The organism is Gluconacetobacter sacchari (genome assembly GCF_014174255.1).
In the GTDB taxonomy this organism is placed as follows: Bacteria; Pseudomonadota; Alphaproteobacteria; order Acetobacterales; family Acetobacteraceae; genus Gluconacetobacter; species Gluconacetobacter sacchari.
Window position 1 is genome coordinate 1 of sequence record NZ_JABEQJ010000007.1, and the last position, 54,832, is coordinate 54,832.

Below are 54,832 nucleotides of genomic sequence, written 5' to 3' on the forward strand. Positions count from 1 at the left end.
GACCGCCCGCATCTCAGGCCAAACCGCCCTCAGTGCAATCCGAAGTCTCGTCGATGGAACGTTCGTCGTCGCCTGATCAGCACCAAAAAAGCCAGCCCCGTGAGCAGTTACGTACCCAGGACCGCACGACCGGGACGCCGCCCGACAGCCAGCCGATCAGGAACGGCAGCAGCGTTCCGAACAGGACGACACCGCAGGCATAGCCGATCGCCAGGCCCCGGCCCCTCTGCGCGGCGGGAAACACCAGACCCATCTGCCCGTCGAGTGGGGCGAAATAGGATAGTCCCAGCAGGTTCAGGCCGAGCGGCAGGACCAGCACCAGTCCGGGATGGCGCCCGACCGCGCAGGCCGCGCACAGCGAAAGGACAGCCACGAGCCCGCATCCGGCCAGGGAGGGCACGATGCGGCCGGTGCGGTCGAACCTGTTGGCCAGGCGCCAGCGCAGCGGGGTGAACGCCAGTTGCCCCACCACGCTGATCACGGAGGCATAGAGGGGGATGTCGGCGGGGACATGCAGTTCGGACTGGGCGTAGGCCAGCATGGCCAGGCCGAAATAGGTGATCCCGGCGCCCAGCGCGACCATGCTGCCGACCGTGACGACGCGCAGGCAGAAACGCGCATCGGCCGGCGGAGCCGGCATGCCGCGCGCAGCCGGCCCGCGCGGGGGAGTGGGCTCGGCGCCCATTCTGGCGAGCAGCGCGAGGATGCCCAGCAGCGTGCCGATTCCGAACGCGATGCGGAAGCCCGTTTCATCGGACGCGCCGGCGGGCAGGACCTGCCGGAGGCCGAACGTGACGGCCAGCGCGCCGAGGGAGGCCAGGATCTGTCCGATGGCCTGCCAGCTTGCGGCGCGCGTGGCGTGGGCGGGGCGGCTTTCGATGAGGAACGCGGTCGCGCTGCCGAACTCGCCGCCCATCGAGAGGCCCTGGCAGAAGCGGGCCAGCATGATGACGGCCGGCGCCAGCAGGCCGATCCGCGCGTAGCCGGGGACCGTGGCCAGGACGAAGGTGGCCGTGGTCATGATGACGATCGAAACCCGCAGGCTGCGCAGGCGCCCCTTTCGGTCGGCGTATCCTCCGAGGATCCATGCACCGACAGGGCGCGCGCAGCATGTCAGGCCGAAGGCGGCCAGCGCGGCCGTGGTCTGGGAGAAGCGGACGCCTGGCGGAAAGAACGTGCTGCCGATTTCGCGCGCGAAATGCGCGTACATAATGAAATCGAAATATTCCAGGACATTGCCGCCGATGGATGCCAGGGTGGCGCGCCTCATGCCAGCAGCTCCGTCTGCGCGCCGAGCGTGCGCAGGGCGAAACGGATGAACGACCGCAGCGCGGGCGCGTGATGCCGCTCGCGGTGATAGAGCAGATAGATCGGGCGCGACGGCAGCGTGGCGGTGGGCAGGACGGCGCGCAGGCGGCCGGTTTCGAGATCCGGGCCGACGAGGGTCGCGGGCAGCATGGCGATTCCGGCCCCTTCCAGCGCCGCGCGCCGGAGCGCCTGGGTTGAATTTGCCAGCGCGCGGCGGCGCATTTCCACGCATACCGGCCCGCGCGGCCCCTCGAAACGCCATTCCCGCCGCGCCCAGTGCCAGGGAGAACGTGCCGTGTAGGCGAAACACAGCCCGTCATGCGAGGCCAGTTGGCCGATGGTGCGGGGCTCTCCACGCCGGGCCAGGTAGGCGGGCGCGGCGCAGAGCACCATGCGGTTGTCCGTCAGGCGCCGGGAGACGAGGTTCGACGGCTCGGGCTCTCCCAGGCGGATGGCGAGGTCGAATTTCTCCTCGACCAGATCGACGCTGCGCTCGGACAGGATCAGTTCCACCTCGACCTCCGGATGGGCGATCAGGAAGGCCGCGACGCAGGACGTGACGTTTTCGGACCCGTAGGTGACGGGAGCGGTGATGCGCAGCGTGCCGCTGGGGATGGACTGGAGCGACTGGGCCATCTGCTCGGTCTCGGACACCAGCGCGAGGATGTGCAGGCATTTTTCGTAGTAGGCGGCCCCGAACGGGGTGAGGCTCTGCCGCCGGGTCGTCCGGCGCAGGAGACTGGCGCCCAGATGCTCCTCCAACTGGCGGACGTGATTGCCCACCATGGTCGTGGAGATGCCGCTGCGCTCGGCCGCCGCGGTCATGCTGCCCGTCTCGACCACCGCCACGAACACCGACATCGTCTGGAAAAAATTCATTTTCAATCAGAGCTTCATAATCCTGCAATCGCAGAGGAGTTTATCTGGTCGATAAGATTGCGCAACATTCCTTTCAAGCATCGTTCCGCCCTTTTTGATGGAGCCTTCCATTTCTGATGATCACCGCAGCTTCCGCCGCACGCCGTAGACGTTGCCTGCCTCTTGCCACGCTCATGACCTGCATCCTCGCGACGGGCTGCACGCTCGCCGATCGTCCGGCCGCCCCGCAGGCGCCGCCGGTCCATGCCACGCGGACCATGGCCGCCACGGCGAACCCCCGGGCGTCGCAGGCGGCGCTGACGATCCTGCGGCAGGGGGGCTCGGCCGTCGACGCGGCGATCGCGGCCCAGATGATGCTGGGCGTCGTCGAGCCGCAGGCCTCGGGCCTGGGCGGGGGCTCGGCCCTGCTGGTGTGGGACGGGGAGCATTCCCGCCTGCATTTCTATGACGGGCTGGCACTGGCCCCCGCCGATGTGCCGGCCGATTACGCCCATGATGCCGCCGGGCATGCCTGGCCGAAGGAGACGGTCCAGCGCAGCGGGCGCGTGGTGGGCGTGCCGGGCACGCTGCGCACCATGGCGCTGCTGCATCGCCGCTATGGCAGGTTGCCGTGGGACCGGCTGTTCCAGGATGCCATCGGCGCCGCGCGGGATGGTTTCGCGTTGTCGCCCTACCTGCATCTCGTGCTGACCGAACGGCCGGAACTGGCGAGGCTGCCGCAGTTCGCCGCCTATTTCGACGCGGCGGGCAAGCCGCTGGCGGTGGGAACGATGCTGAAGGACCCGGCCCTGGCCGCCACGCTCGCGCTGATCGCGCGGGAGGGGGATGCGCCGCTGTATGACGGCATCCTGGGCGAGCATCTGCGCCGGGCCGTGGACACCGGCCCGCTGCCGGGCCGTATCAGCCGGGCGGACCTGTCGCGCTACCGCGTGCGCGAGCGGACGCCGCTGTGCATCACCGCGTTCGGCCGCCGGATCTGCTCGGCCGCGCCGCCCGTCGCCGGGGGGCTGTCGGTGCTCCAGCAACTGGCGATCCTCGATCGGGTCGGCATCGCGCGCTATCAGCCGGGCAGCGTCCAGGCCGCGCATTTCCTGCTGGAGGCGTCGCGACTGGCGGAGGCGGACCGGCGGCGTTACGCGGCCGACCCCGATTTCGTGCCCGTGCCGACCGACGTCCTGCTGGACCCTGCCTATCTGGATGCGCGGGCGCGGCTGATCGCGCCGGACCACGCCGCGGCGACGGTGCGGCCCGGCACGATCGACGGCCGGCAGGCGATGCGCCCGGCATCGGACCCGATGGCCCTGCCCGCGACCAGCCACATCGCGATCCGCGACGCGGCGGGCAACGCCGTGTCGTTCACCACCACGATCAATCTCAATTTCGGCAGCGACCTGGTTTCGGACGGGATGGTGCTGAACAACGCCATCACCAATTTCGCCACCCGGCCGCGGATCGACGGCCAGGTGCCCGCCAATGCCGCATCTCCCGGCAAGCGGCCGACCACCACCATGTCGCCGACCATCGTGTTCGGCCCCGACGGGCAGCCGGAAATCATCATCGGTGCCGGAGGGGGGGCGCGCATCATCGATTCCGTGGTGCAGACGCTGGTGGGCCGCCTTGCCTGGGGCATGAGCATCCGCGATGCGATCGACCAGCCGCGCATCGGCGCGCAGAACCACGCCGAGGAGCTGGAGCGCGGGTCGGCGGCCGAGAGGCTGGCCCCCATGCTGGAAGCCATGGGGCACAAGCCGAAGATCGACATCATGAACGCGGCCGTCCAGGCCGTGGTCGTGACGCCGCGCGGCCTGGAAGGGTGGGCGGACCCGCACAGGGACGGTGTCGCGATGGGGGACTAGGACAGAGGATTTTTCAGGTTCGCGGAACAATCAGGGATTTGGACACCATGCGCATGCGCTCGGCACGCTTTCTTCTGCTTTCATTTTCGGCGCTTGGGGGATTCGTGCCCCTGACGCTTTCGGCCCAGACACCAGCCCGGACGCCAGACCGGACCGCCCCCGCCGCCCGGGACCAGGGCGACCGCGCCCCCGCGCGCAAAATCGTGCGACAGGCAACGGCGACGCCGCGCGTGCTGCCCGGGATCAACGCCGCCGAGGCGCGCCCGGAGACGGTGCAGGTGACCGGCTCGTTTCTCGGCACGTCGAACAACGCGAACGCGAACCCGGTGCAGATCATTACCGCGCGGCAGATCCAGCAGACATCGGCCACGACGCTGGGCGACTATCTCCAGCGCCTGCCCTCGATCGGCTCGGCCGGCACCAGCAACGCGGAACCGGCGGCAGGGGCCGCCTGCACCGACCTGCGCAATCTCGGCGGCAACCGGGTGCTGGTGCTGATCGACGGCAAGCGCACCGCGATCAACGGCAATAACGACTGCGTCGACCTGAATACCATTCCGGTCCAGCAGATCGCGAGCGTCGAGATCCTGAAGGATGGCGGATCCGAACTGTACGGCGCCGATGCCGTTTCGGGCGTCGTCAACATCAAGCTGCGCCATGATTTGGGCGATGGCGGCCTGACCGCGCGCGGCGGCATCACCCCGTATGGCGACCGGCGGACGGGCGTGATCTCGGGTTACAAGGGATTCAATTTCGACCATGGTCGCGGCAACGTCACGGTCTTTGGCCAGTACGACACGCAGGGCATGGTCTATGAGCCCACGCGCGCCTGGGCCGCCGACCCGCAGGTGACCAATGCCCCTGCCGGGATCGCGCGCTTCGGCTCGTCGATCCTGCCCGAGACCCGCGTGACCGGCGGCGGGCTGAGCCTCGTCTCGAACAATGACGGCACGTTCCACAAGCGGACGGCCGCGGATACCTACAATTTCGCGCAGGACAAGAGCCTGCTGGGGTATCTCCAGAATTCGTCGCTGTCGGGCGATGCCCATTATGACGTCAGCCCGCATCTCACGCTTTATTCCAACGTGCGCTACAGCCATCGCACCGCCTCGATCCTGAACGCGGCGGAGCCGGTGGAGGGCAGCATCGCGCCGTCCACCCTGCCGGAAAGCCTGATCCTGCCGGCGGGCAGCCCCTATAACAGTTTCGGCCGCGACGTGTACCTGACCAGGCGCATGAACGAGTTCGGCCCGCGCGCCGACAATAACGCGAGCGATACCTATACCGTCATGGGCGGCGCGAAGGGCGAGATCGTCGCCGGATGGCAATACGATGCCTCGATGACCTATGGCTGGAACCAGGATACGGACTCGATCCAGAATATCGGCAATTACCTGCATATCACGCAGGAACTCGGGATCCGTCAGCTCGACCCGTCCAGTGCGTCCAGCAAGGTGGTCTATGACCCGACGGTGTGTACCGGCCAGCCCGGATGCGTCTTGCAGAACCCGTTCATGCCGTGGTCGCAGCAGGCCGCGAATTATGCGAAATTCACCGAGAACAATCATTCCTCCTACCAGTTGCGCGACTTCAACCTGCGGCTCCACAACGACCATGTGGCGCATATGCCCTATCGCGACGGGGGGACGCTGGGGATCGCGCTGGGCATGGAGCATCGCAGCGAGCAACTGAGCTACAGCCCGGACCCGATCCTGGCGTCGGGGGATTCGGCCGATAGCGGCTCGGCCTATACCGGCGGTGGGTTCAACGTGACGGAAGTCTATGGAGAGGCGAAACTCCAGCTTCTGCACAACGCCTTTCTGGCCCGGGACCTGACGGTCGATGCCCAGGGCCGCTGGTCGGACTACAACACGTTCGGCTCTACCCGGAACTGGAAGAGCAGCATCAACTGGGCGCCGGTGAGCGATATCCGCTTCCGCGCCACGCTGGGGACCTCGTATCGCCAGCCCAACGTGTACGAACTCTATGGCGGGCAGAGCTTCGGCTATGTGGCCGGCAACGATCCTTGCAGCCAGGTGTCGTCCTATGGCGCCTCGGCCGCCGCCGTGCAGGCCCGTTGCCTCTCGGAAGGGGTCGATCCGAAAACATTCGTCAGTACCAATGGCGGTTACGTGCCGACCATCAGCGGCGGCAATACGCATCTGCGCCCCGAAACCGGAAAGACCTATACCGTCGGCGCCGTGGTCACGCCGCACTGGGTACCCGGCCTTTCGGCCTCGGTGGAATACTGGCACTACACCATCAAGAACACGATCTCCTCGATCGGGTCGCAATATATCCTCGATCAATGCTATACCGGGGCGGGTTCCGCGTATTGCGGGTCCATCGCGCCGCGCTCGGCGTCGGGGCAACTGACGTCGGTCTATGCCCTGGACGAGAATCTGGGCGGCCTGCGGACCAGCGGCATCGATTTCGACCTCGACTACCGGCTGCGGCTGTCGTGGCGGGATACGCTGTCGCTTTCGAACAATTTCCAGCAACTGGTGAGCTATCTCGAACAATATGTGCCGGGGGGAGCCTGGTACAACTATGCGGGCAGGCTGTTCTACCAGGGCGGAATCGGCATGAACGCGGGCGGCCAGCCGCGCGTGCGCGATTATGCCACCGTGACCTGGCGGCATGATGCCTTCAGCCTGACCTATATGATGACCTATACCGGCGGCATGGTCTGGAACAACGGCACCCGGGACCTTACACGCGCGACCGCCGGCCAGTACCAGACTCCGGGGATCTTCATGCATGACATCACGCTGGGCTATCGCCTGAAACGCTGGAACTTCGAAGCGGGTATCAGCAATCTCCTGGATAAGAAGCCGCCCTTCGTGTTCGATTCCATCTCGAACACCAATCGCGCGGTCTATGGCGCGCTGGAAGTCGGACGCTACATGTTCCTACAGGCGGGAGTGAATTTCTGATGATCGGTCGCCGCGCGCTGCTGGCCGCCCTGGCCGCGAGTTCCGTCCTGACGGCCTGTGCCGCCACCCCTGCCCCGCCGGTGCCGAAGGCCGTGCCGCCGGCCGACCGCCCGGATGGAGATGGCGGGGTGAGCGCCTTCTACCAGCCTCCTGCGACCGTGCCCGCGGGGCCCGGGCACATGCTCCGCACCGAAGCCATCACCGGGGCGACGCTGCCGCCGGCCGCCGGCGGTGCGGAGCGGATTCTCTATACCTCGACCAGCGGCGTCGGTGCCGGGACGCAGACCGTCGTTTCCGGACAGATCATCCTGCCCAAAGGCATGCCGCCCGCCGGGGGATGGCCGATCGTGTCGTGGGAGCATGGGACGACCGGCGTCGCCGATGTCTGCGCGCCGTCCTGGCGCGGCTATTTCTCGCGCGACCGGGCCTATCTGGACCGGTGGCTGAGCGCGGGATTCGCCGTGGTGGCCAGCGACTACCAGGGACTGGGCACGCCCGGGCCGCACCCCTATCTGCTCTACCGTCCCGAGGGATACAGCGCGCTGGATGCGCTGCGGGCCGCCCTGGCCCATGATCGCGGCCTGCTGTCCAACCGGATTATCCTGGTCGGGCAGTCGCAGGGCGGGGGCGCGGCCCTGGGGGCGGCGTGGCTGGCCCCGCGCTACGCCCCGGAGCTGCATATCCTGGGCACGGTGGCCACGGGCGTGGTGACCGCGTTCGGCATCGGGCCGCACCCCGCGCATCCGCCGGTGCCGCGCAGCACCACGGAATCCGCCACCATGTCGGCATCGTTTGCCATCCTGACGACCGAGGGGAGCGAAAAGAGCCTGCATCCCGGGACGGATGTCGACGCGGACCTGACGCCGCGCGGCCGCGACCTGGCGGTGCAGGCGCGACGGTCCTGCCTGGGGGACCTGTTCAAATACACCACGCGCGAAAAGCTGGGCGAGACGGAGGCCTTCGTGGGCGGGCACGCGCGCTTCGACCCCGAGCGGATCGCGGATTTCCGTATTCCCGATGCCCATCTGACGATGCCGGTCTTTGTCGGCACCGGGATGGCCGACGGCGAGGCCGGGGTCACGCAGCAATATAACGCCGTCGCCGCCATGTGCGACGCCGGCACCAACGTCACCTGGAAGGAATATCCGGGACTGACGCATAACGGCGCGGTCAATGTCTCGGCCGGGGAGTCCGTGCCCTTCGCCCTGGCCCTGCTGCATGGCAAGCCGGTCCGGAGCAATTGCGCGACGATCCGCCCGCTGACGGCCGTCCAGGCGCCCGCGCCCGGTATCCGCTGGAACAACTAGGACCGGATGGCCCCGGGGGGACTGGGGCACGGTCGAGGCGGCCAGGCGTCCTTGATCGGCCTGTGCGGCCGATGCACGTCGCGGCCGGTCGGCGTTCAGCTATTTGCCCACCGGGTGGCGGCGTCCCTGGCGAATGCGGCATAGGAGCGTGGGGCGCGACCGAGCAGTTTCGTCAGGTGCGCGATGTCGCCTGCCGTCGCGACCGCGCCATCACTCTGGTAGCGGGCGAACATCAGGCGCAGATCGAGCGCGTGCCAGGCCGGCAACATGGTCTTCATGCGGTGTTCCATCACGCCGAGATCGTCGCCGCCGTAGCGAATGGCCGAATGGCGCGGCCGAGCGCCGCGCTCCAGGTAGCGGCGATGGTTTCACCGGTCAGGCCGTCCGGGCCGACCAGCGCATAGGTCTCGCGGCCGAGGGGTGCCGCGGCCTGCTCCCGGCGAACCAGTTCGATCGCGGCGGCCTCGCCGATGTCGCGGATATCGACCATCGAGACGCCTTGGCGCCGATCGGCGCGCCGTATGCGCCGAATTTCAGCAGCGGGTCTTTCTGACGCAGGTCGTTCCGTTCCAATCGAGAATAGGAGACGGCATGTTCGAGACGGCGCGTCTCAAAATCGGAACAGTGCGATGAATCTCGAAGCCCTCTCCGACTTCAATCTGGTCGCTGCCCATGGCGGCTTCGGGCGCGCCAGCCGTGTGACCGGTCGGCCGAAGGCGACGCTGTCGCGTCGGATCGCCGAACTCGAACAGAGCCTCGGCGTCAGGCTGATCGAACGAGGATCCCGGAGCCTGCGACTGACCGACGAAGGGCGCGCGCTCCATGAGCGCACGGAGGGGCTGCTGTCGGAAATCGCGGAGGCAGGCGAGGCCGTCATCCTGGGGGCATCGACCCCGAGGGGCCGATTGCGGGTCAGCGCGCCGGTGGTCTTCGCCCATGTGGCACTTCCCCGGATCGCCGCCTGCTTCGCCGTCGCCTTTCCGGAGGTCCAGCTTGAGATCGTCGCCGAGGATCGCATGGTCGATCCGGTCGAAGACGGCTACGACCTGGTGATCCGCATCGACCCTTCGCCGGATGAAAAGCTTGTCGGCCGCCGTTTCCTCACCGATGAACGTTGGGTCGTGGCGCCGACGGACATGAAGCGGCCCATTCCGACGACGGACGGCGCGGCCTGTCCCGTCAGGGCCGTCCTGCTGAGTGCTGCGCCCTCGACCGCCGTCTGGCGCATGCGTTCCGGAACGGCCAGCGAGAGCGTCCTCGCGCCGAAACTGGTCATGCGCCTCTCGTCACTCCTGATGGTGCGCGATGCCGTGCTGGCGGGCGCGGGCGCGGCTCTGCTGCCGAAGCTTCTCGTCGCGGACGATGTCGAAGCGGGCCGGCTCGCCTGCTGGGGAACCCACGCCGGCCCGTCGGTTGAAATCTGGGCGCTGCAAAGTTCGCGCCGTCTTGTCGGCGCCAAGGTTCGTGCTTTCCTGGACATGGTCGAAAAGACGTTCCCGGAGAAGGTCTTCGTTTTACCGACCTGAGCGAGGGCCGGAGCGTTGCTGCTGGCACCGGCATTCCGGTGCCGCGGTTCGCGGGGGTCACGTTCCGATTGGTCGCATTTTTATATTCTGCTCCAGAATGACTGGGGTGGTCGGGGATACGGCCATTCCTGCTGGGAGAAGTACCGGGCAAGCTCGTCGTCAATGCGTGTCGTCGTCTGTTGTGCTTCCTGTCCCAAACCCTGTCGCAAGGTGCCCGGAATGCCCAGTACAGGCCCAATCATATGAACGGCGGTTCCCGCGGAGCCTGCTGCCGACGCAATGCCAAAGCCCGCGCCTGGCATGGCTCCGGTTGTGCTGGAGGTCGAAAACGTCAGTAATGTCGGCTTTTCCGCATGCGGGACTGAAAGCGTGGTGGACACGCGCAGCAATGCTTTGCCCGCGCCATATCCAATCAAAAGACGTGCGATGGCACTCCCGCTCCGGACTTGAGTGATGACGCATTGCAGAGTCAGATCCGCCGCCTGCCCTGGCGGGACCACGGCCAGATTCCGCGCAGCCAGGAGATGTGTGAGATCCTGCGTGAGGTCGGCTTCGGCAATTTGCACATCGTGACTGTGTCCGGCGACCCGTTTAGCCTTTTTTGGCAGGGGACTGGTGTCCGACACGACGATCGAGATGCTGTGGGGGCGGGGCAGTCTGGCGGGCGGAGCCGTCATCGACTCGCTGACCACGTGGGTTCCCGCACACCCTGCCAGCAGGGGCAGGCAAAGGAGGATGACCGAAAGACCGGGCGGGCAACGCGTGTGTGAAGGGTATTTGTCCATAGGGCGACTATCGCCATTGACCGAAAGACCCGCTAACATTGCAAGGTCATAATTCGTTCGTTTTAGGCCAATGACGTCCCAGTCAACCATGGAGAGCAGCGTGGATTGTCTGCCGGCCGACTGTGCGATTCTGGCCCAGATAGATCGCGGCCTCAGTGTGGCGAGTCCCATGCATAGTCATTCCCATGGGGAAATATACGTCATTCAGAACGGGCATCTGCTGTCGACTTCCGCCGATGCGCGCTGGCTTATTCCTGCTGGTCAAGCCTATTGGGTGCCCGCGGGAACATTGCACGGGGGATCACTGTCCAACGTGTCCGGCATCCGGATACATGTTTCCGCTGATATGACGAAAGAATTCTTCCCCGAAGCGGCTGTTGTATTTAACGCAACGCCATTGATTCTTGCGTTGATGGAGCGCTGGGGCGAGGAAGCCGAGCATGGATTGCCGAAGCGAATGCTCGACAGTCACAGGCTCGCGGTGCTGCTCGACGAAATGGCACGCAGCATTGCGCAGCCTGTTATTTTGCCTATTCCGACGCATCAAGTGATGCGCCAGGTCATGTCGGACTGGTCGATGGAATGCGATGAGCGCGCCAGTCTTGACGAACTGGCCAGCCGCTGCCGCATGTCACGACGGACATTCACCCGTCACTTCCGGGAAGAAACCGGTCTTTCGCCGGGAGTCTGGATGCAGACCGCGCGTCTTTTGCGTGGTTACAGCCTGATGGCATCCGGTGCCTCGGTCACGGAGACGGCATTTATGCTTGGCTACGACAGCGCGACCAGCTTCTTCAATCTCTGTCGTCGTTTTACCGGTATGAATCCCAGCGATTTCGCTCGAAAATGATTGATCGTGATTCCTTGATGGGCGCTGATCGAAGGGAGCCGCGGGTCGAGGCGGTCAGGCGTCCCTGATCGGTCTGTGCGGCAGATGCACGTCGCGGCCGGTCAGCATCATGTTCCAGTAGAGTTGCGGGAAAACCCTGGTCTTGAGGATCCAGGCGAAACGGCTGGGCTTGCGCTGGTCGTAGTGGAAGCTGGGAGCCGGCACGCCGCCATAGAGAAATTCCGCCAGCACCACCCGCCCGTACGACACCGTCAGCGGGCAGGCGCCGTAGCCGTCATACGCCGCCGCCAGCGGGCGACCGTCCAGCGAGGCCAGCAGGTTGTCGACCACCACCGGCGCCTGGGCGCGGGCGGCGGCGGCCGTCTTGGCGTTGCTGGTGCCGATGACGTCGCCCAGGCCGAACACGGTTTCGAAACGCGCGTGGCGCAGGGTCGCGGCATCGACGTCCAGCCAGCCGGCCTCGTTGACCAGCGGGCTGGACTTGATGAAATCGGGGGCGCTCTGCGGCGGGGTGACATGCAGCATGTCGAACGCGCGCGTGACCGTGCTGCTGCTGCCGTCGGGCGCGGTGACGGCGAAGGTGGCCACGCGCTTCGGCCCGTCGACCGCCACCAGATTATGCCGCAGATGCAGGTCGATGCCGTAATAATCGATGGCATCCTGAAGCGGCGGCACGAAATACTTTACGCCGAACAGCGCGTCGCCCGCCACGTCGAATTCGACCTTCATGCGGCTGAGCACGCCTTCGCGCCGCCAGTGGTCGGACGCCAGATAGGCGATCTTCTGCGGGGCGCCTGCGCATTTGATGGGCATCGGCGGCTGGGTGAACAGCGCCGTGCCGCCCTTGAGCGACTGGATGCAGGACCAGGTATATTCCACCGTGTCGCGCGCGTAATTGCTGCATACGCCGTTGCGGCCCAGCGTCTCGGTCAGGCCGTCGATCCTGCCCCAGTCCAGTTGCAGGCCGGGGCAGACCACCAGGCGGCGATAGCCGATCTGCCGGCCGTCGGCGAGGGTGACGAGATTGTTCTCCGGCGTGAAGGACCGGACGGCCGCCCGCAGCCAGCGGACCCCCTTGGGGATCAGCCCGCCTTCCTGCCGCAGCGTATCCTTGAGGGCCATGACACCGGCGCCCACCAGCGTCCAGCCGGGCTGGTAGGCGTGGGTGGTGGCGGGGTCGATGACCGCGATCGACAGATTGGGCCGGGCGCGCCGCAACCGCGCCGCGACCGTCAGCCCCGCGGCCCCGCCGCCGACGATGACGACGGTGAAGCGGTCGCTATCCGGAATGTCGGTCTGGGTCGGGGCCATGGGCGTCTCTCCTTACGCTGGTATCCGTAACGGAGGCCGATCCTAGTCGCCCATGCCGCAAAGTCGTAAGCGAATTCCGGGAGGCTGCCCGGCGGGCCTACGCCTGGTCCTTGAACCAGACCTCGACCGGGCCCTGGAGCTTGATGGTCATGGGGTTGCCGCGCCGGTCCGTCGTGCGGCCGACCGCGAGCCGCACCCAGCCCTCGCTGATGCAATATTCCTCGACGTTCGTCTTCTCGACCCCCTTGAAGCGCACGCCGATTCCACGTTCCAGCAGGGCGGCATCGTGGAACGGGCTTTCGGCGTTGGCGCACAGGCGATCGGGCGGCGTATCACTCATCGGGAGGGACCTTTGCTGGGGATTCGAGTGTTGAGACAGCGGTGGTGACATAGCGGGTCCGGGCGGCCAATCCAACCGCCCGCGCGCGTCTGCCATGTGTCCGCGCGGCCTCACGCGTGCCGAATGCAATGGACATGCGGCGCGGAAACCGTGACATACGGTCCCGCTTGTCATTCGGGTTCATGGCGCAATTCCATGTCGGCTTCCGGTTCCACCTCTCCTTTCTCGGCCCCGCCTTCCCGCATCGCCTATCGGCATCGCATTCCCGTCGGTTCGCTGCCCGCGTGGCTGGTGATCCTGCTGGGGCTGGTGACGGCGATCGGGCCATTGGCGACCGACATGTACCTGCCGGCCTTTCCGGCGGTCGATCGCGAACTGGGCGGCGGCCCGGGCTCAGCGCAGATCACGCTGGCGGCATGGTTCGCCGGGCTGGCGGTCGGGCAGTTCTCGCAGGGGCCGCTGTCGGACCGGCTGGGCCGGCGCGTGCCGCTGCTGGGCGGGCTGACCCTGTTCAGCATCGCCTCGGCCGGATGCGCGCTGTCGGCCGATTATCACATGTTCTGCGTCTGGCGCTTCCTGGCGGCGCTGGGCGGGTCGTCCGGCGTCGTGGTGCCGCGCGCCATCGTGCGCGATATCGCGACCGGCGCCCAGGGCGCGCGGATCATGGCGCAACTGACCCTGGTGTTCGGCCTGATGCCGATCCTGGCCCCCAGCCTGGGCAGCCTGGTGCTGTCGGTCGGGCACTGGCGCTGGATCTTCTGGTTCGCGACGCTCTATGGCGTGCTGGGGGTGGGGGCCATCGCCTGGACCCTGCCGGACACCCTGCCGCGCGAGCGGCGGATCGCGCTGTCGGTCTCGACCGTGCTGTGGCGCTATGTCGGGATCGCGCGGGAGCCGATGTTCCTGTCGGCCGCGCTGCTGCTCGGGTTTTCGGCCTTCGTGATGTTTGCCTACCTGGCCAGCGCCCCGATCCTGTTCGAGCAGGTCCTGTCCTTCACGCCGCGGCAGTTCGGCGTGTTCTTCGGCATCAATGCCGCCATGTTCATCGCGGGCGCGCAGATCAATGGCCGGCTGGTCCACCGGATCGCGCCGCATGTGCTGATGCAGCGCGGCGTGGTGGCGATCACGCTGTCGGCCGGGCTGTTTCTGAGCCTGTCCGTCGCCGGCGTCGCCGGGCCGGGCCACCCGATGCTGGTCTGCGCCATGATCGGGCTGGTCACCGGGTCACTGGGCTTCGTCAATCCCAATGCCACGGTCCTGGCCTTTACCCGGCACGGGCACCATGCCGGCAGCGCCTCGGCCCTGCTGGGCACCCTGCAATTCACCATCGGGTCGCTGAGCGGCGTGCTGCTGGGCTACCTGCCGCTGACCAGCGCCGTGCCGGTGGCCGCCACGATGGCGGGCGGCATCGTGGGCATGCTGACATGCATGCTGTGGCACCGGCGGCATGCCCTGGCCGCAGAGTAGCGGCGACGTGCCGGATCAGGGGCGCCCGAGCGACTGGTAGGCAAAGCCCGCCGCCTTCATCGCGGCGGGGTCGAAGATATTGCGCAGGTCGACGACGACCCGGCCCCGCATCGTCGCCGCCAGTTGCGTTGGCGGCAGGGCGCGGAATTCGTTCCATTCGGTCAGCACCAGCAGCACGTCGGCATCCTGCGCCGCGTCGAGGGCGCTGTCGCAATAGGTCAGGCCCGGCGGCAGCAGCGGCCGGGCGACCGGCATGCCGACCGGATCGAACGCGCGGATCTGCGCGCCCTGTTCGGCCAGCCGCACCAGGATGGGAATCGACGGGGCCTCGCGCATGTCATCGGTTTCGGGCTTGAAGGTCAGGCCCAGCACGGCGACCCGCTTGCCGCGCACCGATCCGCCGCAGGCGGCGGCGATGCGGCCGGCCATGGCGATCTTGCGGGCGTCGTTCACCGCCACCGTCGCCTCGATCAGGCGGGTCGGCGCCCCGGCTTCCTGCGCGATGCGAGTCAGGGCCAGCGTGTCCTTGGGGAAGCACGACCCGCCATAGCCCGGACCGGGATGGAGGAATTTGCGGCCGATCCGGCCGTCCAGCCCCATGCCGCGCGCCAGGTCGTGGACATCGGCGCCCACCCGGTCGCACAGATCGGCCATTTCGTTGATGAACGAGATCTTCATCGCCAGGAACGAATTGGACGCATATTTGGTCAGTTCGGCGGTTTCCAGCTTCACGAACAGGACCGGCGCCTCGATCAGCGACAGGGGACGGTAGAGCGCGCCCAGCACGCCGCGCGTGCGCGCGCCGCCGTCGGGCGCGTTCTCGTCCACACCCACGATCACCCGGTCGGGCCGCATGAAATCGCCGATCGCGCTGCCCTCGCGCAGGAATTCGGGATTGGAGGCGACATCGAAATCGAGATCCGGCCGCTCTTCGCGCACGATTTCGGCGATGCGGCGGCTGGTGCCGACGGGAACGGTCGATTTGGTGACGATCACGGCATGGCCGCCCATGGCCCGGGCGATCTGGCGGGCGGCCTGATGCACGTAAGTGAGGTCGGCCTGGCCGTCGCCATTGCGCGGCGGCGTGCCGACGGCGATGAAGATCGCCTCGGCCCCCGTGACGGCCTCGGCGATATCGGCGCCGAAGGACAGGCGGCCCGCCCGGCTATTGTCGGCCACCAGCGTATCCAGCCCGGGCTCGTAGATCGGGATCCGGCCGTCACGCAGGGCGGCCAGGCGATCCGGATCGATTTCCACCACCGCGACATCGTTGCCGAATTCGGCGAAACAGGCGGCCGAAACCAGGCCGACATAGCCGCCGCCGATCATTGCAATGCGCACCGGTCATCCTCCTGTGGATCGCACTTCCCCTACGGCGCGGGAATATGGCGCCTCGACCGGCTTTTGGCCAGCTTGCCGCATGGCAGGGCAGCGTCGCGGAGATATATTGCATTGCACAATTTTCTTGACTCCGCGTGTCCTCACGATCATGAGAGAAGGTGAAGCAGCGCTGGTCGCGCTTCATGGACGTTTCCTCCCTAGACTACGGCGGCGCGCTTCGGTGCGCCGTTTTTTTGCCTATGGCATGGGGGCCGGCTTTTCGGACGCCCTCTTTGACGCGAGGGGCCTGGCGCGCTACGGCAGGGGGATGATGGATCCATTTGCCGCTGTTGTCCGGCCGGCCAGCCGGTTACGCCACGCGTGAACGCCGTACTCGATTTCATCGCGGCGCTCGGGCGGGCCGCCCTGAACCTGGTGCGGACCGCCGGCGCCTTGACCCTGTTTGCCATCGCGGCCGTGTCGCACCTGGTCCGGCCACCCTTCTACTGGCGGATCTTCCTCGGCGCGCTGGTCGAGATCGGCTTCTTCTCGCTGCCCGTGGTGGCGCTGACCGCCCTGTTCTCGGGCGGGGTGATCGCGCTGCAATCCTATACCGGCTTTGCCCAGTACCACGCCCAGGGCGCCATCGCCGGCATCGTCGTGCTGGCCGTGACCCGCGAACTGGGGCCGGTGATGGCCGGGCTGATGGTGGCCGGACGGGTGGGAGCGGCGATGGCCGCCGAAATCGGCACCATGCGCGTGACCGACCAGATCGACGCCCTGACGACCCTGTCGACCAACCCGATGAAATATCTGGTCACGCCGCGCCTGCTGGCCGGCACGATCGCCCTGCCCTGCCTGGTGCTGGTGGCGGACCTGCTGGGGGTGCTGGGCGGGTTCATCGTGTCGGTCGTCAAGCTGGATTTCTCGGCGCCGGCCTATATCGCGGCCACCTTCGGCGCGGTGAAGACGATAGACGTGACCGTGGGCCTGGCCAAGGCGGCGGTATTCGGCTTCCTGATCACGCTGATGGGCTGCTACCATGGCTATACCAGCCGGGGCGGCGCCCAGGGCGTCGGGTCGGCCACCACCGCCGCCGTCGTCGCGGCGTCGATCCTGCTGCTGGCGTCCGACTACCTCCTGACCGACGTGTTCTTCTCGCAATGACGCAACAAACCACGCCCAGGATCCGCATTCGGGGCCTGCGCAAGGCCTTCGGTCCCAAGATCGTTCTCGACGGGATCGACCTGGATGTCATGCCCGGGACCTCGATGGTCATCATCGGCGGGTCGGGCAGCGGCAAGTCCGTCCTGCTGCGCTGCATCCTGGGGCTGATCCCGCCCGATGCCGGCACGATCGAGATCGATGGCGTCGATCTGCTGTCCCTGCCCGCCCGGCGGCGGGAGGCCGCGCGCGAGACGATCGGCATGCTGTTCCAGAACGGGGCGCTGTTCGACAGTCTCAGCGTGTGGGAAAATGTCGCCTTCGGCCTGCTGGCCGCCGGGCGGAAGCACGGCAGGCGCCCCAGCCGGGCCGAGGCCCGCGCCCAGGCCGGCCGGGTGCTGGAGCAGGTGGGGCTGGACCCGTCGGTCGGCGCGCTGTCGCCGGCCGAACTGTCGGGCGGCATGCAGAAGCGCGTGGGCCTGGCCCGCGCCATTGCCGGCCAGCCCGATATCCTGTTCTTCGACGAGCCGACCACCGGGCTGGACCCGATCATGGGGGCGGTGATCGACGGGCTGATCGTCGATTGCGTGCGTCGGCTGGGATCGACCGCGATCGCGATCACGCACGACATGGCCTCGGCCCAGCGTATCGGCGACCAGGCGGCGATGCTCTACAAGGGCAAGCTGATCTGGCAGGGGCCGGCGACGTCGCTGCTGGACAGCGGCAATCCCATGGTCGACCAGTTTACCCATGGGCGGCGCGAAGGGCCGATCCGCATGGAGTTGCGGCAGTGACGGACGCCGTTTCCCGCTTTCTTCCTTCAGCAGGGAACAGACGCCCCCGCCTTTCGGAGTGACCGTGGCCCGTCGTCCTTCCGTCCATTATGTCTGCCAGTCCTGTGGCGCCGTCTTTCCCAAATGGGCGGGGCGCTGCGAAAGCTGCGGCGCGTGGAACAGCATCGTCGAGGAAGCTGTGGAACCCGCCGCCGGCGGGGGCGCCGCGCCGCGCCGCGGCCGGGGGGCGAAAGTCGCGTTCGTCAGCCTGTCCGGCACCGCCGAGCCGCCGCCGCGCATCGGCACGCGGATGGCCGAGCTGGATCGCGTGCTGGGCGGGGGGCTGGTGCCGGCCTCCGTCGTGCTGGTGGGCGGGGACCCGGGCATCGGCAAATCGACGCTGCTGTTGCAGGCCGCCTGCGCGCTGGCGGCCACCGGCCGGCGGGTGAAATATATCTCGGGCGAGGAAGCGGTGGACCAGATCCGCCTGCGCGCGCGCCGGCTGGGGCTGGATGCGCCGGGGCTTGAGATCGCCGCCGCGATCAACGTCACCGACATTGCCGGCACGCTGGAGAGCGAGGCCGACGTGGCGCTGGTCGTCATCGATTCGATCCAGACCATGTGGCTGGAATCGGTCGAGAGCGCGCCCGGCACCGTCAGCCAGGTGCGCGCCACGGCGTTCGAGCTGATCCGGCTGGCCAAGCAGCGGGGGTTCAGCCTGATCCTGGTCGGGCATGTGACCAAGGAGGGTGCGCTGGCCGGCCCGCGCGTGCTGGAACACATGGTCGACGCGGTGATGTATTTCGAAGGCGATCGCGGCCACCAGTTCCGCATCCTGCGGGCCGCCAAGAACCGGTTCGGCGCGACCGACGAGATCGGCGTCTTTGCCATGACCGACCAGGGGCTGGTCGAAGTGCCCAACCCGTCCGCCCTGTTCCTGGCCGAACGGCGGGGACATATCGCCGGATCGGCGGTGTTCGCCGGGATCGAGGGCACGCGGCCGGTGCTGCTGGAAGTGCAGGCGCTGCTGTCGCCCAAATCGGGCGATTCCGCGCCGCGCCGCGCCGTGGTGGGCTGGGACCCCTCGCGCCTGAACATGCTGCTGGCGGTGCTGGAGGCGCGGTGCGGGCTGAAGCTGCACGGCATGGACGTGCATCTGAACATCGCGGGGGGCCTGCGCGTGCTGGAACCGGCGGCCGACCTGGCGGTGGCGGCGGCGCTGGTCTCGGCCGCCACCGGCAAGCCCACCCATGCCGGTGCCGTCTATTTCGGCGAGATCGGCCTGTCGGGGGAAATCCGTCAGGTGGCCCAGGTCGATGCCCGGCTGAAGGAGGCCCGGAAACTGGGTTTCGATGCCGCCTTCCTGCCCCGGCGCATCGCGCGCGGCAATACCAGGCTGGTCGCGCCCGATGGGCTGCACCTGAATGAAATCGGCCATCTGGGCGACCTGGTGGCGCTGTTCGGCGGTGCGGACGGCGAAGAGACATGAACTCGGGCGGCCTGGTGATGCTGGCCGAGCCCGCCCGGCTGGAACGGGACATCCGCAAGAGCCTGTTCCTGGCGCGGGCCGCGCCGGTGGCGACCCCCGCCGAAGCGCTGGCCTTTGTCCGCGCCGTGTCGGACCCGGAGGCCACGCATAATTGCTGGGCCTATCGCATCGGACAGGCGTATCGCAGCGACGATGACGGCGAACCCGGCGGCACGGCCGGCCGGCCGATCCTGCAAGTGATCGACGGGCAGGGGTTCGACATGACCGTCGTGGTGGTCACGCGCTGGTTCGGCGGCATCAAGCTGGGCGCGGGGGGGCTGGTTCGGGCCTATGGCGGCACGGCGGCGGAATGCCTGCGCCTGGCGCCGCGCGTGCCGATCGTCCGGCGGACGCGCCTGGCCTTTCATTGCGGGTTCGGCGACCTGGCGCTGGTGCGGGCGCGCCTGCCGTTGCTGGATGCGGTGGTGGAGGAGGAAGCGTTCGACTCCGAGGGCGCCAGGCTGGTGATCGCGGTGCCCGAGGACGACGCCGCCCAGGTGACGGCCCGGATTGCCGACCTGACCCGGGGGCAGTCGGTCCCCCGGGCAGAGGAGTGAGGCCGGCGAGCGGATCCCGGGCGAATCAGGATGGCCCTGTCCGCGAAGGGGAACGCGCACCGCCCAGCCGGACGAACGTGATGAGATTGCCTGCCAGGACCAGCCCCACCCCCAGCGTCATGCCCGATGTCCACCGCGTGCCCTCGAACAGGATCGAGATCAGCAGCGCCACGACCGGGGACAGGATGGTGGTGTAGGCCGCACGATCGGCGCCGATGCGGTGAACGAGATGCAGATAGGCCAGGAAGGCGACGACCGACCCGGGCAGCGCGAGATAGAGCAGGGCCGCGATCCAGGCGGGATCGGTCGAGCCGGCCAGGGATTCGCCGCGGATCGCCTGGGAGAGCCCCAGCACCAGGCAGCCCCAGAGCATGCCGCGAAAGACCGCGTTGGGCAGGTCCACCCCCGCCATCGCCACCCGGCGCGACAGGATGTTGCCACAGGAGAACAGGAAGGTGCCCGTCATCGCCAGGACGGCGCCGGTATGGGAAATTCCGCCCACGCCGCCCAGCCCGGTCAGGCACGCGACGCCGCAGATCGCGATACAGCCGCCGGCGATGCCGCGCGCGCTGGGGCGTAGGCGGAAGAACAGCCACTGGTTGAGCGTGTTGAACAGGGTCGCCAGACTGAAGATCACCGAGACGGTGCCGCTGGCCAGCATCGTCTCGGACCGGTAGATCGCCAGGAAATTGCACGAGAACATGCAGGCCCCCATCGGAGCCAGCCATAGATGGGTTCGCCATGGGACCGGGCGCAGCCGGCCGGACAGGCACAGCCACAGGCCCATGGCCGCCGCCGCGATCAGGAATCGCCAGAAGATCGCGGCGCCCGGCATGGTAACGCCGACCTGCACATGGATGGCGAACCAGGTCGTGCCCCAGATCACGACGACGCATAGAAACAGCAGGCCGAGCATGGTTTTCAACGGTTTCAGCCGGCCGGCAGGAGCCCCGGCAATGTGCCGGGCTGATTGATCCCGTCGAGAAAGGGCCGGATCTGCTCCGGCGGACAGGGCCGGCTGATGAGAAAGCCCTGGACTTCGGAACAATTGACCCCCTTGAGGTAATCGAACTGTTCCTGCGTTTCCACGCCCTCGGCGGTCGCGACGACGTTCAGGCTGCCGCACAGGCTGGTGATCGCCCGGACGATCGCGGCGCCGTCGCCATTGCCTTCATGCAGGTCGTTGATGAAGCTGCGATCGATCTTGATCCGCGTGAACGGCAGGCTGTGCAGGAAGCTGAGCGACGAATAGCCGGTGCCGAAATCGTCCAGCGCGATCTGCACCCCCTTTTCGCGCAGGCGCGTCAGGACCAGGGCGGCCCGGGGCACGTCGTCGATCATCGCGGTTTCGGTAATTTCCAGTTCGAGCCGCGAAGGCGGGCATCCGGTGCGTTGCAGCGCCGTCTCCACATTGTCGACCAGGCCGTCATGGCGGAACTGCGCCGCCGAGACGTTGATCGAGACCATGATGTCGTCCGGCCATTCCATCGCCTGCCGGCATGCCGTCTCCAGCGTCCAGGCGCCGATTTCGTGCATCAGGCCCATCCGTTCGGCCACCGGGATGAAATCGGCGGGCGGGATCAGGCCCTGTTGCGGATGCAGCCAGCGGATCAGGGTCTCGACCCCGACGATGCGTCCGCTCCTGACGTTCAGGAACGGCTGGTAGTACAGGACGAATTCCTCGTTCGCCAGCGCCCGGTGCAGGTCGCGCTCCAGGTCCATGCGCCGCCGGCGCAACGTGTCGAGTTCCGGATCGTAGAAACAGATCCCGTCGTCGCTGCCGCCCTTGGCGCAATGGAGCGCGACGTCGGCCTTTGCCATCAGCGTCTCGCGATCCTCTCCGTCGGTCGCGAAGCGCACGACCCCGATCGCGACACCCACCGTCACCTCGTTGCGGAGGACCGACATGGGCCGGGACAGGACGCTGCGCAACATGCGGGCGAACCGGCGGATCGCGGGCTCGCCGCGTTCGGAACGGACGATCAGCGCGAATTTGTTGCCGCGGATATGCGCGGCGACATCGCCGCCCCCCACGGCGCGCCGGACCCGCAATGCGGCGATCCGCAGCAATTCGTCGCCCGCCGCGTGGCCCATCGAATCATTGACGCGCTTGAAGCCGAACAGGTCGAAATAGAGCATCGCGAACGGTTCGGACGCCTCGCACAGCGCGCCCAACTGACGTTGCAGGCCCTGGCGGTTGGCGAGGCCGGTCAGATCGTCATGCTGTTCGAGAAAACGCGCGCGATTTTCCAGGCGCCGCAGATCGGTGACGTCCCGGCACAGCAGCAGGAACCGTCCGTCCTGCAACGCGACCCAGGACAGGGCCACCATGCGCCCCAGCCGCAGGGTTTCGGCCGACCAGCCTTCGGGCACGAGGGGCCATGCCGGCTCGCGCACGCTCCAGGCCGTGCCGGTCAGCGCTGTCAGCATCGTTCCGGCGGCGACGCCCGGTTTCAGGAGGTTCTCGGCCAGTCCGGCCAGCGCATCGAAGCGCGCATTGTGATGCGACAGGCCCAGACCGGCGTCGAACAGCGCGATGCCGTCGGGCACGGCGTCCAGTGTCGCGCGCAGGGATGATTCCGCCTGCGCCCCCGGATGGTCCCGCGAGATCGCGACCGTTACCGGCAGGTCGGCATCGCGTCCCGCGCCGGAAAGGGCGTGGCGGCGGACGCGGACGCAGAGATGCAGGCCGTCATGACGGACGAATACGCCCGCATGCCCGTCGGACGCGTGCGCATCGTTGGCCGGCGCATGCGGAAAGACGAGGAACAGGTCGGCGAAGGGCCGGCCGATGACATCGTCCGCGCCGTGGCCGGTCAGCCGCTCGGCGTCCCGGGCCCAGGCGGTGACACGTTCGGACGGATCGAGAAGGCAGACGAAATGCTCAGACACGCGCGTGCATCCCGCAAGCCGGGACGGCACGATCGCGGCCGGCCATTTCCGTCAGGCCTCTGTCGGGAAACAATGAAAAAACCCTAATCGTCTATGCATGTGCAATGCCTTCCGCACCATGTCGCGGCAGTCAAGTCCCGTAAGCAACACCGAAAAAGTATTAAGAAAAAGTACCCTTGACCCTTCGATCCGCAAGGGAAATGCGCTAATCTCCGAATACGACCGTTTTGTTGCCGTTCAGGATCACCCGGTCGTCCAGATGGCAGCGCACGGCGCGCGACAGCACGCGCCGTTCGATGTCCCGCCCCTTCCGCACCAGGTCGTCGGGCGTGTCATTGTGGCTGACGCGTTCGACATCCTGTTCGATGATCGGGCCTTCATCGAGGTCGGCCGTGACGTAATGGGCCGTGGCGCCGATCAGCTTCACCCCGCGCGCATGGGCCTGATGGTAGGGGCGCGCGCCCTTGAAGCCCGGCAGGAAGGAATGGTGGATATTGATGCACTGGCCCGCCAGCCGCGCGGACAGGGAATCCGACAGCACCTGCATGTAGCGCGCCAGTACGACCAGTTCCGAATTGGTCTGCTGCACCAGGCTCCACAGCCGTTCTTCCTGTTCCGCCTTGTTGTCGCGCGTGACCGGCAGATAGTGGAAAGGAATGTCCCCCATGTCGATATGGGCGTAGGTCTCGCGCGGGTGATTGGCGACGATCGCGGTCGGATTCATCGGCAGTTCGCCGATCCGCCAGCGATAGAGCAGGTCGACCAGGCAATGGTCGAATTTCGAGACCATCAGCAGGACCCTGCGGCGCAGCGCGCGGTCATGCAGCGTCCAGCTCATGCGGAAGCGCGACGCCACGGCATCCAGCCGCGCCCGCAGCCATTCGGTCCGCTCGGTATCGGGCCGCCCGGTGAAGACGACCCGCATGAAGAACACGCCGGTTTCGGTATCGTCGAATTGCTGGGCTTCGAGGATGTTGCCGTCGGCCTCATATAACGTGGTGGCGATCGCCGCCACGATGCCGGGCCGGTTGGGGCAGGACAATGTCAGCGTCCACGTTGCCGGGCCTCGCCCCCCATGATCCGTCATGTCGGACAATCCACGAACGCACGCTCCGAAAAACTCATGCCCACCACAATAGGCGCCGGCTGTCGGAACTCAAGCCCCCCGGGTGGGCTCCGCCGGGGGGCGTACCGCCTTCCACGCGGCATCGAGCGCGTCGGCCATCGTGTCGAACGGAGCACTCCAGCGCGCCTCGGGACACGTAGCACCGCCCGCATCGCCGATCGCGGCCCGCCAGCGCGGCGCGTGCGTGTGGCCGGGCACGCGTTCGAGGCGCACGACCCGGTCGTCGGGAATGCGCGACAGCAGGCGGGCCAGACGGCGTTCCGGCGTCATGGGCGTGGCGTAATTATGAGACATCGGCCTCGATCTCCTGTCATGAAGGCTTGTCGGCGGGCGTCCGAACGGCTTCAACACGCATTATTCCCGACGATCCGCGCAGAATGACGCGCAGAATGAAAAGGAACCTTCGTGTCCCCCTTCCCCGGACTCCTGCCCGACGAAGCGGTCGACAGTGTCGCCCACCTGATCCAGACCGCGCTGACCCCGATCTTCATGCTCTCGGGGATCGGCACCCTGCTGAACCTGTTCAATACCCGCCTGGCCCGGGTATCGGACCATATCGAGAAGGCGAACGAAACACTGGAGACCACCCAGGAGAAAGCAAAACGCCACTATCTGCACCAGCATATCCGACATCTGCACCGGCGCACCCTGCTGCTGGACGCGTCGATCCTGCTGGGCGCGGTCGGCGGGGCGTCGACCTGCGGCGCGGCGTTCGTGCTGTTTCTGGGCAGCCTGCGGGATTCCTCGGTGGCGTCGTGGCTGGTGGTGATGTTCGGCCTGGCGCTGGCCTGCACCGTCGGCGCGCTGGCCACCTTCCTGTGCGACAGCCTGCTTGCCTGGCACGGATTGCGCGTGACTACATCCTGGGCACGATCGGTACGGCCGAACGGCTGAACGATCGACCCCGCGGGGTGCCGATCGTCTCATTACAAATATGAAAGGCCATAAAATGGGCATTATGCCTGTTTTGTAGCCATTTTTTGCCAGACCCAGGTCGCCCACGGGCGCTCCGCACAAAAAATCGTCAGGAATCACCGGTTTCGTTTTTTCGATGCGGTGAAATAAACAGGGCGCTGTTTACAAATTGAACAGACTATTCAGCCCGTGGTTACTATGCGTTTTTCAAGCATCTGGTCTCATGTTCTTTTGCATTGCGAGAAACCGAATTTCGGTGTTGGTTCCGCCCCGACGCCAACTCATAGGATTTTGGATAATGCTTATTCAGGAAATCGGTAACCTTGTCGCCAGCTCGATGAACGTCGTGACGTTCCTGCCGCTGATCGGGTTCCTGCCGGCCGTTGCCGCGCTGATGCTTGCCACCGCCGTCGCCGACCGCATCGCTTGATGCGGCGGCTTTGGCCTGCCTGATGGCAGGCACGGGATCCGGCATCGGCCGGATCGGGATGGCCGTGCCATCCACCCGGCGCCCTTTTCGGCGCCAGACCGCGAGGCCTACGGCGTGCCGTCGGTCGGGTCGACCGCGTAGGCGGACAGGTCCAGCGTGCGATGCACCACGCCCTGGGCGCGCAGGAACGCCATGAACGTCCGATAGCGTCGCGCATCGAGCCGCGCCGGCTGCTTGCATACCCGTGGCAGCGTCGCCGTCCAGGCGGCACGGTTCAGTTCCGTGTCCAGTTCCGGGTGATCGTGTATCGCCTGAGCCAGGATCTCGGCAGGGTGGTTCAGCAGGGTGTTGGTGCCTTCCTCCAGCGCCTGCATGAACCGGACGATCTTCGCATCGTGGGCATGGTCGCGCGGGGCGAGGAAAATCAGCTCGTCATTCAGCGGAACGCCATGTTCCTCGGGATAGAAGGCGACCGGGTCGAACCCTTTCTGGCGCAGGTCGATCAGTTCGTAGGTCCGCGTCGCCCCGATCACCGCATCGACCGCATGCGACATCAAAGCCTGTTCGAGCTGGAAATTGACGTTGACCTGCCGCACATCGGACAGCGACAGGCCGACCGAGCCCAGCATCGCGGCCAGTACGGCGTCATCGACCCCGGCCATCGAGATGCCGATCGTCCTGCCCTTGAGATCCTTCAGCGATGTCAGTCCCGGCGCCGCGATCAGCGTATCCAGCGGGGTGTCGATCAGCGTGCCGACCCGGACCAGCGGGATGCCCTGGTCGGCCAGCATGCCGAGCTGGGTTTCGTAGGAAATCGCCAGGTCGGCCTGGCCCGCCGCCACCAGGCGCGCCGGCGATCCGGGGTCGGACGGTGCGATCAGGCGGACCCGCACCCCGTGCCGGCGGAAGGCGCCGCTGTAATCGGCCGCCAGCAGGGCCGCGTGATCGGCGTTGAGGAACCAGTCGAGGATCACCGTCACCGTTTCCGGCGCCTCGGCCCGGGCCGCCGGCGGGCCGAGGAGCAGGAACGCCATGAGGACCAGCAGGCGCGGCAGGATGGTCATGTGTGCTCTCTCTCTCTTCTTTCCTTTTCAAGAAAGAACAGGCTTTGCCTCACGGGGGCGTCGGGCCGAACAGACCGATATCTAGATGCTTGCCTGTCGAATAATTCAACCCGGCCACCCGGCCGAATTCGATGACGTCCAGCCCATCGGCGCGCAGGCGCGCGCGGAAGGCGGGCTCGTCCTTTCGATCCACCAATGCCAGGCCGCAGGCGCGATTGTCACGCAGCACGTCGGCCGCCTGGCTGGGTCCGACCAGGACGGTATTCTGACCCACCAGGAAGACCAGGCTGGGCTCGGAGAATGAGGGGGAGACGACCAGCGTGTCGGGGCAGGGGCGGTAATCATCGACCAGTGCCGCCAGGCGCGGGCTGAGCCAGAGCGTCTTGAGGGCGGGAATCACGGTCATGAACAGGCCGACATGAATGATGACCGCCGCCGCCACCGCCGACAGGGCGGCGCGCAGCACCCGGCGGCGCAGCAGAAGCCAGCAGGCGACCGCCAGAAGCGGCAGCGCGCCCACCGGCACCAGCAGCGAGGCCGGCACCATTTCATGCTCCAGCCGCCACAGCAGCACGGGACCGGCCACGGACAAGACGATCCCGACTGCCAGCCACAGCGCGCCATACAGCGCCAGCGCCGCCCGGGCAACCCGCGATGCCGGCCAGTGCCAGCGATCGGGCGCCGCCATGATCGCCGCCGCCGTGAGCAGGGCGATCGCGGGATAGGTCGGCAGCACATAGTGCGGCAGTTTGGTCGCGATGGCTTCGAACACCAGCCAGTGGGGCACGATCCAGCACAGCAGGAAGCGCACCGGCGGCGCATGACGCCGTGCCCATATGAAAGGCAGCGCCATCACCGCGAACAGCGATCCGGGCCAGAAGGCCAGCAGGAAGACCGCCAGATGATAGCCCGGCGGCAGGCCGTGCGCCTGCTGCCCGCTGGCGACCTTGCCGAGGAAATTGGTGCCCACGGCGCGCGAGAAGAAATCGCCATGGCTGACCACGCCGATCGCGATGCACCAGGGCAGGACGATCGCCAGCATCACCAGCCAGCCCCAGGCCGGCCGCAACCGGCGCCACCAGTCGATGCGCCGCTCCACCAGCGCCAGGGCCAGCGGCGTGCCGAAGCCGGGGATCAGCACCACCGGGCCCTTCAGCATCAGGCCCGCGCCGAGCGCCACCCAATAGAGCAGGGCGGCGGAGACGGGGGTGGGCTGGCCCTTTTCACGATCGAGATAGGCCCGCAGCAGGCCGGTTTCGGCCAGCAGTACCGTCAGCAGCAGGGTGCTGTCGATGGTGGCCATGCGGCCTTCCGCCGTCAGCAGGACCGAGACCGCCAGCAGGGCCGCCGCGAGCAATCCGCTGGCCGGGCCGAACAGCGTGGCGCCGATCCATGCCGTCAGCACCACCGATGCCGTGGCCGCCAGCAGCGACGGCACGCGATAGGCCCACGGCGCGCGGCGTTGCAGCGTGCCGGTGGCGGCCACCGACGCGGCCTCCAGCCAGTAGATGCCGGCCGGTTGCAGATAGCGCGGCTGGTCCTGGAAGCGGACATCGACGAAATCGCCGCTGCGCAGCATCTGCGCGCTGGCTTCCATGTAACGGGGCTCGTCCCGGTCCAAAGGCGGGAGGCTGGCCCGGCCGGGCAGCAGGAGCATGAAGACGCCCAGCGCGAGCAGAAGATAATGGCGCACGGTCAGCCGTGTCATCCGGCACGTCTCCTCGGGAGGGATCGGGATGGGAAACCGCCGCCCGTGGGCTGCGAAAAGCCTCTTACCGTTCGATGACCCTGCGCGGCAACCGGGTACGGTTGATCAGCCACATCACACCCAGCAGATCACGGATCCCGACCAGGGCGCGGTTCAGATTGGTATATTTCGACGCGCCGTGCAGCCGGTTGCGGTGCCGGACCGGCTGGCACAGCAGCGGCGCGCCGTAATGGCCGAGCAACGCCGGCAGAAAGCGATGCACGCCCTCGAACTGCGGCAGGCGCATGAAATCCGCCCGCTGGAACAATTTCATCGGCGCGCCGGTATCGGGGCAGCCGTCGCGCAGCAGGCGGCGGCGCAGCCCATTGGCCAGCCGCGTCGCCACGCGCCGCGACAAGGTATCACGCCGCCGCAGCCGGACGCCGACCACCAGCGGCGCCGGACCCTGGGCGTTCAGCGCCATGTCCAGCATACCGACGATTTCCATCGGATCGTCCTGGCCGTCGCCGTCGATGGTGGCGATCCAGCGTCCGTGCGCGGCTTCGACACCGACACGCAATGCCGCGGATTTGCCGCGTCGGCGATCGAGGCTGAGGATGCGCACGTCCGGCAGGATGCCCTCGGCCCGGGCGGCGAGCAGGGCATCGACCGTACCGTCGGTACTGCCGTCATCGATGAAGAGGATTTCGCACGGGGGCAGCGCGCGGACGGCCTGGGCGAGTTCCACGCATACGGGGCGAATGTTCTCCGCCTCGTTCAGCACCGCCACCACGATGGAGAGGATCGGTTCCAAACGCTCAGGCGGCGCGATGGGACAGGGCGGACGGCAGGTCCGCGACCACACGATCGACGATCTGCTGGCCCGATTCGGCCGGGAGGGCCACGGCCAGCGCGTCCCGCGTGGCCTGGACCGCGACGTCGATCGCGATCTGGCGGACCTCACGCACCGCGCTCCGCTCGGACGCGGCGATGCGGTCGCGGGCCATCTGCTCGCGCCGGGCGGCAATGGCCTCGGCCTCGCGCTTCGCGTCCTCGGCGATGCGGCCGGCCTCGGCCAGCGAATGCTCGACCAGGGCGCGGGCCTCGGCCAGCGCCGCCTCACGCTCGCGCGTGGCGTCTTCGAGCATCTGCTCGGCCTCGCGACGCAGGCGCGCGGCCTCGTCGAGGTCCGCGCGGATACGCTCGGCCCGCGCGTCGAGGGCGGTGACCAGCGGTGCCCAGATCTTCCTGCCGAACAGAATGAAGAAAAGGAAGAAGGCGACGGCCGACCAGAAACGGGGTTCGTGCAGCATGGTCTTGAACCTGTTCCTTTATTGTGTCGCGATCAGAAGCCGCGCGCCGTGGCGGCGTGGTCCACCGTCCGGGCGACCGTTTCAGCGGGCACCGATGCGCCGGTGACCTGCCGGACCAGCGCCTGCGCCGTTTCGTCCGCGATCTGGCGCAGCGACCCCAGGGCCGCCGTCCTCGCCGCCGAGACGCGTTGTTCCGCCTCGTGAATCTCGGTCGCCAGGCGGGCGTTCATCTCCTGCGTCTGCCGCAGGGCGGCGAGGCGCGCATCCTCGATCACCTTGTCGACATTCGCCTGTGCCTCGGCCATCGCGGAGCGACGGGCCTGGTGCAGTTCATCCACCGCGCTGTCGGCCTCGGCCTTCGCGCGGTTGGCGATGTCCAGATCATTGCCGATCGTCTGCCGGCGGCTGGTCAGCACCGATTCGACCTTCGGCAGCGCCGACCGGCTGAGCAGCAGGTACAGCACCAGGAAGATCACGGCGCCCCAGACCACCTGGCCGATGACCAGGGGATTGGCGAAATCGAGCTGCGGCATGCCCACGGCCCGCGCACCCGGCGCGGCCATCACCATCACGGGCAAGGCCAGCGCGAGCGGCGTCAGGAAAGACGCCACCCGGCGGATGTTTGAGGCCGCGGAACGTGCCACGTCGGTCTCCGGTCTCAGACGAACAGGATCAGGAAGGCGATCAGCAGGGCATACAGGGCCACGGCTTCCGTCAGCGCGAAGCCGAGCATGCCCAGGCCGAACACGTGCGGACGCGCGGCGGGGTTGCGGGCGATGCTGCTGACCAGCGTGGAGAAGATGTTACCCAGGCCGATGCCGACGCCGGCGAGGGCGATAACGGCGATACCGGCACCAATTTCCCGGGCTGCAGCGATGTCCATAGCGAGGCTTTCCTTGTTTGGTTCAGGCGTTCAAAAGGGCTGGGGCGGCGCCGCGGTCAGTGCGCGACCGCCTCCCGCAGGTAGATGCAGGTGAGGATCGCGAAGACATAGGCTTGCAACGCACCCACCAGCAATTCGAGCGCCATCAGCGCGACATTGATGACCACGGGACCGACGGCGAGCACGTCGCCGATCAGCCCCAGCCCGGCCAGCATGATCGTGAAGGCAGCGAACATTTCCAGCATCACGTGGCCGGCCACCATGTTGGCGAACAGACGGATCGACAGGCTCACGGGACGGGAGAGGAACGAGAGGATTTCGATCGGCACCAGCAGGGGCGCCAGCGCGGCCGGCGCGCCGGCGGGCATGAAATGCGCGAAGAATTTCGCGCCCTGCACCTTGAGCGAGACGATCACCGACAGCACGAACACCATCAGCGCCAGCGCGACGGTGACGGCGACATGGCTGGTGAAGGCGAAGGAAAAGGGCAGCAGGCCCAGATAATTGCCGGCCAGGATGAAGAAGAACAGCGTGAAGACGAACGGGAAGAACGCGCGCCCTTCGGGACCGATCGTGTCCACGGCCATATCATGGATGAAATCGTAGCAGATTTCGGCGGCCGCTTGCAGACGGCCCGGCACCACGGCCCGGGGACGCATGCCGACATAGAGGAACGCCAGCACCGCGACCGATGCGACGATCATCATAAGGGGCGACTGACTGAAACGCAGCGCCTCGCCCAGGCCACCCAGAACGGGATGGAGCTCGAACTGACCCAATGCGTCGATGGTGGATCCGGCCGCCAACTTCGTCTTCCCTTTACCGATCCGGTCCCGCCTGCGGGTCCGGCTTGTCCTCCAGGGCGTCCTGCGGCCTGACCAGACGCCAGACATTCAGTACGCCCGCGGCCCCGCCCAGCAACGAAAACAGGATCAGGAACAGCGGGCGACAGCCCAGCCAGCGATCCAGCCCCCACCCCATCGCGACCCCGACCACCAGGCCAGCCACCATTTCGGTGCCGGCCCGCAGAACGGTGCCCACGGTGGTCATGTCGCCACCTTGCCCTGTCGCCTGGGCTGCCAGGTCCGGATTGTTCCGATCCATGGCCTGCTTCAGGCGCCTGTCGAAGGCGTGACGGGAGCTGTCCGTTTCCTTACCCAATTTTTACACCTCCAGGCGGGTGCAGGCGCTAGCTAACGACGCGGCAGAAACCTGTCAAGCAAACGCTTTTGTTTCAGGACACGGAAAAGAGGCGCCCTTCCTCCATCACGGGCGGAAGGGGTAATAGTTCCCGGCATGCACGCCCCCCAGGGGACGAAGCAGCCTATATTAATGCATTATTTGAATATCAACCATACGACTGTTGCATGAAACCTACGGGTGGGCGCTGCCGCCCGGGATATCGTCATAGGCCGCGCTGCCGGGAAACGGGCCGGCCTGGGGCGCCGCCGCCGGGGCAACGCGGATGATCTGTCCGAGCGACGGACCGATTTCGCGCGCGTCGATCGCGGTGCCCAGCGCGCTGGTGCTGCCATTGCCGACCGCGTGCAGGGCGTGGCCCGGCTGGAGCCAGGCGGTCAGCCGCGTCGCCTCGGACGGCGTGAGATGGACCGTGGTGTAATCCTGCATCACCGCGCCCACCAGCCGGCCATGCAGGCTGTAGAGCGGTGCGCGCACGGTGCCGTCCACCACGATATCGGGCCCGGAGGTGGCGACCGGCAACCGGGCCGAGATCGTCTCGGCATCCTCGAGCGCGCGGCCGCGCTGGTCTTCGATCTCGTAGGCGCGGACGATCGGCAGGGAACGCCCGCGCAGGCCGCGCGCCGAGATCCTTTCGCCCGGCTTGACCAGGCCGGCCACCGCCAGCCCCAGCTCGTGCGAGCACAGGACCTGGGTACCGTCGGTCAAGATCACGCCGTCGATATCGCCGCCCGGGGTCGGCAGGTAATGCGCCACCGTGCCGGTCACCACCGGCAGGGGCGAGAGGTCATAGGGCGAAACCGCCTGGCTGGCCGCCATCGCCGGGCCGGCGATCAGGACTGACAGGCCGGCCGTCGCCGGCAGAAGGGAGGAACGCCGCGAATTCGCCATGCCTGTGCTCGTTTCTGCCTGATCGTCTTCGTCAATCGTCCCGGAACGGTTTCGCCGGGCGGGATAGTCAAATCGATCCCGCCCGGCGCGGCAATCCCCGGAAAAGGAGGATCAGTGCCGGAAGTGGCGCATGGCTGTGAAGACCATGGCGATGCCCGCGCGGTCGGCGGCGGCGATCACCTCGTCGTCGCGGATCGAACCGCCGGGCTGGATCACCGCCGTCGCGCCCGCCGCGATCGCCGCTTCCAGCCCGTCGGCAAACGGGAAGAAGGCATCGGACGCCACGACGCTGCCCTCCGTCAGGGGCCGGTCCAGGCCCGCGGCGCGCGCGGCGTCCGCCCCCTTGATCGCGGCGATGCGCGCGGAATCAACCCGGCTCATCTGCCCCGCGCCGATCCCGACCGTGGCCTGGCCCCTGGCGTAGATGATGGCGTTGGATTTCACGTGCTTGCACACGCGGAAGGCGAAGATCAGGTCCGCCATCTCGGCCTCGGTCGGGATGCGCCGGGTCACCACCTTGAGATCGGCGGGAACGATGCGGCCATTGTCGCGCGTCTGGGCCAGGAAGCCGCCGGCGACCGAGCGGACGACCACCCCGCCCGCGGCCGGGTCGGGCAGCGCGCCGGTCAGCAGCAGGCGCAGGTTCTTCTTGCGGGCCAGGATCTCGCGGGCCTCGTCCGTCGCGTCGGGCGCCACGATCACCTCGGTGAAGATCGCGGCGATCCGCGCCGCGGCCTCGGCGTCCAGTGTCCGGTTCAGCGCGACGATGCCGCCGAAGGCCGAGACCGGATCGCAGCGCAGCGCCATGTCCCATGCCGTCGACAGGCTGTCGGCGGTCGCGATCCCGCACGGGTTGGCATGCTTGACGATCACCACCGCCGGCGCGTCGAATTCCGCCACCGCCTCGAACGCCGCGTCGGTGTCGTTGAGATTGTTGTAGGACAGCGCCTTGCCCTGGATCTGCCGCGCGGTGGCCACGCCGGGCCGGGTGCTGCCGTCGGCGTAGAAGGCGGCCTGCTGGTGCGGGTTTTCGCCATAGCGCAGGCTTTCGCGGCGCTGGCCCGCCACCGTCAGGCGCTCGGGCAGCGCGTCGCCGCGCCGGGCGGCGAACCACGCCGCGATCGCCGCGTCATAAGCCGCGGTGCGGGCATAGGCCGCCCCCGCCAGCGCGCGCCGCGCGTCCAGCGTGGTGCCGCCTTCGGACAGCGCCGCGATGATGGCGCCATACTGCGTGGGATCGGTCAGCACCACGACGTGGTCATGGTTCTTGGATGCCGCGCGGATCAGTGCCGGGCCGCCGATATCGATATTCTCGATACAGTCCTCGGCCCCCGCGCCGGAGGCCACCGTGGCCTCGAACGGGTAGAGGTTCACCGCCACCAGGTCGATCGGCGCGATGCCGTGCCTTTCCATCTGCGCGACATGGGCCGGCAGGTCGCGGCGGCCCAGGATGCCGCCATGGATCTGCGGCACCAGCGTCTTGACCCGGCCGTCGAGGATTTCGGGAAAGCCGGTATGGTCCGAGACCTCGGTCACCGGCACCCCGGCCTCACGCAACGCGCGGGCCGATCCGCCGGTCGAGAGGATCTCGGCACCATGGGCCACCAGAGCGCGGGCGAGGTCGAGCAACCCCGTCTTGTCGGAAACGGAAATCAGGGCACGGCGGACCGGCACGGGCGTCTGGGTCATCGCGGGGGCGACCTTTCACGATTGGGCAGGCAGGAAAGCCCGCGTCCTTAGTCCAACCCGGGCGGGAGGGGCAACAGAGCCGTGTCTTCGGCGGGAGGGTCTTCTGTTCTTTTTTGAAAAAAAGAACCAAAAAACTTTGATTCGGTCAGGAGTTTTTCGCTGGGAACATACGAGGCCCCTGAACGGATAAAAGTCTTTTTGCTTCTTTTTCTTCAGAAGAAGAAGAGACCTTTCCGCACCGCCTCGATCAGATCTTCCACTATCGGCAAAGGCGCGCCATCCAGGCTGGCGACCGGACGCGCCGACAGGCTGTTGACCAGAATCAGACCATCGGACAGGTCGTACGGCGTCAGCGACGCCTCCTCGACCAGGCCGGCCGCCAGCAGCACGGCCCGGGCGATGCCGGGGAGCGCGCCGTCGCCGACCGGCGGCGTTACCAGATGCCCGTCCCGCGCGGCCAGCACGGTGCTGACGGTGCTTTCGGCCAGCCGGCCGGCGCCGTTCAGCAGCAACGCGTCATCGGCGCCGCGCTGCTCGGCCTCCAGCCGGGCCAGGATGTTCGGCAGGTAGTTCAGGCTCTTGATCCGCGACAGGGGTGAGTCCGCGTCGCGCCGGATCCGGGTGCTGACGATCAGGCGCGCGGGGCCCGGCGCGGGGGCGGGCGGGAAGGGCGTGATCAGGAGCGTGGGGTGCGGCCGGGCGGGCGGCAGGAGGCCGCGCGGACCGGTGCCGCGCGTCAGGGTCAGGCGCAGGCCGCCCTCGTTCAGCATGTTCCCGCGCAGCACCTGATGCAGGGCGTCCTCGATCATGTCCAGATCGGGTTCGGGAAAAAACAGGGTCGCCGCGCCGGCCCGCAGCCGGTCGAGATGGCGGGGGAGGTGGGCGATATGGCCGGCCGAGACGCGCATCGTCTCGAAGAGCCCATCCCCCAGCGTCAGGCCGCGATCGGCGGGATCGATCCGCGCCTGGTCCCGCGCAACCAGTTGGTCGTCAAGCCACAGGACCGTCATGGCGCCGCCTCGGGGCGGTCGCCGAACAGGGCCAGCAGGGGAGCGATCTTGAGGCACATTTCGGCGTATTCCCGCTGGGGGTCCGACAGGATCGTGATCCCGCCGCCCGCCGCCGCCACGATCGTATCGGCGGTCGTGGCCAGGGCGCGGATGACGACTGAACTGTCCATGGTGCCGTCGGTTCCGATGCGGAAGACGATCCCGCAATAGGGGCCGCGACCCGATGCCTCCAGTTCGTCGATGATCCGCATGGCCTGGTGCTTGGGCGCGCCCGTGACCGATCCGGGCGGCAGGGAGGCATGGAGCAGATCGATGGCGTCCCGTCCGGGCGCCAGCGTGGCCGCGACCTCGGAGACCAGGTGGTGGACATGGGCGAAGGTTTCGACCGACAGCAATTCGGGGACGTTGACGCTGCCGATCCGTGCCACGCGGCCGAGATCGTTGCGCATCAGGTCCACGATCATCAGGTTTTCCGCCCGCTCCTTGTCGTCCGCCGCCAGTTCCGCTCGGAGGCGGTCGTCCTGTCCCGGCGTGGTGCCGCGCGGGCGTGTCCCCTTGATCGGCCGGGTGCGGGCCACCCGGTCGCGGTCCAGATGCACGAACCGTTCGGGCGAGGCCGACAGCAGGCCGAACCCGCCGCAGGCCAGCCACGCGCCGAACGGCGCCGCCGAGGCGCGGCGCAGGGCGCGATAGATGTCGCAGTCGGCCAGGCCCGGCGGCCGGCGGGCAAGGTGGCGGCCGGTGATGTTGACCTGAAAGATCGCGCCGGACGCGATCCGCTCCACCGCCGCCGCCACGGCGGCGGCATAATGGGCTGGCGACAGGTCGGGCGTGAACGTCGCGCGCGGCAACGCGGGCGGCGGCGGAGCCGGGGGCATGGCGCCCCATTCGGTGCGGAAGGCGGCGAACAGCGGCGCGGGGTCGGGACGGATCGTGGCCAGATGGACCTGGCGCCGCACACGGTCGAACAGCATCGCGTGGTCGTACAGCGCCGCCGACAGGTCGGGCCGGGCCGGATCGGATTCGTGGCGGGTGGCGATCGCCTCGGCCCATTGTCCCACGGCGTAGCCGGCCAGGCCGATCACCCCGCCGGCGAACGGCCAGGGGCCGGTATCCGCCACCGGAGCCAGGGCCAGCAGGTCGCGCAGCGCCGCCAGCGGATCGGTGCCGGCGAGGGGCACGCCATCACGGCGGCAGGTTCCACCGCGCCACTCCAGCACGTGGAGGGGACGGCGGCACAGGATGGCCCAGCGCGCGCGGGGGCCGGGCGCGCCGCCGCTGTCCAGGCAGGCCAGCCAGGGTTCGTCCCGCCAGGCCCACAACAGGTCGTCCGGATCGCGCCAGGGCAGGTCCATGGTGCGGACGGTGCCGGCTGGCCGGGCCATCGCCGTCAGGCTCCGGCAGCGAAATCGTCGATCAGGCGGGTCACCTCGACCACGTCCGAGGCTTCCATCACCCGATGGGCCAGACGGCGGCAGTCTTCGAAGGACAGGGCGCGCACCGCGCGCTTGACCCGGGGCACGGCGGAGGCGGTCATCGAGAACGAGCGTAGGCCCAGACCGACCAGCAGCGGAACCACGCGCGGGTCGCCCGCGATCTCGCCGCACAGCGAGATCGGGCGGTATTGCCGCAGCGCGGCCTCGGTCGCGGCCTGGATCAGGCGCAGCACCGCCGGATGGAGCGGGTGATAGAGCGATGCCACATCGGCCGAGGCCCGGTCCACGGCAAGCGTGTACATCGTCAGGTCGTTGGTGCCGATGGCCAGGAATTCGGCCTCCTGCGCCAGCGCGTCACCCATGATGGCGGCGGCCGGGGTTTCGACCATGATGCCCAGCGGCGGCAATGTGTCGCCCAGCGGCACCCCCTTGCGGCGCAGCCTGCGGGCCACGCGATGATAGAGGTCGCGGGCCTCGCGCAGTTCGAGCACGGTCGTGACCATGGGCAGCATGACCCGCACCGGTCCGGCGACGGAAGCCTTGAGGATCGCGGCGAACTGGGTTTCCAGCACGGTGGGGTAGCGCAGCAGCAGGCGCAGCCCGCGCATGCCCAGCGCGGGGTTGATGGTGTCGCCTTCCTGGTTCAGCCCGGCGCGCTCCAGCGCATCGCTGTGCTTCTCGCCGCCCCAGTCGACGACGCGGATCGTGGTGCTGTCACCGGCCATGGTGCCGATGATCTCGGCGTAGATCGCGGCCTGCCGGTCTTCGTCCGGCATGGTCATGGCATTCATGAACAGGAATTCGGTGCGGAGCAGGCCGATGCCCGAGGCGCCGGACTGCGCGATCAGCGGCAGTTCGGCCGGCAGTTCCAGATTGGCCTGCAATTGCAGTTTCTCGCCGCTGGACAGGCGGGCGGGCAGGCGGCGCAGGCGGCCCAGCGCCTGGCGTTCGCGCGCGTGCTCGGCCACGCCGCGCCGGGCGACCGCCAATGTGTCTTCGGTCGGGTCGATCACGACCTGGCCGGTCGTGCCGTCCACCACCATGGTCGCGCCGTCACGCGCGCTGGCGGTCAACCTGTGGGCGGCCAATACCGTGGGGATGCCCAGCGCGCGCAGCATGATGGCGGTGTGGCCGGTCGACCCGCCCTCTTCGGTCGCGACCGCGACGATGCGCGAGGGATCGATCAGCGCCGCGTCGGCGGGACGCAGTTGCTCGGCCACCAGCACCGTGCCCGCGGGCACCGCGCTGAAGGACCGGAACGGCGCACGGCCCAGATTGCGCAGCAGGCGCTGGCCGATTTCGCGAAATTCGCCGGCGCGGCGCTGCGCGGTGGCGGTATCCTCGCCGCCGGCCCCCGCGGCATCGCGCAGCAGGGCCTGCGCCAGGCTTTCGGTTTCTTCACGCACGGCGAGTTCGGCCGTGCGGCCGCCCCGGGTGATCCGGTCGTGAATCCCGCGTTGCAGGCGCGACGGGCCGAGCATCCGACGATAGACTTCGAGCAGCGAGCCGATTTCGATCTGACCATCTTCCGGCAGGATGGCCAGCCGGTCGCGCAGCCTTTCGATCTGGCGCACCGATCGTTCGATCGCCTCGGCCAGCCGCGCCCGTTCATGGTCCGGATCGTCGGCGCGGGCCGTGGGGTCGATATCCGGCGTGGGACTTTCCAGCACCAGCATCGCCGGACCGATGGCGACACCGCCGACCGTCGCATCGCCCATCAGGCGGATTTCGGGGGGAGCTGCGGAACGGGCCGGGCGCCGTCGGCGGCGGGGGGGAACCGGCTCCGGACGATCAGTCGTCTTCATGGAAGCCAGCCTCGATCAGGACCACCAGGGCCTCGATCGCCGCATGGGCATCCCATCCGGTGGCCATCAGCGTCACGGATTCTCCGCGACCGGCCCCCAGCATCATCAGCCCCATGATCGAACGCGCCGATACCGTCTGATCGGCACGCCGGACTTCGACATTGGCATCGAATTGTTCCGCCACCGTCACCAGGCGGGCCGCCGCGCGGGCATGCAGGCCCCGGCGATTGACCATCGTGACCGTTACGGACAGGACATCGGGGTCCTGCGGATCGAGCCCGCCGGGGGACGTGCCGGTGCCGGACACGCGCCGTCAGCCGACCGCTGCCGCCCGCTGCTCGCCCAGCAGGCAACTGCGGGCGCCGCCCAGACATTGCCGCGGCAGGTGCGAGGCGGTGGAGATGTATTTGCGACCGGCGCCCTCGGCCAGGTCGGCGCATTCTTCCAGCGTATGGGCATTGCGGATCTGGGCCAGCTTGACCAGCATCGGCACGTTCACGCCGGCCAGGACCTCGACCCGCGCGTTTTCCATCATGGAGATGGCCAGGTTCGACGGCGTGCTGCCGAACATGTCGGTCAGCAGCAGGACGCCGTCGCCCGTATCGACGCCGGCAATCACCTGTTCCAGGTCCACGCGTCTCAGCACCGGGTCGTCCCCAGCCTCGACATTCAGCGTTGCGAGTTGTTCCTGCGGTCCGACCACATGCTCCATCGCGCGCCTGAGTGTCTCGCCCAACGCGCCGTGGGTAACGAGGACCATTCCGATCATGAAGAATATCGCCCTTCCACGACGTCCGTAACAGGCTCCCTTGGCCGGCTGGCCCATCGCCAGCGATATCTGCCTTGCCGCGCCAGTTCCCGATGCATGACGATAACCGACCATGCACCTTGTCCGTCCGTCCCGTCCGAATGGACATCGGACGGCTCCGGAGCGATGTCAATATGCGACATCTTTCCTGGCCTGTCGCATGTTCCCGCGCATTCCGCAAGACGCTCGGCCAGGGCCTCGACCAGCGTGACCGAGCGGTGCCGGCCGCCGGAGCAGCCGATGGCGATGGTGGCGTATTTCTTGCCCTCGCGCACGAAGCGGGGCAGCACCAACCCCAGCATGCCGCTGATCCGCTCCAGGAAGCGGGGATAGTCCGGGTCGGCGGCGACATAGTCCGCGACCTCGGGGTCCAGGCCGGTTCTGGCCGCCAGGTCCGGGACGTAATAGGGATTGCGCAGGAAGCGGGCGTCGAACACCATGTCGGCCTCGCGCGGCAGGCCGGCGGGAAAGGCGAAGGACATCAGCGCCACGGTCAATCCGCCGCCGGAGCGGTCGCTACGGGGGGCGAACCGGGTCTCGATCACCTGCCGCAGCTCCGGGGGGGGCAGGTCCGAGGTGTCGACGACCATGTCGGCGGCCGCCCGCAAGCGGGCCGTCAGGTCGATTTCCGCCTCGATCCCGTCCTTGACCGCGCCGCGCATCGCCAGCGGATGACGGCGACGGGTGGCGGTATAACGCCGCAGCAGCACGCTTTCCTCGGCGGTTGCGTAGATCAGTTCGGCCTGGAGGTCTGGATTGACGCGCAGGCGCCCCAGCGCGGCCAGGACCGCCGCCGCGTCGAACCCCCGGGTGCGCGAGTCCACGCCGATCGCCACCGGCTGTTCCGCGCGGGTCACGATTTCGTCCAGCATGCCCAGCGGCGGATTGTCGATCACCTCGTATCCCAGATCTTCCAAGATACGCAGGATCGACGATTTTCCCGCACCGGACAGGCCGGTGACCAGCAGGATCCGGCGCGGCGCCGGTACTCCGTCGAGTGAAGAATCCGTCACGGGAAATCCTGGCTGAACAAAAGGCCGGACACCTTCGGGCATCGGGGCGGCCTGCGTGTCGGGCGGGCCCACAATACCGTCCCCCGCATATGGGGCACTGAAAGAGCCGAAATGGGAAGAGGCGTATGGATTACAATTGCTCGAAGGTTAAAATCTTGCAACGACCGGCCAGAGCGTCAAGGGCCAGGTTGACCCGCGCCACGGCCGAGGGCAATGCCGGGTCCAGCCGGATTTCCGGCAGGCCGGTCAGCGGGTCGTGCGCCGGGACCGGCAGGCGGTCGGGCCTGTCTTCCGGCCTGACCAGACGCGCGACCAGGACCGCGCGGGCCGCCGCCACGAAGGGCAGGCGGGCGATGCCGAGTCCGCGGACCTCGATCAACCCGGCCAGCGCGGGGGGTGCCGAGGCCTGGTCGCCCGCCAGATCGACACGATCGTCGGCCACCAGATCATAGCCCGCGTCCACCAGGCGCAGCAGCAGGTCCGACTTGCCGATGCCCGACGGGCCGAGCAGCAGGACCCCCCGCCCGTCGCGCGCCGCGCAACTCGCATGGACCTGAACCTTTGGTGGGCGTAACCGTTCCATATCCGTTTCAGTGCGCCCCAGGGTTGAAATTTACCGTAAACTGAATATGACGTTTTCGTTATTTTATGTCCGACTTGGGAGAGCGCGCACGGCATGACGGACCAGGAGATCCATGTGCGGCACCTGATCGGCATCGATCCACGAACCGAGGCGGAGCCGCCCGGTCTGATGGAACAATGCCGGCTGGCTCTGGACCGTGGCGCCCGTGCCCTGGCGCGCGACGGCTACCGGCTGGAGGATGTGACGCGAATCATCTTCCTGCTGCGCGATACCGACGGGTTTCCGTCCTGCTTTCCGCTGCTGCGCGAGGCGTTCGGAGCGGGCCGGCCCGGAACCACCCTGCGGCTTGTCACGGGATTCGACACGCCCGGAGCCCAGATCGAGATCGAACTCGTGGTCGACCCCCGGCAGGGCTGAGTCTGGGAGCCGGGTGAAACCGACAGGCCAGAACATGTCCGGGCAGGCCCCTAGCGCCGCTGCTGGAGAATGCTGGCGAGCGTGAAGAGGCGGCGGGCGGTTTCGTCGTCCATGTCGATCTTGTCGCGCAGACGTTCGACCATCAGCGCCGCGCCGTCATTATGCAGGCCGCGCCGCCCCATATCGATCGCGCGGACGCGCATCGTGTTGCCCTCGCGCACCGCCTCGTCAAAACTGTCGACCAGCAGGACGTAATCCTTGATCAGGCGGCGGAACGGCGTCAGCGAGATCCGGTAGATGCGCAACGGCCGGTCATGCGCGTCGCGCACATCGAAGACCAGCCCGTTGGTCTGAACCGACAGATGCAGGATGAACGGGCCGGCCAGCCCCTCGGGCACGAAGCGGGCCGTCTGTTGCAGGTCGGCGATCGCCTGGCTGACGTCGTTCTGTCGCGCCCGGCTGTTGGTCAGCGCGTTCTCGATATCTTCGAGCACGACGCGCGCCAGTAGAGTGGGGCCGGTCGTTCCGCCGTCTTGCGCCGGGTTGTCGTGTAATGGATTCACTGCCCCCCCCCTTCGTCCTGTCCCGCCTTGCTCCCGTAGCGGGACTCCGTGTCACGCCATGGTATATCGGGCGTGTCCCCGGCACGAGGGGATTGCAAGACAACGCTCCGATCGTCGTCCGGCTTCCGGACCGGGCCGTTTCAGATTTCAATCACAAGTGAGTGAGACCGAATCCGGAGGGGAAAAAAGGGTGCGAAACCGCATGCCCGGTTCGACAGCGAGCATTCCCGAGGTCGAACCGGGTACGATTGCGGCCGGTCAGAGCAGCGATTGCGACCGGCTGAGCACCATGTTGCAGACTTTCTGCGTCACCTGCTGCTTGATACCCTGCCCCGCCGAAGCGAGCGAGAAGCTCTTGCCGTTCCCGACGTCCAGCAGACCACGCTGCCCGGCCTGGTAGGCGCTGTCGCCCTGGCCGCTGATCCCAGCCTTCTGCCCCAATGCGCTCATGACCGGCGAAGCGGTGCTGGCGCCCAGGAAATTGTTCTGCACGCAATAGCCCAGCAGCCCGACCAGATTGCTGGATCCGGCGGAGGAAACCGAGGGCAAGCCCATCGCGCCCCCCATCAGGCCCTGCCCCATGTCCGACATGCCGGGCATCGAGGGCATCTGGGCGCGTGCGGAGCGTGACCCGGAAAGCGAGGCCGCAGCCATCACGGCCGCAAACGACAAGGCAACGAAATGATTATTCACGCATCTCATCCTTTTTTTCGCTCTCCGTCACGCATAACCTGTGGATGTGGCCAGAATATGAATGAAGACGCCGAAACAGGCGAATAAAATCCACCCGGCCGGTCAGAATCCCGCATTGGCGGCCAAGGTATAATAAAGCTGGCGGACCAGCGGCGTGAGCAGGTACTGGATCAGCAGCAGCAGCACCAGCGGACTGAAATCCATATTGCCGGTGACGGGCAGGATACGGCGGATCGGCCGCAGTGCGGGTTCGGTCAGCCGATCCAGGAACCGGCCGATCGACCAGACGATCTGGTTGCGGGTATCCAGGACACCGAATGCGTACAAAAAGCTGAACACGCAGGAAAGGATGACCACCCATGTATAAAGCCTGATGATATTGAACAGCAGGCCGAAGATAAGCGTGAGCAACGTGATGATCCCTACGTTGGACGGGCCGCAAGTGTATCGAAGCCTTTCGGCGCATACAACACTGGCCGGGGCCAATCATGCTTGACAAACATCCAGCACCCGCTATTTATCCACCCCGTCGGGCAGTGGGGCTGTAGCTCAGTTGGGAGAGCGCCTCGTTCGCAATGAGGAGGTCAGGGGTTCGATTCCCCTCAGCTCCACCACTTGCCTTGATATTTCCTTGATTTTTATGATGAACATACTCCGGTTCGTCGGATGTCCGGTGCGGGATGACGTTTATCCTGCCTCGTCGGCCGGTATCAGCAGTTCCGGCCCGTTCTGCCTTGCATTATTGACCCGGGGCCCGACCCGCCAGGCCCTTACCGTGTCGTCCGGTGCCGGGGCCAGCAATCCTTCCGCTATCGCGGGCGGGGCGCTGAACCATGTATCGCGATCCTGTTCGGCGATGATGACGGGCATCCGGTCGTGAATGGGGCGGGTTGCCGCGTTGGCCTGCGTGGTGACGATGGCGAAGCTGCGCAGGATGTCGCCTTCATATTCCCAGGATTCCCAGATTGCGGCCAGCGCCAGCGGTTTGCCGTCGCATCGGGCGAATGCCCAGGGCTGCCTGGGGGATGGGCCGGATTGCCATTCGTAATAGGCCGTTGCCGGTACCAGGCAGCGACGCGAGCGAAAGGCGGCGCGGAACATGCCGGAGGTGGCGACGGTTTCCGCCCTTGCGTTGATCGGCTGCCGGCCCATGTCATGCGCCCAGTTGGGGACCAGCCCCCATAACAGCAGATCCAGCCGGAGATCGAGGCTGACCGGGTGGCGGCGCACCACCGCCGCCGGCTGGCGAGGCGCGATGTTCCATGAGGGCAGCCAGTCGGGCGCGGAGCCGACGGCGATATGGAAGGCCTGCCGCATGCGCTCCAGCGACAGGCTATTGGCGAAGCGCCCGCACATCGTTCAGTCGGATGGGGACGCCGGGTCGAGCGTGACCGACCAGGAGCCGTGCCAGTCCTCGCCCGGGTCGATATGCAGCAGGCCGGGCTTGTTCGTAAAATCGCCGGAAAAGCCTTGGGGTGTCGTAAAGCCGTACCAGGGTTCGATGCACAGGAAATCCGCGCCCGGCCTGGTCCACAGGCCCAGTTCGCGAAAGCCTTCCCATGCCACCGTCACGCCGGTGCCGTCCGGTGCGTGAAAACGCACGCTGCGGCTGGCCGGCGCATCCATGATCACGGCGTCGTCGATGAACAGATCGTCGGACAGGGCCAATGTCCGTCCGGTGATCGGTGTGGGAAAAAACTGGGGCTGGAGCTGGCCACCGGCAATCCGCCGGATCGGCGCGGGTTCGGGCCGTTCGAAAGTCAGCACATGGTCCTGCTTCGCCACGCCCTGTCGCTGCGGCCAGGCAAAGGCCGGGTGCGCGCCCAGCGAGGCTGGCAAGATCCGCGTCGGGTCGGGATTATGCAGGTGGTAGCGCACATGCAGCGTATCGCCTTCGGCCTGATAATCCAGCGCCAGGACGAAGCGGAACGGAAAAATCGTGTGGCTTTCTGAATCGTCCGTCAGGACCAGCGTGCATCCGTCCGCGCGGCGATCCTGCCATGCGAAGGCCCGGTCACGTGCGAAACCGTGCTGGGTCATGTGAAAGGGCCGGCCATCGATCCAGGCGGTGTCGTCCGGCAGGCGGCCGACGATGGGAAACAGCACCGGCGAGCGCCGGGGCCAAGCCGGCAAACCGGTCCACAGACGCTCCTGCCCCGCCGCGTCGGTCAGCGACTGCAATTCCGCGCCGTGTCCGGCAACGCTTGCCGTGATCCGGCCTGAGCCGAAGACATGATCCGTCATTGCATTCTCCCCTGTGCCAACACATTTTTTTTAAAATCAGAACGGACGGACAATCACCATGATCACCGCAACCGCCATCAGGATGGTCGGAATTTCATTTGCCGCGCGATAGAAATTTTCCGGCCGGGTGTTCCTGTCCTCGGCGAAGTCGCGCCGCCAGCGGGCGCATGCGCCGTGAAAGCCGGCCAGACCCAGCACGGAGACAAGTTTGAGATACCACCAGCCGGCATGCCAATCGACGGTGCCGGGTGTCAGCGCCAGCAGAATGCCGAACAGGACTGTACTGATCATGGCGGGATTCATGATCTGGCGCAGCAATTTGCGCTCCATCACCTGGAACCGCGCGCTCTCGGCGGAACCGGGCCGGGTCTGGCAGTGATAGACGAACAGGCGCGGCAGGTAGAACATGCCCGACATCCACGCGATCAGCGACATCACGTGCAGCGCCTTGAACCAGGCCAGCCAGGGCAGGAATCCGGTGATCAAGGCCGCCCCCCATACTCTGCCTGGGCTGCCTGGATGCGCTCCAGGAACGGGGCGAATTCCGACAGGTGCCCGATCCGGAACAGGCCCGGCCAGTCCGGCGCCGGCAGATCGAGCGGGCGCAGCAGCACGCAGGCCATGCCGGCGGCCCGCGCGGCGCTGGCGCCGGTGTCGGTATCTTCCAGCACGATGCATTCGTCCGCCGGCACGCCTTCGGTTTCCGCCGCGTGGAGATAGACGGCCGGATCGGGCTTCGGCTTGCCCATGTCACGGGCCGAATGGACCCGGTCGGCCACGAACCGGTCCAGGCCGGTGCGGGCGAATTTCACGTCCATCTCGGCGATCGAGGAATTGGAGCCGACCCGCATCGGCAGGTCGAGCCCGATCACCGCCGTCAGCATGTCGTGCGCCCCGTCGATGACGCGCGCCTCCTCCCGCATCAGATCGACCAGCTTGTATTGCACGATCGTCGCCCAGTCGTCGGGCAGCTTGCGGCCGGTCTGTGCCTCCGCCTCGGTCTTGATGCGGGTCAGGGCGCGTCCGGCCAGGTGCCGCACCGCCTCCTCGTCATCGTATTCCAGGCCGATCTGGCGCAGTTCCCGTGCCACCAGCCGACAGGACGGTCCCTCGCTGTCGATCAGCACGCCGTCGCAATCGAAAATCACCAGGCGGAGACACCCATCCGGACGAACGGCCTTGGGGAGTGCTGCGGGATTCATTGCCCGATCTCCCGGACCGTCTTGACCAGTTCGCCGACATGGTCGGGTGGCGTGGCCGGCACCACGCCGTGGCCGAGATTGAAGACATGCGGCCGGCCTTTCATCGCGTCGCGAATGGCGCGTGCTTCCTGCCTCATCGTGTCGCCGCCCGCCAGCAGCAGCAACGGGTCGAGATTGCCCTGGACCGTCACATTGCCGGGCAGCAGATGGCTCATGGCCGTCATGTCGGCGCCGGTATCCAGCGCGAGGACCCGCACGCCGGTCTCGCGCGCATACTCCGTCGCCATCACGCCGGCCAGGCGCGGGAAGCCGATCACCGGCACCCCTGGCCGACGGGCATGGATTTCCTGCACGATGGCGCGGGTCGGTGCGATGACGTGACGGCGGAACTGACTGGGCGGCAGCAGGCCCGACCAACTGTCGAACAGCATCACCGCCTCGGCCCCCGCATCGATCTGCGCCACCAGCATCGCGGCCGTGGTTTCGGTCAGGCGAGCCATCAGGCGGTCGAACAGCAGCGGATCGGCATAGGCCATGCCGCGCGTCGCCTCGAATTCCCGCGATCCATGGCCTTCGACCATGTAGCACGCCACCGTGAACGGCGCGCCGGCGAAGCCCAGCAGCGTGGTGCGGCCGCCCTGCGCCGCGCCGATCGTCTCCGGCCCGTCCAGGATGGCGCGCAGGCGGGTCAGTGTTTCCATCACCGGCGCCGTGGCCTCGGGCACCCGCCGGGGATCCAGGCGATCGAGATCGGCCTGGCTACGGATCGGCCCCAGTACCGGCCCGGTGCCGTTCACGAATTCCAGCGACTGGCCCATCGCCCACGGCAGGATCAGGATGTCGGAGAACAGGATCGCCCCGTCCATGGCGTAGCGTCGGATCGGTTGCAGGGTGATCTCGGTCGCCAGATCGGGTGTCATGCACCGGGTGATGAAATCCGCCTGATCGCGCAGGGCCCTGAATTCCGGCAGGTAGCGACCGGCCTGGCGCATCAGCCAGAGCGGCGGCGGCCAGACGGCCTCGCCCTGGAGGACCCGCAGGAGGGGTTTGCCTGTATCCGTCATCGCCTGTCCGCCGTCAGATCGTTCATCGCGGGACTATCCCGTACTTTCGTCGTGGATGACAGGACCGGCCGACAAGGTCCGGTACGCCGTCACCAGATTTCGGGACCAACCTCTAAACATGAAATAAGAAGAAAGAAATGCTGAGGGGGTAGATAGGGCCTGTGGATGACGGGGTACCCGCATTTCCAAAAACGTACCCCGTCTTTCCCACAGGGTGTACAGTTTCATTCACACCCGGATTCATGCGGTTAGGCGAGTTATCCCGAAGATGCCGACATGGGGCTGTGTACAACCCACCGTGTCGGTGCCTGTGAGGGTTGTCCACGGTACTCGGTACGATCAAGAAGCGTATGGAGTACTATCCCCATGTACCCCAGTACTCGTTCGGCCCGATCACAGGGTTTCTTTTTTTCAGTACGGAGAGCCAGCGCATGAGCGACTCGTCATTAGTACTAATCGCGACTCTTCTACAGGCCGAGTCGCCCCGGATAGTACTTGCCAGCCAGTCGGCGACCCGGCGCAACCTGCTGGAACAGGCGGGACTCCGCGTCGAAACCCGGCCGGCCCGCATCGACGAGGCGATGGTGCGGGAGTCGGCATTCGCCGAGGGCCGGTCGGCTGGCGAGTGCGCGCTGCTGCTTGCCGAACTCAAGGCGCGGCGTGTTTTGGAGCCCGATTGCGTGGTGATCGGTGCCGACCAGATCCTGGAATGCGATGGGGCGTGGTTCGAAAAACCCGTCGATCGCGCGGGGGCGCGGGCCCAGTTGCTGGACCTGCGCGGGCGGGAGCACAGTCTGCACTGCGCGGTGGTGGTGATGCGCGGCGGGCAGGTGATCTGGCGGCACGTCGCCCGGCCGGAACTGACCATGCGGCGATTTTCCGAATCGTTTCTCGATGCCTATCTGGATGTGGAAGGCGATGCCGTTCTGTCTTCGGTCGGGGCCTATCGGCTGGAAGGGCCGGGTATTCACCTGTTCGAACGGGTGACGGGCGAGCATGCCGCCATTCTTGGCTTGCCCATGCTGTCGCTGTTGGGGTTCCTGCGTCAGCATGGGGTGGTCGGGGCGTAGGGATTTCCGTTCTTTTTTGAAAAAAAGAACCAAAAACTTTGATTTGGTCGGGAGCTTTGTGCCTGGGGCAGATGATGTTCCTGAATGAATGAAAGTCTTTTTGCTTCTTTTTCTTCAGAAAAAGAAGGGACCTTTCCCGACGTGGCAGTGGTGGGAAAAATATCCCCGGCCAGGGCTTGCCAAGGAAACGGGGCGCGGCTATACCCCGCCCACCCGCACGTCGCCAAGACGGCGCGGGCCGGTTGGACGGGGCCATAGCTCAGTTGGGAGAGCGCCTGAATGGCATTCAGGAGGTCGTCGGTTCGATTCCGATTGGCTCCACCAGTCCCAACCTACAAATTTCCAAAATCAGCAGGTTGGCGAACAGGTGCGGTTGGGTCCTCCGGACTCAATCCGGACTCTTTCGCTGCCGTTTGAGTGGGCGGGCCTCCCCCAGGCTATTCACGACCCGCCCCCAAAAAAAGTTCTCAGAATTTCGCGGCGAAACATGAAGTGGGGGAACACGGTCCACATCGATAGGGGGCTCAGGTTTCGACCCCCCTACCCCTGGTCAAGCGCTGTGGCGGTGCTCGCAATGCAACGTGAAGCTATGCACTTATGGCATGGCAATCGGTGGATCTTCCTTCACGATGCCTTGGCTTCTTTCCACCCATGCCCAAAAAAGGTGTTCCGGGTGTTCTAGGTGTTCCAACCCTTATTTATTATTATTTATCATATGGTTATAAGGAACACCTTTCTGAAAGAAGCTGGAACACCATTCCCAAAGGTGTTCCAGCGGTAGAGCATGAATTGGCGGTTTTCCGCCATTATCGGCGAGAGATCAGTGGTTGGTCATGCCTCCGAGCGGGCGACTATCAGCCTGTCAGGCCGTCCGATAGACATGCAAACGTTGCATGTCTCGGCGTCTGTCGCTGTCCGCCTGCACCCATATTGGGTTCGAAATCCGGGAAAAAACCTTGTGCCGCCCGCAGCACCCGCGCTCAGTCGGCTGCGCCTTCCAGGACACGATAGACACTGGCCCGGCCAATGCCGAGCTGTCGGGCTATCTCGGATGCCCCAACGCCCTGACCGTGGAGCGAACGCACGCGCTCGACATCGATCGATGCCTTACGGCCTTTATAGACGCCCCGTTCCTTGGCGGCGGCTATACCCTCAAGCTGCCGTTCGCGGCGGAGATTCGTCTCGAACTCGGCGAACACACCCAGCATGTCGAGAAACGCCTTGCCGGCGGAGGTCGTGGTATCCACCGGCTGTTCGGTGCAGCGCAGGGCCGCCCCCTTCGTGCGCAGCTCAATGACGATAGCTTGTAAATCAGCGATCGAGCGCGCCAGGCGGTCGATTCTCGTCACGACCAACGTGTCACCCTCGCGGATGAAGTCGAGCAGGATACGAAGCTCGGTCCGCCCTTTGGTCGAGGTGCCAGATGCTTTCTCAGACCGGATCGTCGTGCAGCCGGCGGCGGCGAGCGCGTCGTGCTGGATGGCAAGGTCCTGATCGGTGGTCGAGACCCGCGCATATCCATATGTTGTGCTCATGATCGCCTCGAATGTCTCATTAGGGTTAAGACATTCCTGTTATGGCGTCTTATATGGTGAAACACAACCCTAATGAGACAGGAAAATCCTCACGTTTCGAAATGCTATGAGACGCCTCGTTGAGGTATACTCAAATAAGACAGTCTAAAGCCATGCGTTCAGAGCATGGCGATGACGGTAGAGCGGTGGCCGATCTACCGATCCCCCTCATCAGATCCAAGAATGGCTGCCGCCACCTCATAGGCCCGCACCTTCTTGTGTCCAGGTGGCGAGATCAGGGCCGCCATCTTGCCGTCCCGACCGGGCAGCAGAAATCCGCGTTCAACCAGGACGGCCTTGGCACTCCGTTGGTTCAGCCCTGATAGGGCTTCGGCCATGCCTTCGCTCAGCAGGAAGAAGCGCCAGGTGGACCGTTCATCGGCTTCCTTGATCCATCGCTTCCAGCCAGCGCGATTCTGCGTACGGAACCTCTCGCCTGGCGGCAGGTCCGAAGCCTCGACCTGTTGCCCCTCCGGCTTGTCGTTATCGACCCAACGCTCGAACCGGGCCTCTCCATGTTTCGAGATGAAGTCGCGGAGCTGCTGCACCGCCTGTTCTTCTTCGCGCCGGCCGGCGGTACCGCGTTCGGTCAACCAGGCCGTGAAGCACAAGCCGGCCATGACGCCGGGCACGTCGTCCTCCCACCCAGTCAGGCCGAATTGGGTGGCCAGCTCACCGCCGACCGCGACCATAGCAAATCGGGCAGCTACGCTACGCACCTGTCCGGATGCCGCCGGATAGTCCTTCAGCCAGCTTTCGGCCAAATCTGCGATGCGCGCGCGCAGGCGGAGGCGCAATTCGTCCTCGCTCTCCCGTGTCATCGTATCTGTGAGCTGGCGCAGGAAGGCCCGTAGCGGCGCGCCGTAAGTCCGGCCGGTGGCGGCCCGGAGATAGCGGGCGAAGGCGTCGGGCGTGTCCTCATGATGCAGGTATTCGAACAGGCCCATGCCCTCTCCGGCATCCGCCGGTAGGTCGGCAAACCGCACCTCCTGACCGGCCTTGGTCGTCTTACCCGCCTCGCGGTTCAGATCCGACAGGCCCAGTTCACCCGTGGAGAGGAACAGAATACGAAACCGGGCCACGTTCCGCGCCCCGCCGGTTCGGGTCGATCGTGCCTTTCCCTGCCCGTTCGATAACAGATAGGCGATCTCCCCCGCCTCGCGCGGATCGAGCTGCCCCATTTCGTCCAGGGGGAGCAGCACGTCGCATGATGCAAGGGCGGTGCTTTCGATGCCGTTCGAGGTCGAGCGCCAGGACCGAATATAACCGCCAGCTCCATTCTGACCCGTGCCGCCGCAGACGGACGCGGCGACCCGGAGCGCCGTGCTCTTACCGACCCGGCTGTCACCCTTGAACGAAATCCCACCGCCTTCCTCGCCCAGAAGCCCGAGCAACGGCGCCGCGAAGGCGCAGGACGCGGCGAACACCAGGCGCGAGTTCTTCGCGCACATGGCGCCGATCTCCCTACGCCAGTCTTCGACCGTGCCTGCCACTCCGAACAACGACGCTTCCCGATCCGTCGTTTGCAAGACGACACGTTCGCCCGCTTCGCCGATCGTCTCATCCGGCAGGACGAAGGCGGACCGCCCGCCAAAGGTGTGCCAGCCAATCCGCGTCACGCTCCGCGCCCGGTCCATGCTGGTCAGGCTCGACAACCATTCGAGGAAAGCAGCCTTTGCCGCCGTGCCGGCGCCCAGCGTCAGGCCGCCATCAGCCAGCCGGCTCCTGATCTCATTGCCGTCGCCCGCAAAGAGCGCACGTGGAAATGCCTCATCATGGCGCTTGCCGTCCCGGTCATGCCAGGCGAGCAGCAGGCCCCAATTCTGGCCTTCTTCGTCCCGAGACTCCGCCAGGACATCGACCGGCCCGCAGATGAAGACCAGTTCCTTATCGCCTTTGCGCCGCCAAATCCCGCTGTCCAGGTAACGGAACCGCCGGTCTTCGCTCTCCGGTGCCGCCGCACCCGATGCTGTCGCCTGCTCCGGCCGGAACTGGACCACCTTGCCGTTCTCGATGCCGTCGCGCACGGCCTTGCGGCCGCCTTTGCCCTTACCTTCGCTCATATGGTCTCATCTTGCAGGACATCGTTCCAGTCCCGCCCTTCTGTTTCGGGCATAGCGAGGCGCACGGCGCGCCCCTGGGACAGGAACCATTGGCAGGCGGTATCGAGCGCCCGCCGTGCGGCAGGATTGCCAGAATCATTGTCGGCGGCGAGGATCACCGTGCCGATGGCGGCCGGTAGCTGGACCCGCGCCATGTTCGCCAGGGAAACCGCGCACAAAACCCGCCGCTCCGGGCAGGCCACCGCCACCGACAAAGCGGTTTCGATCCCCTCCGCCAGCACCACCGTCTCGCCAGCCGGAGACGCTGCCAGCGGCTTACCTGATGCGCCACGCCATAGACGGATGCAGCCGCCGGCATAGGAACCGAGCGTCATCTTGGCGTCCCGCAGCGGTGCTTTGCCCCAGCCGCCGGATGGCAGCGGTGCCAACCAGGTGCGATGAACAGCCACCATGGCGCCATCGGGCGCGCAGATCGCCGCGACCATTGCCGGCCACGCCCGGCGGCTTTCGCCATTCCAGAGATCGGGATGAAAGCGCAATGCCCCCGGCGCGCGGCCGAGTTCAGCCAGATCGACGCCCCGGCCGGCCAGATACGCGGCCACCGGCGAACCGGCCTTGACCGGCATCCCGGCCAGCCAGAGCTTACGGGCCGCGCCCCGCCGGGCCTGGGCATCCGCGTCGGTTTCGGTGGGGCGCGCCGCCGGCGGTGGGCGGCGCACTGTCGGGGCCGCCGGATTATCGTCCAGCCCCAGCCACCGCGTGGCCCAGCGCATCGCCTCCCGCCGATCGCCGGCGTAGAGGACGGCCGCGACCAGATCGAGAGCATCGCCCCGTTCACCCGAACTGAAATCCGCCCATACACCGGATCGTGTCCCGCCCAGGTGGACGGCGAGCGATTGCCCGCGTTCACCCGCCAGCGATCCGCACCGCCATTCTGTCCCGTCACGCCGGCCGTTCGGTAACAGCTCGCGCACCAGCGTGGGTGCCCGTTCGGCCAGCAGGCGGGCAAGAGTGGCGGCGCTGTGCCTCATGATGCCAGGGCCTCACGAAGGCGGATGACGGGAGTATTTTGGTCTTCCCATTCGACGGTGGCATGGCCTGCAAGCACAGCGCCGGCGGCCATATCGAACGTGGTTGCGCCGTGCATGATCGCTGACCAGTCATGGCGATCCACCCAGTCGAGGATGGGACGAAGCACGCTTTCCGCCTCGATGGCGGCACGGAACGACGTAAGGACCGGCTCCATGAAGACATGCCGCGTGTCTGCCGGGATACCTCCCTTGTTCACAAGGAACGTATTGTAGAACGCCCAAGCCTGATCCAGGGGAGACCACAAATCATGTCGCGTGGAGAGGAGTGATACAGAAGAGCGCGTTATCCATGGGCGGCCTGCCCATCCCATCCACGCAATATCACTTTCGACATGAAACCTTCCCATGCTGAATTCACTGATTGAGCAAAGGAAGTTCTCGGTTGGTTCCCAATTTTTGCCTTCAAACCAAATGGTTCCATCACCCTGATCGAGCAGCCTCAATTCGGTGACATCCACATTGGGAAATCCCGTTGTCACCATAGGGAGAGATGAATGGCCCGTCATGCCGCGATCCTCCGCATTTCGCGCTGGATCGCGCCCATGGTCAGGCCCGAGAGACCGGCGACCAATGTTCTGACCGCCCTGTCCCGGCCTTCCGCTGTTTCGACCAGCACGGGCCAGTTCAGTTCCTCCAGCCATAGATCGAGCCGACATGGCAGCGGTTCGTCCCGGAAGGCTGTCAGATCGGCCGCAATCCCGCGGTGGGAGGGCCGCAGATCGTGCAGCACGATCCGGCCGACCTGTTCAATAGTCGCCGCCTCCGGTGGTTGCCGGAACGCCACCCGCAGCGCCGCCAGGGCGCTCGAGAGCGGGCGGCGCACCAGACCCTTGAGCGCCACCATATAAGCGGCACCGCTGCCGGTTACCGCCGCTTTGCCCAGGCGATCGAGGCCGGCGACGGTATCCAGGAAGGCCGCGACCGGTTCGGACCAGAGCCAGAGCATATTGAGGTCGAAGGAGTGCAGGCTGAGCGGCAGACTATGCCGCCGCAGCGCCCGGTCCGGCATCGCCGCCGGGTCGGCGAGCAGGTCGCGCATAACCCGGACAGCCCTGCCGAGCAGGGAGGCATCGAAGGATGATGCGTCCATGTCGCAATGAGGCGCCGGGCCTGTCGTGAGCGCCACCGCCATCATTGCCCACCGCCGATGCGACGCACCGTCGCTTCGCTGGTCGAGCGCACGGACCGGCTGGCGATCCAGCTTTGCAAATCCGCCACCGCATAACCAATCCGGCGATCGGACAGGCGCACGAAGGGCGGTCCGGAACCATCCAGCCTTTTTCCCTGCAATGTGCGGGGCGCCATATTCAGCATCGCGGCGGCTTCCCCTTCCGAGACGACGAGGCGCACCGGGGCTGCCGTCGATCGGGTTTCAACAACCGAGTTCGTGTGATCCACGATCATCATCCGTTCTGAGCATTTGCGGACGCGGGATGCGCCCGAACGATGCCAAGATGTGCGGGTGGGCCGCCCTATGTCAGCCGATATGGCCGATTATGATTTTTCGGTATTATCGGCGGATATATCGGCGGCCACTTCGTGAAGGATCGCCCGGATCTGGCTATCACTGAGTGTGAACCCCTCCCCCTCGAGCCTTTCCGCTAACTCCCTTTCTCGATCGGCAAGAGTATCCCCAGGATCCTGGTGGAAGCCTGCCCCATGATGCAGGAGCATCTCATGTGCAATTTCTCTTGCTCGCGTGCCCGCATGCGATCGGGGCCGCCCACGCTTCGCCTGTGACACTGCTACGACTGCTGCCGTCGCTTTTCCTTGGTTATTACTGGCGGTGGGGGTAGCACCGATGCGCGAGCGTTCCATCTCCGCACTGGTCGTGGAAATCCTGATGTTTCTGACGATCACCTTGCCGTCACGAACCGCGTCATCACCCCATGCGAACAGTTCGGCATATGTCCACATCTCTGCCGGCAGCGCGACGGGCACCAGATGATTGCCCCCGCCTTCCGGAAAGCCCGTCGCGACCAGCTCGCCCGCTGCCAGTTTGTCCCGCAGGCGGCGGTTCAACTCCGCACGGAGCCGGTCCGCCTCGATCCGTAGCTTCGGCGTGTAGGCAGTGACGATAGGGAGCGCAATAAACCCCCGTTCTTCCAGGGACAGCAGCCGTTCGACCATCTCGCGGTCCCCGAATGCGCGCTCCGCGTCATCGACGGATAGAGGGCCACTCCGGGCTTTCTCATGCAG

The 54,832-nt window shown here is 66.7% G+C and carries 58 protein-coding genes and 2 tRNA genes (1 of these 60 cut by a window edge); 16 read left to right on the forward strand and 44 right to left on the reverse strand.

Annotation, left to right across the window (positions count from 1 at the left end; all coding sequences use genetic code 11):
* Window positions 1–76: 76 nt before the first annotated feature.
* Together HLH48_RS06845 and HLH48_RS06850 are read right to left on the reverse strand one after the other, a co-directional pair.
* On the reverse strand, window positions 77–1,270 hold the full coding sequence (locus HLH48_RS06845) for an MFS transporter (protein ID WP_182996760.1): 1,194 nt from the start codon (window positions 1,268–1,270) through the stop codon (window positions 77–79).
* On the reverse strand, window positions 1,267–2,187 hold the full coding sequence (locus HLH48_RS06850) for a LysR family transcriptional regulator (RefSeq protein ID WP_182996761.1): 921 nt from the start codon (window positions 2,185–2,187) through the stop codon (window positions 1,267–1,269). The genes HLH48_RS06845 and HLH48_RS06850 overlap by 4 nt, the downstream gene beginning before the upstream one ends.
* A gap of 173 nt (window positions 2,188–2,360) precedes the next feature.
* Here HLH48_RS06850 and ggt point away from each other — a divergent pair, with 173 nt between their 5' ends.
* The 3 genes from ggt to HLH48_RS06865 are packed head-to-tail and all read left to right on the forward strand — an operon-like array spanning window position 2,361 to window position 8,286.
* On the forward strand, window positions 2,361–4,043 hold the full coding sequence (gene ggt / locus HLH48_RS06855; protein ID WP_246387075.1) for a gamma-glutamyltransferase: 1,683 nt from the start codon (window positions 2,361–2,363) through the stop codon (window positions 4,041–4,043).
* A gap of 47 nt (window positions 4,044–4,090) precedes the next feature.
* Window positions 4,091–6,979, forward strand: coding sequence for a TonB-dependent receptor domain-containing protein (locus tag HLH48_RS06860; protein ID WP_306309961.1), 2,889 nt, complete (start codon window positions 4,091–4,093; stop codon window positions 6,977–6,979).
* Window positions 6,979–8,286, forward strand: a complete 1,308-nt coding sequence (locus HLH48_RS06865; RefSeq protein ID WP_182996763.1) for a lipase family protein — start codon at window positions 6,979–6,981, stop codon at window positions 8,284–8,286. The genes HLH48_RS06860 and HLH48_RS06865 overlap by 1 nt, the downstream gene beginning before the upstream one ends.
* A gap of 95 nt (window positions 8,287–8,381) precedes the next feature.
* On the opposite strand, the gene HLH48_RS23170 is transcribed toward HLH48_RS06865, so the two are convergent.
* Together HLH48_RS23170 and HLH48_RS23175 are read right to left on the reverse strand one after the other, a co-directional pair.
* Complete coding sequence (locus HLH48_RS23170; RefSeq protein WP_246387077.1) at window positions 8,382–8,564, reverse strand: hypothetical protein; 183 nt, start codon at window positions 8,562–8,564, stop codon at window positions 8,382–8,384.
* 11 nt (window positions 8,565–8,575) lie between these two features.
* Window positions 8,576–8,776, reverse strand: a complete 201-nt coding sequence (locus HLH48_RS23175; RefSeq protein WP_246387079.1) for a hypothetical protein — start codon at window positions 8,774–8,776, stop codon at window positions 8,576–8,578.
* Between the two features lie 139 nt (window positions 8,777–8,915).
* Between HLH48_RS23175 and HLH48_RS06875 the strand changes: the two genes are divergently transcribed.
* Complete coding sequence (locus HLH48_RS06875) at window positions 8,916–9,812, forward strand: LysR family transcriptional regulator (protein WP_182996764.1); 897 nt, start codon at window positions 8,916–8,918, stop codon at window positions 9,810–9,812.
* A gap of 80 nt (window positions 9,813–9,892) precedes the next feature.
* Here HLH48_RS06875 and HLH48_RS06880 read toward each other — a convergent pair whose 3' ends face one another.
* Window positions 9,893–10,768, reverse strand: coding sequence for a DUF4410 domain-containing protein (locus HLH48_RS06880; RefSeq protein WP_182996765.1), 876 nt, complete (start codon window positions 10,766–10,768; stop codon window positions 9,893–9,895).
* On the opposite strand from HLH48_RS06880, the gene HLH48_RS06885 reads away from it, so the two are divergent.
* On the forward strand, window positions 10,767–11,447 hold the full coding sequence (locus HLH48_RS06885) for a helix-turn-helix domain-containing protein (RefSeq protein WP_182996766.1): 681 nt from the start codon (window positions 10,767–10,769) through the stop codon (window positions 11,445–11,447). The two genes, HLH48_RS06880 and HLH48_RS06885, sit on opposite strands and share 2 nt — an antisense overlap.
* 54 nt (window positions 11,448–11,501) lie before the next feature.
* Here the strand turns inward: HLH48_RS06885 and HLH48_RS06890 are convergent, their stop codons facing one another.
* Together HLH48_RS06890 and HLH48_RS06895 are read right to left on the reverse strand one after the other, a co-directional pair.
* Window positions 11,502–12,758 carry an NAD(P)/FAD-dependent oxidoreductase gene (locus HLH48_RS06890; protein WP_182996767.1) on the reverse strand — a complete coding sequence of 419 codons (1,257 nt, stop codon included), beginning with the start codon at window positions 12,756–12,758 and terminating at the stop codon, window positions 11,502–11,504.
* A 97-nt stretch (window positions 12,759–12,855) separates the two neighbouring features.
* Entirely contained in the window at window positions 12,856–13,098 is a 243-nt protein-coding gene (locus HLH48_RS06895; RefSeq protein ID WP_182996768.1) for a DUF3297 family protein, read from the reverse strand.
* 195 nt (window positions 13,099–13,293) lie between these two features.
* On the opposite strand from HLH48_RS06895, the gene HLH48_RS06900 reads away from it, so the two are divergent.
* Window positions 13,294–14,565, forward strand: coding sequence for a multidrug effflux MFS transporter (locus tag HLH48_RS06900; RefSeq protein ID WP_182996769.1), 1,272 nt, complete (start codon window positions 13,294–13,296; stop codon window positions 14,563–14,565).
* A 15-nt stretch (window positions 14,566–14,580) separates the two neighbouring features.
* On the opposite strand, the gene HLH48_RS06905 is transcribed toward HLH48_RS06900, so the two are convergent.
* Window positions 14,581–15,894, reverse strand: coding sequence for a UDP-glucose dehydrogenase family protein (locus HLH48_RS06905; protein ID WP_220795033.1), 1,314 nt, complete (start codon window positions 15,892–15,894; stop codon window positions 14,581–14,583).
* 372 nt (window positions 15,895–16,266) lie between these two features.
* Here HLH48_RS06905 and HLH48_RS06910 point away from each other — a divergent pair, with 372 nt between their 5' ends.
* The 4 genes from HLH48_RS06910 to HLH48_RS06925 all read left to right on the forward strand — a co-directional run bounded on the left by HLH48_RS06910 (window position 16,267) and on the right by HLH48_RS06925 (window position 19,907).
* The gene (locus tag HLH48_RS06910) at window positions 16,267–17,052 is read left to right on the forward strand and encodes an MlaE family ABC transporter permease (RefSeq protein WP_182996771.1); all 786 of its coding nucleotides are present in this window, start codon (window positions 16,267–16,269) and stop codon (window positions 17,050–17,052) included.
* A complete protein-coding gene (locus HLH48_RS06915) occupies window positions 17,049–17,843 on the forward strand; it encodes an ABC transporter ATP-binding protein (protein ID WP_182996772.1) in 795 nt (264 codons plus the stop codon). Before HLH48_RS06910 ends, HLH48_RS06915 begins: the two co-directional genes overlap by 4 nt.
* Before the next feature lie 64 nt (window positions 17,844–17,907).
* Window positions 17,908–19,311: a DNA repair protein RadA gene (radA, locus tag HLH48_RS06920; RefSeq protein ID WP_182996773.1), complete on the forward strand. Its 1,404-nt coding sequence runs from the start codon at window positions 17,908–17,910 to the stop codon at window positions 19,309–19,311.
* Entirely contained in the window at window positions 19,308–19,907 is a 600-nt protein-coding gene (locus tag HLH48_RS06925; RefSeq protein ID WP_246387080.1) for an IMPACT family protein, read from the forward strand. Before radA ends, HLH48_RS06925 begins: the two co-directional genes overlap by 4 nt.
* Window positions 19,908–19,932: 25 nt before the next feature.
* Here HLH48_RS06925 and HLH48_RS06930 read toward each other — a convergent pair whose 3' ends face one another.
* The 4 genes from HLH48_RS06930 to HLH48_RS06945 form a co-directional block, all read right to left on the reverse strand.
* Complete coding sequence (locus tag HLH48_RS06930; protein WP_182996894.1) at window positions 19,933–20,823, reverse strand: DMT family transporter; 891 nt, start codon at window positions 20,821–20,823, stop codon at window positions 19,933–19,935.
* 14 nt (window positions 20,824–20,837) lie between these two features.
* On the reverse strand, window positions 20,838–22,799 hold the full coding sequence (locus HLH48_RS06935) for a putative bifunctional diguanylate cyclase/phosphodiesterase (protein ID WP_264812734.1): 1,962 nt from the start codon (window positions 22,797–22,799) through the stop codon (window positions 20,838–20,840).
* A 205-nt stretch (window positions 22,800–23,004) separates the two neighbouring features.
* On the reverse strand, window positions 23,005–23,886 hold the full coding sequence (purU, locus tag HLH48_RS06940; protein WP_182996774.1) for a formyltetrahydrofolate deformylase: 882 nt from the start codon (window positions 23,884–23,886) through the stop codon (window positions 23,005–23,007).
* A 69-nt stretch (window positions 23,887–23,955) separates the two neighbouring features.
* A complete protein-coding gene (locus HLH48_RS06945) occupies window positions 23,956–24,219 on the reverse strand; it encodes a hypothetical protein (RefSeq protein ID WP_182996775.1) in 264 nt (87 codons plus the stop codon).
* A 111-nt stretch (window positions 24,220–24,330) separates the two neighbouring features.
* On the opposite strand from HLH48_RS06945, the gene HLH48_RS06950 reads away from it, so the two are divergent.
* Both HLH48_RS06950 and HLH48_RS23530 read left to right on the forward strand, forming a co-directional pair.
* Window positions 24,331–24,819, forward strand: coding sequence for a DUF2721 domain-containing protein (locus tag HLH48_RS06950; protein WP_182996776.1), 489 nt, complete (start codon window positions 24,331–24,333; stop codon window positions 24,817–24,819).
* A 319-nt stretch (window positions 24,820–25,138) separates the two neighbouring features.
* Complete coding sequence (locus HLH48_RS23530; protein ID WP_264812735.1) at window positions 25,139–25,270, forward strand: hypothetical protein; 132 nt, start codon at window positions 25,139–25,141, stop codon at window positions 25,268–25,270.
* 107 nt (window positions 25,271–25,377) lie between these two features.
* On the opposite strand, the gene HLH48_RS06955 is transcribed toward HLH48_RS23530, so the two are convergent.
* From HLH48_RS06955 to HLH48_RS07035, 17 genes are all read right to left on the reverse strand, one after another.
* Window positions 25,378–26,334 (reverse strand): ABC transporter substrate-binding protein, encoded by a 957-nt coding sequence (locus HLH48_RS06955; RefSeq protein WP_182996777.1) that lies wholly within the window; start codon window positions 26,332–26,334, stop codon window positions 25,378–25,380.
* A gap of 49 nt (window positions 26,335–26,383) precedes the next feature.
* A complete protein-coding gene (locus HLH48_RS06960) occupies window positions 26,384–28,042 on the reverse strand; it encodes an ArnT family glycosyltransferase (protein WP_182996778.1) in 1,659 nt (552 codons plus the stop codon).
* Window positions 28,043–28,106: 64 nt separating this feature from the next.
* Complete coding sequence (locus HLH48_RS06965; RefSeq protein WP_220795028.1) at window positions 28,107–28,835, reverse strand: glycosyltransferase family 2 protein; 729 nt, start codon at window positions 28,833–28,835, stop codon at window positions 28,107–28,109.
* 4 nt (window positions 28,836–28,839) lie between these two features.
* The gene (locus HLH48_RS06970) at window positions 28,840–29,334 is read right to left on the reverse strand and encodes a F0F1 ATP synthase subunit B family protein (RefSeq protein WP_182996779.1); all 495 of its coding nucleotides are present in this window, start codon (window positions 29,332–29,334) and stop codon (window positions 28,840–28,842) included.
* A gap of 32 nt (window positions 29,335–29,366) precedes the next feature.
* On the reverse strand, window positions 29,367–29,978 hold the full coding sequence (locus HLH48_RS06975) for a F0F1 ATP synthase subunit B family protein (RefSeq protein WP_264812736.1): 612 nt from the start codon (window positions 29,976–29,978) through the stop codon (window positions 29,367–29,369).
* A 14-nt stretch (window positions 29,979–29,992) separates the two neighbouring features.
* The gene (locus tag HLH48_RS06980; RefSeq protein WP_012224283.1) at window positions 29,993–30,217 is read right to left on the reverse strand and encodes an ATP synthase subunit C family protein; all 225 of its coding nucleotides are present in this window, start codon (window positions 30,215–30,217) and stop codon (window positions 29,993–29,995) included.
* Window positions 30,218–30,273: 56 nt separating this feature from the next.
* Complete coding sequence (locus tag HLH48_RS06985; protein WP_182996780.1) at window positions 30,274–31,023, reverse strand: F0F1 ATP synthase subunit A; 750 nt, start codon at window positions 31,021–31,023, stop codon at window positions 30,274–30,276.
* A gap of 13 nt (window positions 31,024–31,036) precedes the next feature.
* A complete protein-coding gene (locus HLH48_RS06990) occupies window positions 31,037–31,378 on the reverse strand; it encodes an AtpZ/AtpI family protein (RefSeq protein ID WP_182996781.1) in 342 nt (113 codons plus the stop codon).
* Window positions 31,379–31,591: 213 nt separating this feature from the next.
* On the reverse strand, window positions 31,592–32,308 hold the full coding sequence (locus HLH48_RS06995; protein WP_182996782.1) for a hypothetical protein: 717 nt from the start codon (window positions 32,306–32,308) through the stop codon (window positions 31,592–31,594).
* Between the two features lie 111 nt (window positions 32,309–32,419).
* Window positions 32,420–33,997 (reverse strand): bifunctional phosphoribosylaminoimidazolecarboxamide formyltransferase/IMP cyclohydrolase, encoded by a 1,578-nt coding sequence (gene purH, locus HLH48_RS07000; RefSeq protein ID WP_182996783.1) that lies wholly within the window; start codon window positions 33,995–33,997, stop codon window positions 32,420–32,422.
* Window positions 33,998–34,209: 212 nt separating this feature from the next.
* Window positions 34,210–35,007 carry an aminotransferase class IV gene (locus HLH48_RS07005; RefSeq protein ID WP_182996784.1) on the reverse strand — a complete coding sequence of 266 codons (798 nt, stop codon included), beginning with the start codon at window positions 35,005–35,007 and terminating at the stop codon, window positions 34,210–34,212.
* Window positions 35,004–36,392, reverse strand: coding sequence for an anthranilate synthase component I family protein (locus tag HLH48_RS07010; RefSeq protein ID WP_182996785.1), 1,389 nt, complete (start codon window positions 36,390–36,392; stop codon window positions 35,004–35,006). The genes HLH48_RS07005 and HLH48_RS07010 overlap by 4 nt, the downstream gene beginning before the upstream one ends.
* Window positions 36,393–36,397: 5 nt before the next feature.
* Window positions 36,398–38,248, reverse strand: coding sequence for a phosphoenolpyruvate--protein phosphotransferase (gene ptsP / locus HLH48_RS07015; protein ID WP_182996786.1), 1,851 nt, complete (start codon window positions 38,246–38,248; stop codon window positions 36,398–36,400).
* Complete coding sequence (locus tag HLH48_RS07020; protein WP_182996787.1) at window positions 38,235–38,555, reverse strand: HPr family phosphocarrier protein; 321 nt, start codon at window positions 38,553–38,555, stop codon at window positions 38,235–38,237. The genes ptsP and HLH48_RS07020 overlap by 14 nt, the downstream gene beginning before the upstream one ends.
* Before the next feature lie 6 nt (window positions 38,556–38,561).
* A complete protein-coding gene (locus HLH48_RS07025) occupies window positions 38,562–39,017 on the reverse strand; it encodes a PTS sugar transporter subunit IIA (protein WP_182996788.1) in 456 nt (151 codons plus the stop codon).
* Window positions 39,014–40,069: an RNase adapter RapZ gene (gene rapZ / locus HLH48_RS07030; protein WP_264812737.1), complete on the reverse strand. Its 1,056-nt coding sequence runs from the start codon at window positions 40,067–40,069 to the stop codon at window positions 39,014–39,016. Before rapZ ends, HLH48_RS07025 begins: the two co-directional genes overlap by 4 nt.
* A 130-nt stretch (window positions 40,070–40,199) precedes the next feature.
* Window positions 40,200–40,652 (reverse strand): HPr kinase/phosphorylase, encoded by a 453-nt coding sequence (locus HLH48_RS07035; RefSeq protein WP_182996790.1) that lies wholly within the window; start codon window positions 40,650–40,652, stop codon window positions 40,200–40,202.
* Window positions 40,653–40,745: 93 nt separating this feature from the next.
* Here HLH48_RS07035 and HLH48_RS07040 point away from each other — a divergent pair, with 93 nt between their 5' ends.
* Window positions 40,746–41,069, forward strand: coding sequence for a RidA family protein (locus HLH48_RS07040; RefSeq protein WP_182996791.1), 324 nt, complete (start codon window positions 40,746–40,748; stop codon window positions 41,067–41,069).
* A gap of 50 nt (window positions 41,070–41,119) precedes the next feature.
* On the opposite strand, the gene HLH48_RS07045 is transcribed toward HLH48_RS07040, so the two are convergent.
* The 3 genes from HLH48_RS07045 to HLH48_RS07055 all read right to left on the reverse strand — a co-directional run bounded on the left by HLH48_RS07045 (window position 41,120) and on the right by HLH48_RS07055 (window position 42,736).
* Entirely contained in the window at window positions 41,120–41,632 is a 513-nt protein-coding gene (locus HLH48_RS07045; protein ID WP_264812738.1) for a UPF0262 family protein, read from the reverse strand.
* A 258-nt stretch (window positions 41,633–41,890) separates the two neighbouring features.
* Window positions 41,891–42,334, reverse strand: a complete 444-nt coding sequence (locus tag HLH48_RS07050) for a YjjA family protein (RefSeq protein ID WP_182996792.1) — start codon at window positions 42,332–42,334, stop codon at window positions 41,891–41,893.
* Window positions 42,335–42,427: 93 nt separating this feature from the next.
* Complete coding sequence (locus HLH48_RS07055) at window positions 42,428–42,736, reverse strand: YggT family protein (protein WP_182996793.1); 309 nt, start codon at window positions 42,734–42,736, stop codon at window positions 42,428–42,430.
* 127 nt (window positions 42,737–42,863) lie between these two features.
* Between HLH48_RS07055 and HLH48_RS07060 the strand changes: the two genes are divergently transcribed.
* Window positions 42,864–42,939 (forward strand) — tRNA-Ala (locus HLH48_RS07060).
* A gap of 73 nt (window positions 42,940–43,012) precedes the next feature.
* Here HLH48_RS07060 and HLH48_RS07065 read toward each other — a convergent pair.
* The 5 genes from HLH48_RS07065 to hemE are packed head-to-tail and all read right to left on the reverse strand — an operon-like array spanning window position 43,013 to window position 46,835.
* Window positions 43,013–43,681, reverse strand: a complete 669-nt coding sequence (locus tag HLH48_RS07065; RefSeq protein ID WP_182996794.1) for an SOS response-associated peptidase — start codon at window positions 43,679–43,681, stop codon at window positions 43,013–43,015.
* Window positions 43,682–43,684: 3 nt separating this feature from the next.
* Entirely contained in the window at window positions 43,685–44,569 is an 885-nt protein-coding gene (locus HLH48_RS07070; RefSeq protein WP_182996795.1) for an aldose 1-epimerase family protein, read from the reverse strand.
* A 36-nt stretch (window positions 44,570–44,605) separates the two neighbouring features.
* Window positions 44,606–45,055 carry a protoporphyrinogen oxidase HemJ gene (hemJ, locus tag HLH48_RS07075; RefSeq protein ID WP_182996796.1) on the reverse strand — a complete coding sequence of 150 codons (450 nt, stop codon included), beginning with the start codon at window positions 45,053–45,055 and terminating at the stop codon, window positions 44,606–44,608.
* Complete coding sequence (locus HLH48_RS07080; RefSeq protein WP_182996797.1) at window positions 45,052–45,771, reverse strand: HAD family hydrolase; 720 nt, start codon at window positions 45,769–45,771, stop codon at window positions 45,052–45,054. Before HLH48_RS07080 ends, hemJ begins: the two co-directional genes overlap by 4 nt.
* Window positions 45,768–46,835: a uroporphyrinogen decarboxylase gene (gene hemE / locus HLH48_RS07085; RefSeq protein ID WP_182996798.1), complete on the reverse strand. Its 1,068-nt coding sequence runs from the start codon at window positions 46,833–46,835 to the stop codon at window positions 45,768–45,770. Before hemE ends, HLH48_RS07080 begins: the two co-directional genes overlap by 4 nt.
* Before the next feature lie 431 nt (window positions 46,836–47,266).
* Here hemE and HLH48_RS07090 point away from each other — a divergent pair, with 431 nt between their 5' ends.
* Both HLH48_RS07090 and HLH48_RS07095 read left to right on the forward strand, forming a co-directional pair.
* The gene (locus HLH48_RS07090) at window positions 47,267–47,905 is read left to right on the forward strand and encodes a Maf family protein (protein WP_246387083.1); all 639 of its coding nucleotides are present in this window, start codon (window positions 47,267–47,269) and stop codon (window positions 47,903–47,905) included.
* A 248-nt stretch (window positions 47,906–48,153) separates the two neighbouring features.
* A tRNA-Ala gene (locus HLH48_RS07095) sits at window positions 48,154–48,229 on the forward strand.
* Between the two features lie 656 nt (window positions 48,230–48,885).
* Here HLH48_RS07095 and HLH48_RS07100 read toward each other — a convergent pair.
* The 7 genes from HLH48_RS07100 to HLH48_RS07130 all read right to left on the reverse strand — a co-directional run.
* Window positions 48,886–49,440: a recombinase family protein gene (locus HLH48_RS07100; protein WP_182996800.1), complete on the reverse strand. Its 555-nt coding sequence runs from the start codon at window positions 49,438–49,440 to the stop codon at window positions 48,886–48,888.
* Window positions 49,441–49,634: 194 nt separating this feature from the next.
* Window positions 49,635–51,542: a DUF927 domain-containing protein gene (locus tag HLH48_RS07105; protein ID WP_182996801.1), complete on the reverse strand. Its 1,908-nt coding sequence runs from the start codon at window positions 51,540–51,542 to the stop codon at window positions 49,635–49,637.
* Complete coding sequence (locus HLH48_RS07110) at window positions 51,539–52,573, reverse strand: DUF7146 domain-containing protein (RefSeq protein WP_220795029.1); 1,035 nt, start codon at window positions 52,571–52,573, stop codon at window positions 51,539–51,541. Before HLH48_RS07110 ends, HLH48_RS07105 begins: the two co-directional genes overlap by 4 nt.
* Entirely contained in the window at window positions 52,570–53,139 is a 570-nt protein-coding gene (locus HLH48_RS07115; RefSeq protein ID WP_182996802.1) for a hypothetical protein, read from the reverse strand. Before HLH48_RS07115 ends, HLH48_RS07110 begins: the two co-directional genes overlap by 4 nt.
* The gene (locus HLH48_RS07120; protein ID WP_182996803.1) at window positions 53,136–53,768 is read right to left on the reverse strand and encodes a hypothetical protein; all 633 of its coding nucleotides are present in this window, start codon (window positions 53,766–53,768) and stop codon (window positions 53,136–53,138) included. The genes HLH48_RS07115 and HLH48_RS07120 overlap by 4 nt, the downstream gene beginning before the upstream one ends.
* Window positions 53,765–54,040 (reverse strand): helix-turn-helix transcriptional regulator, encoded by a 276-nt coding sequence (locus tag HLH48_RS07125; protein WP_246387086.1) that lies wholly within the window; start codon window positions 54,038–54,040, stop codon window positions 53,765–53,767. The genes HLH48_RS07120 and HLH48_RS07125 overlap by 4 nt, the downstream gene beginning before the upstream one ends.
* An 87-nt stretch (window positions 54,041–54,127) precedes the next feature.
* A protein-coding gene (locus HLH48_RS07130; protein ID WP_182996804.1) for a hypothetical protein crosses the window boundary here: on the reverse strand, window positions 54,128–54,832 show its 3' portion. 45 nt of this gene lie beyond the right edge of the window; the window shows 705 of its 750 coding nt (coding positions 46–750); the start codon falls outside the window, past its right edge; its stop codon occupies window positions 54,128–54,130.

Bases quoted from the DNA above. Each gene is read 5' to 3' on its own strand.
- HLH48_RS06845 (WP_182996760.1), bottom strand. From the start codon at position 1,270: ATGAGGCGCGCCACCCTGGCATCCATCGGCGGCAATGTCCTGGAATAT.
- HLH48_RS06850 (WP_182996761.1), bottom strand. From the start codon at position 2,187: ATGAATTTTTTCCAGACGATGTCGGTGTTCGTGGCGGTGGTCGAGACG.
- ggt (WP_246387075.1), top strand. From the start codon at position 2,361: ATGACCTGCATCCTCGCGACGGGCTGCACGCTCGCCGATCGTCCGGCC.
- HLH48_RS06860 (WP_306309961.1), top strand. From the start codon at position 4,091: ATGCGCATGCGCTCGGCACGCTTTCTTCTGCTTTCATTTTCGGCGCTT.
- HLH48_RS06865 (WP_182996763.1), top strand. From the start codon at position 6,979: ATGATCGGTCGCCGCGCGCTGCTGGCCGCCCTGGCCGCGAGTTCCGTC.
- HLH48_RS23170 (WP_246387077.1), bottom strand. From the start codon at position 8,564: ATGAAGACCATGTTGCCGGCCTGGCACGCGCTCGATCTGCGCCTGATG.
- HLH48_RS23175 (WP_246387079.1), bottom strand. From the start codon at position 8,776: ATGGTCGATATCCGCGACATCGGCGAGGCCGCCGCGATCGAACTGGTT.
- HLH48_RS06875 (WP_182996764.1), top strand. From the start codon at position 8,916: ATGAATCTCGAAGCCCTCTCCGACTTCAATCTGGTCGCTGCCCATGGC.
- HLH48_RS06885 (WP_182996766.1), top strand. From the start codon at position 10,767: ATGCATAGTCATTCCCATGGGGAAATATACGTCATTCAGAACGGGCAT.
- HLH48_RS06880 (WP_182996765.1), bottom strand. From the start codon at position 10,768: ATGGGACTCGCCACACTGAGGCCGCGATCTATCTGGGCCAGAATCGCA.
- HLH48_RS06890 (WP_182996767.1), bottom strand. From the start codon at position 12,758: ATGGCCCCGACCCAGACCGACATTCCGGATAGCGACCGCTTCACCGTC.
- HLH48_RS06895 (WP_182996768.1), bottom strand. From the start codon at position 13,098: ATGAGTGATACGCCGCCCGATCGCCTGTGCGCCAACGCCGAAAGCCCG.
- HLH48_RS06900 (WP_182996769.1), top strand. From the start codon at position 13,294: ATGTCGGCTTCCGGTTCCACCTCTCCTTTCTCGGCCCCGCCTTCCCGC.
- HLH48_RS06905 (WP_220795033.1), bottom strand. From the start codon at position 15,894: ATGATCGGCGGCGGCTATGTCGGCCTGGTTTCGGCCGCCTGTTTCGCC.
- HLH48_RS06915 (WP_182996772.1), top strand. From the start codon at position 17,049: ATGACGCAACAAACCACGCCCAGGATCCGCATTCGGGGCCTGCGCAAG.
- HLH48_RS06925 (WP_246387080.1), top strand. From the start codon at position 19,308: ATGAACTCGGGCGGCCTGGTGATGCTGGCCGAGCCCGCCCGGCTGGAA.
- HLH48_RS06930 (WP_182996894.1), bottom strand. From the start codon at position 20,823: ATGCTCGGCCTGCTGTTTCTATGCGTCGTCGTGATCTGGGGCACGACC.
- purU (WP_182996774.1), bottom strand. From the start codon at position 23,886: ATGACGGATCATGGGGGGCGAGGCCCGGCAACGTGGACGCTGACATTG.
- HLH48_RS06945 (WP_182996775.1), bottom strand. From the start codon at position 24,219: ATGTCTCATAATTACGCCACGCCCATGACGCCGGAACGCCGTCTGGCC.
- HLH48_RS23530 (WP_264812735.1), top strand. From the start codon at position 25,139: ATGCTTATTCAGGAAATCGGTAACCTTGTCGCCAGCTCGATGAACGTC.
- HLH48_RS06955 (WP_182996777.1), bottom strand. From the start codon at position 26,334: ATGACCATCCTGCCGCGCCTGCTGGTCCTCATGGCGTTCCTGCTCCTC.
- HLH48_RS06960 (WP_182996778.1), bottom strand. From the start codon at position 28,042: ATGACACGGCTGACCGTGCGCCATTATCTTCTGCTCGCGCTGGGCGTC.
- HLH48_RS06970 (WP_182996779.1), bottom strand. From the start codon at position 29,334: ATGCTGCACGAACCCCGTTTCTGGTCGGCCGTCGCCTTCTTCCTTTTC.
- HLH48_RS06980 (WP_012224283.1), bottom strand. From the start codon at position 30,217: ATGGACATCGCTGCAGCCCGGGAAATTGGTGCCGGTATCGCCGTTATC.
- HLH48_RS06995 (WP_182996782.1), bottom strand. From the start codon at position 32,308: ATGGCGAATTCGCGGCGTTCCTCCCTTCTGCCGGCGACGGCCGGCCTG.
- purH (WP_182996783.1), bottom strand. From the start codon at position 33,997: ATGACCCAGACGCCCGTGCCGGTCCGCCGTGCCCTGATTTCCGTTTCC.
- HLH48_RS07005 (WP_182996784.1), bottom strand. From the start codon at position 35,007: ATGACGGTCCTGTGGCTTGACGACCAACTGGTTGCGCGGGACCAGGCG.
- HLH48_RS07010 (WP_182996785.1), bottom strand. From the start codon at position 36,392: ATGGCCCGGCCAGCCGGCACCGTCCGCACCATGGACCTGCCCTGGCGC.
- ptsP (WP_182996786.1), bottom strand. From the start codon at position 38,248: ATGAAGACGACTGATCGTCCGGAGCCGGTTCCCCCCCGCCGCCGACGG.
- HLH48_RS07025 (WP_182996788.1), bottom strand. From the start codon at position 39,017: ATGATCGGAATGGTCCTCGTTACCCACGGCGCGTTGGGCGAGACACTC.
- HLH48_RS07035 (WP_182996790.1), bottom strand. From the start codon at position 40,652: ATGGAACGGTTACGCCCACCAAAGGTTCAGGTCCATGCGAGTTGCGCG.
- HLH48_RS07040 (WP_182996791.1), top strand. From the start codon at position 40,746: ATGACGGACCAGGAGATCCATGTGCGGCACCTGATCGGCATCGATCCA.
- HLH48_RS07050 (WP_182996792.1), bottom strand. From the start codon at position 42,334: ATGAGATGCGTGAATAATCATTTCGTTGCCTTGTCGTTTGCGGCCGTG.
- HLH48_RS07065 (WP_182996794.1), bottom strand. From the start codon at position 43,681: ATGTGCGGGCGCTTCGCCAATAGCCTGTCGCTGGAGCGCATGCGGCAG.
- HLH48_RS07070 (WP_182996795.1), bottom strand. From the start codon at position 44,569: ATGACGGATCATGTCTTCGGCTCAGGCCGGATCACGGCAAGCGTTGCC.
- HLH48_RS07080 (WP_182996797.1), bottom strand. From the start codon at position 45,771: ATGAATCCCGCAGCACTCCCCAAGGCCGTTCGTCCGGATGGGTGTCTC.
- hemE (WP_182996798.1), bottom strand. From the start codon at position 46,835: ATGACGGATACAGGCAAACCCCTCCTGCGGGTCCTCCAGGGCGAGGCC.
- HLH48_RS07090 (WP_246387083.1), top strand. From the start codon at position 47,267: ATGAGCGACTCGTCATTAGTACTAATCGCGACTCTTCTACAGGCCGAG.
- HLH48_RS07100 (WP_182996800.1), bottom strand. From the start codon at position 49,440: ATGAGCACAACATATGGATATGCGCGGGTCTCGACCACCGATCAGGAC.
- HLH48_RS07105 (WP_182996801.1), bottom strand. From the start codon at position 51,542: ATGAGCGAAGGTAAGGGCAAAGGCGGCCGCAAGGCCGTGCGCGACGGC.
- HLH48_RS07110 (WP_220795029.1), bottom strand. From the start codon at position 52,573: ATGAGGCACAGCGCCGCCACTCTTGCCCGCCTGCTGGCCGAACGGGCA.
- HLH48_RS07115 (WP_182996802.1), bottom strand. From the start codon at position 53,139: ATGACGGGCCATTCATCTCTCCCTATGGTGACAACGGGATTTCCCAAT.
- HLH48_RS07120 (WP_182996803.1), bottom strand. From the start codon at position 53,768: ATGATGGCGGTGGCGCTCACGACAGGCCCGGCGCCTCATTGCGACATG.
- HLH48_RS07125 (WP_246387086.1), bottom strand. From the start codon at position 54,040: ATGATGATCGTGGATCACACGAACTCGGTTGTTGAAACCCGATCGACG.